This is a genomic window from Tahibacter amnicola (assembly GCF_025398735.1).
In the GTDB taxonomy this organism is placed as follows: domain Bacteria; phylum Pseudomonadota; class Gammaproteobacteria; order Xanthomonadales; family Rhodanobacteraceae; genus Tahibacter; species Tahibacter amnicola.
On record NZ_CP104694.1, the window covers coordinates 6,391,492 to 6,449,162 of the forward strand.

Below are 57,671 nucleotides of genomic sequence, written 5' to 3' on the forward strand. Positions count from 1 at the left end.
ACGGCAAGGGTGAGGTGCTGGCGCAGGGTACGGTCAAGAGCGTCATGGCCGGCAGTGTCGATACGCGACTGACGGTCGAATGCAAAGACGACCAGCTGCGCCTGTCGGCTACCAACGGCAGCCGGATCGAAGCCACCGACAGCACCCTGCGCGGCGGCACCAGCGGCCTGCTCGTCTACGGCGAACAGATGGCCGGCACCAGCGCATCCTTCGACAACTTCGTGCTGACCGACCTGGGCGGCGGCACCCCGGCCGGTGGCGCCACCCGCGCGGCAGCCAGCGACGACGCACGCCCGGCACCGGCGCCCTCACGTCCGGCTGATCGCTCCGGAGAGGTCGATTTCGGTGTTCGCGGCCGCGCCTCCGGTCGCGACGACATGCCTGCCAAGGTGCGCGAGCTGCGCGAGGGCGAGCTGCTGGTGGTCGTCGACGAGGGCAATTTCCGCGGCGAAGGCGTGATCGCGGTGAAGCAGAACGGTTCACTGGGTGTGGTGCAGCAGTGGAATACGGGCGGCCCCTCGGGCATGAACCTGTATTTCAACCACAGTGGCGACTCGTTCTACGTCACCCTGCGCACCGGCCCGGATCGCGGCAGCGGTGTCTCCAGCTGGGACGTGCAGATCAACGAAACGACCGGCCGCGGCCACTGCAAGCGCATGGATGTATACGACGCGCGACGCGGCAGCCTCACCGTGTGGAGCGCCAAGGGCGAACGCCTGTGTAGCGCCGGCTGATCCGGACGACCGGCCGGCGGCGCCTGCGCCGCCGGCCCGCCAAAACACCGCGCCAATCCTGCTAACAGGTGTGTCGCGGCTGGCTCCGGCGAGGGGGGACGGGCTATAGTTCGGGCCGTTCGCCGGGTTACCCCATGTCTTCAAGCCGCTACGCACCACCGCAATCGGCCGTTGCCGATCACGCCCACATTGACGTGGCCCACGCGGAAGCCCTGCGCCGCGAATACCTTGCCACGGAATTCGAACTGCGGTCTGCCGGCAACCTCTTCCTGCTCGCCGGCATTGTGTGCGGGCTTTCCTTCGTCGCCCTGGTCGTGGCCATTTTCGCCGAGGGCCGGCAACTGCGGCCGGTGCCGGCGATCTACCTCGCCACCCTGTGCACCCTCTTCGTCGTTGCCGCCTTCACCGTCGGCATCGGCCTGCGCCGCCTGCGTCCCTGGGTCCGCGTTCCGGGCACGATCCTGTCGATCATCGGCCTCCTGGGCCTGCCGCTCGGCACCGTGATCAACGCGATCATTCTTTATCGATTACACAACCGGCGGGGGCGCGTGGTTCTGGCACGCTCCTATCGCGCTGTCATCGAAGCCACGCCCCACATCACGTACCGGCGGACGGTTGGCGACAAGATTGCCTCGGGCATCCTGTTCGCCCTGTTTGCCGGGCTGCTGGTGCAGCTGGTCGATGTCTGGACCTGATTCCCTGACCATCACGGGGCCGCCCGCACGCGTCCCCAACGAGCCGGCCCCATGGATAATTCCCGCTATTCCCCGCCCAAAGCCCGCGTGGCGGACGAAAACGAACTGAACCGCTCCGATGCCGAGATCACCCGGCGCGAACACCTCAGGACCGAGATCCAGCTCAAATCCGTCGGAAACCTGTACCTGTTCGGCGCCACGATGATGATCCTGGCACTCGGTGCCATTGTGTATTTCGCCGCCACCCGCAACACCCCTCGCGGCGACGAGATCGCCTTCTTCATTTTCTACAGCGTCCTTGCCGCCATTTCCGTTGCGATGGGCCTGGGCTTCCGCCGCCTGCGCCCCTGGGTAAAGATTCCCGGAACCATTCTGTCCGTCATCGGCCTGCTGGGGTTTCCGCTGGGCACGCTGATCAACAGCTGGATCCTCTACCAGATTCATGGCGAAAAGGGTCGCGTCGTTCTCGCCCCGACGTACCAGGCCATCATTGATGCGACACCCCACGTCAAGTACGAGCGAAAGCTTGGCGAGAAGATCGCAGCGTGGGGGCTTGTGGTCCTGGTCGCGGTAGGCGCTGCGGCCATCCTGGCCGCGATTTCGCGCTGAGCCGATGAATTCTGCGAGCCGCCGCCAGCACCTCGGCCTGATCGCCCTGGTGGTACGTGACTACGACGAAGCCATCGCCTGGTACACGGGGGTACTGGGGTTCGAGCTGGTCGAGGATACCTACCAGCCGGCACAGGACAAACGCTGGGTCGTGGTGTCGCCGCGTGGTGCGACGACACAGATCCTGCTCGCGCGGGCTTCCAGCGCCGAGCAGGAGCGCTTCGTCGGCAACCAGGCTGGCGGTCGCGTATTCCTGTTTCTCTACACGGATGATTTCCAGCGCGACTACGACGACTACCGCGCCAGGGGCGTGGTGTTCATCCGTCCACCAGCAACGCATGACTACGGCACGGTCGCGGTCTTTGAGGATCTCTACGGAAACCGCTGGGACTTGCTGCAACCGTCGGCGTAGCGCGGTGACGTCGGCCACAAGAAAACCCGGGCTTCACGGCCCGGGTTTTTCCGTTCTGCGATCGCGCCTCAGTTGACCGGCAGTTCGTACGGAATGTACGACACCGTGATGTTGCCGGAGGCACCGGAACGCGTTTCGCCGCGGGTCTTCTCGACGGTGTAGAGCGCGTCGACGTAATCGTCGTCATTGCTGAACCAGTGGGCCGGCATCGCAGCCACGATACGGGCGGCGATCTCCGCGATCGCGGTGGCAACCGGATATCCCGCCAGCGATACGCCCTGGCCAACCGCCTGGATCAGCACCTGCACCAGCTGCTGGTAGTTGGTGTTGTCGTCATGTTCGTAGAACAGGATGTTGGCGGCGCCGTAGCTGTAATTGGCCCAGTCCAGCACCACCTGCCGGGGATAGTAGGTCGTACCGTCGTGATCCAGGTACGGCATGTCGACAATCTGCACCTGCGGCTGATTGCCCGGCAGGACGCCTGCGGTCACCGCATAGACTTCGGCTGCGCCGGAAATCCAGGGTTCTTCGTCGTCATTGAGACGGACCGACTCCAGGCGCGTGGTCCAGCGGCCGCTGCCCCTGGTCGCCGCCGCTTCCGGTGCCTTGGCCTGCAGACCCGCCTGGCGCAGCGCGGCATTGGCCAGGTCGACCTGACGCTCGAATGACAGTTCGCCATTGATGCGGACCACGATCACCGGCACTTTCGGCGGATTGTGCGCATCCAGCGTGACCCAGCGGCCGCTGGCGTCGATCGCATCGACGGTTTTCCACTGACTATCGTTGCCGGCCGGCGGGAATGCTACCAGCGGCGCAGCACGCCCCTTGCCGCCGACGGATTCTTCGGGCTGGAACAACCAGACGCTGGGCTCAAACGCTTCGCCGACACCGGCGGATCGGGCAACCCCTTCGCAACCCTCGCACAGCTCGCGCAGCGGCAGCTCCCGTTCATGGCGGGCGAGCTGGCGTGCGAGAGAGGGGCCATTGCGCTTGGACTGCATTTCCGCCTGGAACGCGCTGACGAGCGTCCGGTGTGCCGCCTCGTAGGCCACCGGGTCGGAAACATCGAGCGTGGCGGCGGTGGCTGGCCCGGCCACAGCGGCGGCGCTGATGAAGGCGGCAAACGCTAAACGGTGCATATCGTCTCCTTGTCGGTGATGTACCGAAAGAAACTGTTATCACGCCCCTGCTGCCAAAAACTTGTCGGAACGCGCCAGCGCACGTTTGAATTCGTATTCAACAGCAGCCTCTGCGACGCCGTCGAAGGCGCACCCGATGACACCGTGAAGCAATGTTTTACGAAGTCGAACAGGAGCGCATTCTGCGCTAGTCTTTGCTCTCCACGGGCCGGTCCACCCATGAATCCGATCGTCTACGCAATTCCCGTTTTCTTCCTGCTGATGGGCATCGAAGCCCTGGTGGCGCGTGCGCGCGGCCGCCGCGTCTATCGCATCGGCGACGCGGTCAGCAGTATCGGCCTTGGCGCGGTGTCACAGGTCACCGGGGTGTTTTCCAAGGTGATGATGGTCGGCATCTACGTATGGGTGTACGAGCAGGGCCATTGGCTGGACCTGTCTGCCAGCAGCGTCTGGGTGTGGCTGATCGGCCTTCTGATCTACGATTTCCTCTACTACTGGCATCACCGTCTCGGGCACGAGGTCGCGGTGCTGTGGGCGGCGCACGTCGTCCACCACCAAAGTGAAGAATTCAACCTTTCCACTGCACTGCGCCAGACCAGCAGCGGCTTCCTCCTCGGATGGGTCTTCTATTTGCCGATGGCCCTGCTCGGTTTCCCGCCGTTGGTCTTCGTGGCGGTGGGCCTGATCGACCTTCTGTACCAGTACTGGATCCACACCGAGCAGGTGGGCCGGCTGGGCTGGTTCGACCGCGTGTTTGCATCGCCGTCCAATCACCGCGTGCACCACGGCGTGAACGATGTGTACCTGGACAAGAACTATGGCGGCATTCTGATCGTGTGGGACCGTCTGTTCGGCACCTTCATCGAGGAGGATGACAAGGAGCCGGTGATCTACGGCACGCGGGCGCCCTTGCGACGCTTTGATCCCATCTGGGCGAACCTGGAGGTCTACGCGGCGCTCGCGTTCGACGCCTGGCACGCCCGGCGCTGGCGGGACAAGTTCCTGGTCTGGATCAAACCACCCGGCTGGCGGCCCGACGATGTCGCGGCGCGCTTCCCCAAGCCCGGATTCGATCCCCATGCGCGGGCCAAGTACGATCCGCCGACCTCGCCCGCCCTGCGCCGCTACGCCTTTGTGCAATTTGCGCTGCTGATGGTGGCCGGCATGGATTTCCTGGCCCGCGCCGATGGGATGTCGCTGGGCGGTTCCGGCCTGTACGCCGCCTGGCTCGTTGTCTCGCTGGTGGCTCTTACGGGTCTGCTCGAGAATCGCCGCCCCTGGTGGCTTATCGAGACCGGTCGACTGGTTTTTGCGGCCGTGCTTGCCGGCTGGAGCAGCGCCTGGTTCGGACTGCCACTGAGCCGGGTCTCCCTGGCACTCATCGTCATGACGCTCGGCCTTTCGCTGGCCGGCGCGCTGGTAGTGGCGCTGCGCCCCCGGGCGGCCTCGACGCAATCCTTCGCGTAGCGGGCGAAACTGCGACGACAGTCACGCGGTTTACACGAGTTCACAGAGAGCGGACTGGACTATTCTCCACCCTGTGAAGTGCTTGGCGTCCGCCGACCGGTTCTGCCGTAAGATGCGGACAGCCCGGCTCTTCGGGGAAGCGTTCGGGGGAACGCCGTGTTCCGCATCCTGGTGGCAAACAGCAAGGGTGGTTGCGGCAAGACGACGCTGACCAGCAATCTGGCCGGCTATTTTGCGGCCCACCAGCGGCGCACCGCACTGATCGACTGCGATCCGCAAGGTTCCTCCCGTGCGTGGTGTGAGCAGCGAGCGGCGCACCTGCCCCGCATCGAAGCGATCGCCGGCGACGATCCGGCTCACGGCCTGCGCGCCGGATGGCTGCTGCGGCTGACAGCGACCACCGAAGTGGTGGTGATCGATACGCCGGCGGGTCTGCGCTCGCATGAGTTCGCGCAGTTCGTGCGCCATGCCGATGTGCTGCTGATTCCGATTGTCCCCTCGCCGATCGATTTGCGCGCCACGCTGCAATTCCTCGACATGGTTCGCCGTACCGCCGAAGTCCGCGCCGGTACCCTGCGGGTGGGACTGGTTGCCAACCGCGTCCGCGAGCGCACGACCGCGGCGCGGGAGCTGGAAGCCACCTTGCAACGGCTGACCCAGGTCGCCGTTGCGCGGCTGCGTGATTCGCAGGCCTATGTCAGCCTGGCCTCACATGGCCGCAGCCTGTTCGACGAGACCGGCAGCGCCTGGCGCGGCCATCACGACGACTGGGCGCCACTGCTGGAATGGTTACGCCTGCGCCAGCAGGAACGGCAGCGTTCGCCGGTGGTGACGCCGCTGGTTCCGCTCGGCGCCAGGCAGGCCGGGACGATGTCGTAATACCTTCGGCGGTTGACCTACGAAACAAATCGTAGAATGCTACGCGGGTTCCCCGAGGAGACCTGCCATGGCACTGAGCACGCGACGCTGGTTGGGATGGCTGTTCCTGCCGATGGCCCTGCTCGCGCAGGCGCACGACGGCGGGGGTGGCAAGGAATCGCCGCCCGGTCAGTCATTCCCGGTCGGGCCCGCCATCAGCGGATCCTGGTTTGACCCGTCGCGCAATGGCGAGGGCTTTATCCTGGAGTACTTCCCCGACGGCACCGCGATCGCCGCGTGGTTTACCTATCCCGCAAGCGGCGAGTCGGGCGAGCAGACCTGGCTGATCGCCCAGGGCAGCCAGATCGCGAACAACGTGCTGCGCTTTGAACAGGTGTTCCGTACCACCGGCGGCAAGTTCGGCGACGCCTTCGACCCGGGCGCCATCCAGAACGTGCCGTGGGGAACGCTGGAGATCGTCTTCACCGACTGCAGCCACGCAACGGCCCTCTACAGCGGACCGGCCGCCTACGGCAGCGGTACACGCTCACTGACCCGGCTGACGACGCTGGCGGAAATCGACTGTAACGGCAGCCGTGCGCTGACCAGCACCAATGCCCGCGCCATGGACGGCCTGCAGACGCGTTCGGGCCCGTGGTTCGTCGCCTCGCGTTCCGGCGAAGGCTGGTTCCTGGAGGAATTGCCGGGCGGCAGCATGGTCGTGTACTGGTTCACCTTCGACCCGGCGGGCAACCAGGCCTGGACGGTGGGCAGTGGCGTGCGCCAGGGCAACCGGCTGGTGATTCCCGGCAACACCATCACACGCGGCACCCGCTTCGGCGCGGATTTCAATCCAGCCGCTATCGAAAACCGGCACTGGGGCCAGTTGGAATTCACCTTTACCAGCTGCAATACGGCGCAGGTGAGCTACACCTCGACCGTGGCGGGTTACGGCAGCGGCCAGCGCGAGGCGACGCGACTGACCACGCTGGCCGGCGCGCCCTGCCTCAATGAACCGCCCGCCGCGCGTACCGGCGGCAACTGGCAGGAACAGGCTTCGATGCCGCCCAACGCGCAATCGGAACTGGCCGTCGCCGTCCTGGGTGACTACCTGTATGCGCTTGGCGGGTTCGGCGACCAGCGCGCCTTCAAGCGCTACGATCTTCGTAGCAACAGCTGGTCACGCCTGCCGGACATGCCTTCCGGCCGCAACCATCACGCCGCCTTCGCGGCAGACGGCGGCGTCTATTTCGTCGGCGGCGAGCGCCGCAACGGTGATGATGGCACCGCGCAGGCCTACCGTTTCGACCTGGCGGCAGGGCGCTGGGATCCCGTGACCACCCTGTCCTACACCTTCGGCTCGCATGCGGCGATGTTGAACGGACGCGCCTATATCGGCCGAGGTGACGGTGCACTGGAAGAGTTCGATCCGAAAACCGGTCTGGCGCGTCGGATTGCCCCGCCCACTCCCGCGGTGTCGCGCGATCATTCGCAGGTCGTGGCGTTCCTGGACGAGATCTGGATGCTCGGCGGGCGCACGCCCGAAACCGCGAGTACCGCCATCTACGACCCGGTCTCCAGCCGCTGGCGCGTCGGTCCGCCCATGCAGGCGAAACGCGGCGGATTTGGCGCTGCCGTGGTGGACAACCAGATCATCGTCGGTGGCGGCGAAGTCTTGTCTGGCAATGTGCGGCTCGAGCCGACCGTCGAGGTACTCACCGCCGGCAGCGACGTCTGGCGTTTCGGACCGCCGCTCGCGCTGGCAGTGCACGGCGTCGCCGCGGGTGCCTACAACGGACAGGTGTATTTCGTCGGCGGATCCGTCAACGCCAGCTCCGCCTCCGGATCAACGGCGCGGGTGTTCGCCTGGCGGCCGCAGTAGCGCAGGCGCGAGCGCCCGGCGTACCGTCCAGGCGATCGGCACGCCGACGCCCAGCACGTGGATCACATAGCCGCTGAGTACGCCGGCGAGCGTGCTGCGAAACGGTGGCGCGGCCGACAGCGGCACGATGATGTCGTTCATGACGACATAGATCACGGCGCCGTACAGGGCACCGAAGGCGATCGCGCGCTCGCGCAGCGCGGGCACAGCGACGCTGGCCGCAGCGTACATCCCTGCCGCGATGATGAGGATGATGTAGTGAGCCACGAACCCCAGTGCGGCCACCGGGTAGCCACCCGCGAAGGCCTCCGTGCCGAGCAGGCCACTCGCCACGGACTGCAGGACCCGCGTCGGCGCTACGCCGCGCAGAGCGCTAAAAGTGCACGCGTAGACCAGGTCGATCGTTCCGCCCAGCGCGGCGCCGGCGATGGCGCCACGAAGCAGTGGGCGCTAGGGCGTGGGCGCGTTCGAAACGATGGTATTCACGGCATCTCCGCTGGAGAACGGTATGGCCGCTGATCCTGCGCCTCGCGGCGTTGCGTGCGCATCGCGCGTACGCCCGTCGCGCAGCGGCGCAACGCCGACGCGGCGACTGCGCCACCACCGCAACGTCCGTACCGGCCTACTCGCTCTTCACACCAGCCCGGTCCAGCACAAACTGCGGCACGGAAGGCTCGCCTTCGTAGAAGGTCTTCGGCCGCTTCTGCGTCAACGCCCAGCGATGCAGCCAGGAAATGCCGCCACGGCCACGGTAGCCGTCGGTCTCCTGGTACGCCGGATCGGCCAGCGCCTTGTCGAGCGTGACGAACCGGTAGCCGGCATCGCGCAGCCGCGGCAGCAGCGACGGCAGGGTGTCGGCGTTGAGCGCATTGCCGTGCAGGAGCAGGATCTGCGGAATTTCCCGGCCGAACATCGCCAGCGTGTTTCGCTCGAAGAACTTCACCTTGGCGACGATGTAATCGACGAAGTCGGTGCGGATGCGCGCGGCCCCTTCCTGGTCCGCGCGGTTGAGCGCATCCACGTAGGCCCGCGCGTAGACCCAGTCGCCGTTATCGATCGTCACCGGCGCAATGCGGTACCCATGCCTGGCGAGAAAGGCATCCAGGTGCGCACGCGCCGCATCGTCGCGACCCGCGTGCAGGTACGGATGGCGGAACCAGCGCAGCGTCATGCCGTGGCGGGCCATCAACGGCCGCAGCACCGTTTCGCCACGCAGGATGGCCGCCTCGTAGGTTTCTACCGGCACATCGTGCAGGCCGACATGGCCGAAGGTGTGGTTGCCCAGCTCCAGTCGCGCCCGGAGCCAATCCTCGAGCATGGCCACCCGCGTGGGCATGCGTTTCTCGCCCACGTAGAGTTTGTCTTCGTTGACGAAGCCGGTGGCGTGCGTTCCCGTCAGCGCCTTGACGAGGCGGCGATGCCGATCCTGCACTTCCGCCGGTGAGGACTTCTCAAACTCCACCCAGGGCAGGTCGTCGACGGTGATGGCCATTTCGCCGGCCTGGGCGCACGCCGTGGCGCCAGCCAGTATCCACCCCAGAAGTAGCCGCCACTGCCTGCGCATTGCTCTCTACCGTCCTCATGCCGTGCCGATGCCCGAAGGCAAACGCCACGAGTATGGCGGAGCCTGCCTGCGCCCGGTAGCGACACGTTCTCAGTGTGAAGGCTGCTCGGCAGCGCCGTAGACAATCTCGCGTTCCCGCTGCAGACGTTCACGCAGCCAGGTGTCGCGATCCACGCCGGCAGGCCAGTCCTGCCGCGCCATGGCCTCTTCGACGATGGCGCGCTCGCGCACCTTGTAGGCCTCCAGCGTGCGGTCGGACTGACTCTCCCACTCGGCCATCTGCTGCGCGGCGCGCGCGCGATACGCCGCCGATAGCGCGGCCACGCGGTCGATCTGCTCGGCTTCGTCGGGGACCGTGGCGCGAATCAGCGCGACCCGCAGCAACAGGGCTTCGCCCGCGGACATTTCGTTGCGTGCCTCGTAGCTGTCGATGCCCTGGCTGATCGCCTGCGCTTCGCGGTCGCGTGCTGCGGCGTCGTGGGTGGACGCGCCCTTGAGAAATTGCTGAACCTGCTCGTGGAAAGTTTGTCGCGCCAGGTAGGTGCGCACCGCCGACTCCGGCGTCGGAGCGGGCGGCCTGGGCGACGACGTCGGCGTAACGGCCGCTGTCCCGGCTGGCGCTTCGCGCGTCACGGACTTGGCTGGCGGCGTCGCCTTTCCGGTCGGTGACGTCGACCAGGACAACAACACCACGCCGCCCACCAGCAGCAAGGAACCGGTGACCAGTATTCGTCTCATGAAAGCCGCCCCTGCACTGCGCCGGCCGCGCTGTCGCGGCCGGCGCTGCACCTATGCCATTCTCATTCCAGCTGGCCCGGAGAACCGGGCCACGCCACCCGTCAAAGCAGCGCGTCGATCATCGCGTAGATGAGGTTGAACGGCTTGGCGCGGTCTGCCGCGTCACTGGTTTCACTGGCATCGAGCACGCTGCCGCCACCGTTCATCACGCTGTCGATGAAGTGCGACAGTTGCAGTCCGCGCTCCTGCACATCGCCGTGGTTGAAATCCACGATAGTGGTGCAATGGCTTTCGTTGACCGCCCGGTACTGCGGGAAGTAGCCGCCGAAGTTCGGCAGTGCATCGAGCGTCTGCTTCAGCCGGGTGGTGTCCGTGGCCCAGCGCTCGTGGATCATCTGCTCCTTCTGCGCCTGCGGCGCCGCGCCGATTTCCGGGAAGAACCGCTCGTAGGAATACGAGGAGTAGTTCAGGTCTTTCCAGAAGTGCGTATGGCCGAGGCGATCATTCGGCAATGCCGTGGCCAGCGCGCGATAGATCGTGCCCAGGTCACTGCGGTTGAAGCCGGACATCACGCTGGACAGATACGCCAGCGGGCCATTGGCGGCGTCCAGGCCCCAGACGTTGCGGATCGTCGCGTGCAGCAGCACCGACGGATACTGCGTCGGACTTGCCCCGCTCGGCGCGGAGAAGACCGGACCAGAATCGTCGATCAGGTAGGAGCGATCCGGCGCCATGTCACGACGCATGGGGTAGTAGTTGTTCAGGCTGCCGGTGCCGCCGGCACTGCACCCGGTGGAGAGCATCTGGGTCGGCCGCGGCAGGTGATTCTTGAGCCACGCCTGCACGGCGCGGACGTTGCGCAGCCCATTGTGGTGCCACACCAGCGGCGCGTTCTGGCCGGATGGGTCGGTGTACACGGCCACCTTGTCGCCGCTGTAGATGTCGCCCGTGCAGTACGGCACGTAGACCATGTTCCAGCCCTGCGACTTCGTCGCCGTCCACGGGTGCAGGCGCACCACGAACGGGCTTACCAGGCTGGCGCCCGGATTGAGCAGGCTCATGTAGTTGTCGGGCACGCCGTTGGGATTGCGCGCACCGCGGATGCCCGTCTGGCCGGTGCAGCTGGCGTAGTCCCAGCAGGCGCCGCCGCCTTCCATGTAGATGATCGTGTTGCGCGTGTTCGGTACGCGGTTGACGAAGAATTTGTAGGGTGAGCCATTGCCGCAGACCGCGCCGGTGGAGGGCGCCAGGCGGATGGTCTGCCACTGGTAGTAGGCGCCGGGACTCCAGCCATCGGCGTAGCCGGCCGGGTTGGCCAGGAGCGGATAGGCGCCGCTGGCCTGCGCCGACGTCACCCGGTTATCCGGGCCGGGCGGCGACACCAGGTTCGCCAGTGTCTGGAAGAAGTCGTAGTCGCCGGATTCGGCGTGGGCGACGGACCCCAGGGACAACAACACGGTAAACGCTAACAGCGACTTGCGCGAGCGTGCAGCCATGACCTTCCCCTCCCGTGAATGTGTTGGACTTCGCTACGTTGCGTCGATTGCCATTACCCCGCAGTTTCCACACTTGCTGTACGGTCGCGAATGGAAGCGCGAACCGGCGCGCCCTGTCAATCGCGAAAGCGGCGCAAATGCAGGTTTTTTCGCGCGGTCCGCGCGATTTCCGTCCGGCGGAACCCATTGGATAGCACCTGCGGGGGGCGCAGCGGCCAAACCTGGCCGGCATTGCCCCCGGCACAGATGCCGATGACCTGGGCGAAGGCGCCCACCACTGCCGGGCAGATGAATACAAGTGGAATAATTCGCATCGCGTGGCCGATCCGGACAAGACATCGTCCGACGCGGGGGGGCGGAGCCAGACGGCCTGGCTCATCGGCATCGCGAAATATTTTCAGGCGGAGTGAGCCGTTCCGTAACGGCATTTCGAGTAGCTATAGGGCAGGCGATATTCGCCTCACACAAACACTCCGCCGGGCGCCCCCTGAGCCTGGCGGAGTGTTTGACTATTTCCGGCTCCCGGAAATGCCGGCAGACTGTTCGCCGGCGGGCTGCTGACAGCCCTCCCCCGCATTCTCGTCCGCGCGCGTTCGATCTCCCTCGCGCGAATGACCACGGCCACTGCGTTCGTGCCCGCTACAGACGCGCGGCGCGCTTGATCGCCAGGTAGTGTTCCACCAGGGTGCGTGGCAGTTCCCGGCAATTGACGTCGAGCACGTCGGCACCCTGCGCACGCAGGTTGCGGTGGGCCTGCGTGCGTTGCTCCGCGTAATGCGACATGGCGCCGATAGCGATGGCGTCTTCCAGGTCGTTGACGGGCTGGCTGCCGATCTCGTCCACGATGCCTTCGCGCAGGCTGGCCACGCAGACCAGGTGACGGCGCTGCAGCAGGCGGACAGCGGCGACCAGGTCATCCATGTCCTCGTCGCGCGCATTGGTGATCAGCAGGACCAGGCAACGCCGCGACTGGCGCGTGCCCAGCCGTGTGGCGGCTTCCAGGTAATCGGTGGCGACGGCTTCGGGCTGCAGGTCGAAAACGGTGTTGAGCATGGCGTCGATGGCACCCATGCCGCGGCGCGGTGCCATGAAGCGCGAAGGCCCGCCGGAAGCGAGCAGGCCGACGGCGTCGCCCTGGCGCAGCGCGATGTACGCCACCATCAGCGCCGCATTGAGCACGTGGTCGAAATGCGCCAGGCCGTCGTCGCGTGAGAGCATCCGCCGGCCCGTATCCAGCAGCAGCATGACCTGCTGGTTCTTTTCTTCCTGGTAGTCGCGCGAGATCAGCTTGCGCGCGCGCTGGCTGGCCTTCCAGTCGATCTGGCGCATCGAGTCGCCGGTGCGGTATTCGCGCAGCTGCTGGAACTCCGTGCCTTCACCACGCCGACGCTTCAGGTGCGCGCCGATCACGCGCGATGCCTGCTCGGCACCGACCAGCGCCAGCTTGGCCAACGGCGCGAAGTTGGGATAGACGCGCACCGACTGGCGCAATGGCACCCGGCGCTGTTGCCACCACAGTCCCAGTGGCGAGCGCAGGCGTACGGCACAGCCCTCGAACGTGGCGATACCGCGCTCGTCGGGCGTCAGCCGGTAGGGCAGTTCCATCTCCCGCGCCGGCGGCAGGCCAACCCGCCGCGGCAAGCCGAACACGGCCCATTGCGAGGGATGCAGGTCGTGCACGTCCAGCTGCAACACCTGCCGTGCGGAATGGCGCAGGCGCAGTACGACGCGCCGCTCCACACCCACCGGAATGATCGGCGGAATGTCGCGCTCGACACTCGGCGTGGGCAGTCCGCGCAGACGCAGCGCGTCCTGCACGGCCAGCAGCACCAGGACACCGGCGAGGATCAGCACGAACGTCCACGGCGCCCAGCCGGCCAGCGCCAACCCGCTGGCCAGCGCGCAGGCCACGAGGCCGCCGACAAGGCCGGCGCTCGGTCTCATCGGCGCGGTGCGTCCACTTTCATCAGCAGCGCATCCAGCACCTCATCGACGCGGCGTCCTTCGATCTGCATCTCGGGCGCCAGGCTGACGCGGTGGCGCAAGGCCGGCCGGGCAATGGCGCGCACATCGTCGGGCGTGACGAAATCGCGGCCGTCGAGCACGGCCTGCGCGCGGGCGGCGCGGACCAGCGCAAGGCTGCCGCGCGGACCGGCGCCCATGTTGATGCCCGGCCACTCGCGCGTGGCGCGGGCAATGCGCACCGCGTAGTCGAGGACGACCGGATCCACGCGCACCAGCGCCGTCCCGCGCTGCATCGCGACGACGTCGTCGGGACGCACGACCGGACGCACGCGCGAGAGGTCGAAGTCGCCCGCGGTACGTCCATGGCTGACGGCGGCGACCATCTTCACTTCGTCTTCCAGCGCCGGGTAGTTCATCAGGATCTTGAGCAGGAAGCGGTCCAGCTGCGCTTCGGGCAGCGGATAGGTGCCTTCCTGTTCGATCGGGTTCTGCGTAGCCACCGTCAGGAACGGCGGCGACAGCGGAAAGCTGCGCGATTCGATCGTGACCTGCTGTTCCTGCATCACTTCCAGTAGCGCCGCCTGGGTCTTGGCCGGTGCGCGGTTGATTTCATCGGCCAGCAGCAGGTTGGTGAACACCGGGCCGCGCCGAATCTTGAAACCTTCGGACTTCGGGTCGTAGAAGGCGTGGCCGCTCACGTCGCTGGGCATGAGGTCGGGGGTGAACTGCACACGGGCGAAGGTGCATTCCATCGCCGCGGACAGGGCGCGCACGAGGAGCGTCTTGCCCAGGCCAGGTACGCCTTCGAGCAATACGTGGCCGCCGGCGAGCAGCGCGACCAGCAGTTGGTCCAGCACCTCGGTCTGGCCGACGAAGGCCTGGGCGATCTGCTTTCGGATGGCGTGGGTACGCTCGACAAGGGCGGCGCCGGTCAGGGGCGCGCTGGCATCGGGGCTCATGTCTGGTTTCTCAGTAGCGTCAAGGTTCGGATCGTCGCGAAAAACACTTCGGGCCGGGTCAGGTCCATCGGGCGCAGCGCCTGGCGGATGTCCGCCTGCGGCAGGCGATGGCGCTCGGCCAGCGCAACGATGAGGTTTTCCTCGTCCAGCGCGGCCAGGAGAGGCTCGCGCCGGCGCAGGCGTTCGAAGAAGCCGCGGCGCACCACGGCGTAAAGGGCACCGCCACGGCCACGCCGGAAGGCGAACTCGCCGGCCGCGCGCACGTGCATCAGCAGGGCGCGCTGGTGCGCCGCCGCCAGCGGCAGAACGGGGCCCAGGCGCTCGTTGCGCGCCCACAGCCAGGCCAGCAGCGCCAGCACCAGCGGCAACAACACCGGCCAGCCCTGGCGTACCAGGTACACGTACCAGGGCGGTACATCCGAGGCATAGATCAGGTGCACCTGCCCCTCACCCAGCAGCGGGCCGAGCACCTGCCAGGCGAATGCGGCATTGCCGCCCTCGTTGAGATGACGGTTGTGGAGAAAGGAAAGATTTGCCGCCACGAACAGGCGTCCGGCACCGAAGGACTGGCGCCCCATGAGGTAACCCTGCGTGTCGTTGCCCCACAGCCAGGCATAGTCGCCCCAGTATTCCGGATGGACCTGGAAGCGATGGCGCGTGCACCAGCGCCCCTTCTTGCCATCGGCTTTCTCATCATCGGTTTTCGGCTCGCCGGTCCCTGCACCGCTGCCGGCCGGCCATTCCAGGCAATCGCGGGATTCCCGCACGGTCAGGCCCAGGTCATCCATCAGGTCGCCGGGACGTCCTTCCGCGCTCGCGGGAATCGCAAAGGCCAGGCGTCCACCCGAATCGACCCACGTGAGCAGCGCATCGACCTGCTGCCGGGTCATCGCGCGCGGATCGGCGCTGTAGATAACGGTGTCGCCGGGTTTGAGATCCAGCGCGGTCAATGCCAACGTCGCGTGCGATTCAGCGCGCAGGCCGCGCGCCTCCAGCGTCTTCTGCAGGGCGAACAGCGGGTTGTAGCTGGCCTCGCCGCGCGGCGGCACCGACACTTCTTTCTCGACCCGCTCGAAGGTGTACAGCCACCAGGCCACGAGGAGCCCGACGAGGACAGCCCCTACGCCGCCGATGATCCAGGCCTTGTATTTCATGGCGCCGCACTCCGCGGCGGCGCCGACCACTCGCGCAGCAGGGCTTCCAGCTCGGCGCTGGTCGGCAACCGGCTGGCATAGGCGGCTGCCTGCCACAGGCGGACGATGCGGATAAACAGCGCGGCGTACGGGTCCTCGCCCAGGTTTCGGGCACGCCGCACGCACTCGGACTCGGTCGCTCCCGGCGGAAGCGGCGCACCCAGCGCCACCGCCAGGCGTTCAACGGACGCCCGATAGAGCAGCGCCAGCGCCGCCCGGTGCTGCCCCGCGGCGATCAGGGCGCGTATCGCAGCTGGAATATCGTCCGGCAGGCGTTCCGGCACCGTCAGTTCGTGCACATCGACGGTATCGGGCGCACGGCGCACCGGGCCGCCAGGCAACCAGGACAGCCACACGTCGCGGTAGCGCACCAGCAGGTACACACCGAAGGCCACCAGCGCCCACAGGGCCGCTTCGGCCAGGACCCCGAAGAACTGGCCAAGATGGCGTGCCCATCCCATATTCGTCCGGCTCGACGACGAGGACGACTCCAGCGGATTGCGCCGCTGCCAGGTGGTGATCGTGGCCTTGGGGTTGAGGTCCGGATCGGTATAGGCCTTCGCGACGTTGTCCTGGAACGAGGTGCTGTCTGCCTGATAACCCGAGCCAAAGACCGTTTCCAGCGGCGCAGTGTTCGTCTTCGCGTGCAGGTCGTCCAGGCCCAGCATCTCTTCCAGGCGGCCGGAGCGTTCGCGGTCCCCGTCCTGGTCCGGTGCGGCGTCGGCGGCGTCGGTCTCGTCCGGTTCGGTGTGCTCGCACTGCTCGCAGGCGCTGTCCACCGGCGCGGTGGCCACCGCTTCCGCCCGCACCGTGGGCGCGACGAACAGCACCGTCGCCAGCGCCAGGACCACGGCGGCGGCCGGCTGCAGCCGCGCGGCAAGCCGGCGGAACACCAGTTCGACGTCCCAGGCTTCCAGTTCGGTGCGGCGATTGAGGTACAGCCCGAACCCGGCGCCGACATAGAAGGGCTCGACGATGCTCATGCCGATCCAGCCGGCCAGGTACAGCAGCATCTGCGCCCACAGCGGCGGCTCTTCGGTGAGCGTGCGCCACATCGCCTGGGCCGAGTCGGACAGGAATTCGGTCGGCACGAAGATCAGTACCGAGACGATGATGGAAAACGACAGCATGGTGTCCAGGTGAATGCCGACGATGGTCAGCATGGACGCCGGTGTGCCGCTGCCCTTGGCCAGCAGGCGCACGCGCTGGGATCGCCGCGCGCCGGTGAGTCCTTCGAGCAGGTCCACGCCCAGCAGCAGCGCCCGCGCCGGGTTGAGACGGCGCCACAGCAGCCAGGGCCAGATACCGCTCCAGCCCCAGCGGCGTGCACTCTCGAGCGTCTGGCGCAGGCTCGGCGTCTCGCCGAAGACAGCCCGCGAGAGCACGAACAGCGGCACGCGGTCGAACGCGGGCTTGAACCACCACAGCAGCACCGACGCAATCCACATCTGGTCCAGCAGGGCACCGACCGCCATGAAGGCCAGTGCGACAGGCAGCGTGGCGATGATCCACGACACCCAGATGGCACGCGCATGGTGCCGCACCAGGGCAATCCCCAGGTCCGCCGCTTCCCACGGCGCGCGGCGGCGGACCGCGATGGTCAGCTCTTCAAGCTGCATGGTTCACCCGGCCCGATGGCGCCATTCCGGCCTCAGCCCCCATGCGCATGTTCCCTTCCGCCCCGCACCAGCCACAGCAGGATGAACAGCCACAGCAAGCCGCCGACACTGAATTTCACCGGGTCGGGCATCCATTCGATCGACGACCAGAACGCCTCGACAAACGCCGCGAACACCAGCATCGCGAAAACGCCCAGTGCCAGGCGTGCGCCGATCACGCCGGCCTCCACGAGCGCGCGGCCGCGCGTGCGACGGCCTGGCGCGAGGATGGCCATGCCCAGCTGCAGGCCGGCGCCGCCGGCAATGACGATGGCCAGGAGCTCGGGCGCGGAATGCCCGACGACGAAGCGCCAGAAAGGCCCGCCGTAACCAATGGCCGTCAGGTGCCCGGCCACCCCGCCCATGATGATCCCGTTGCTTACCAGCACCAACACGCTGCCGACGCCGGCGACCAGGCCGCTGGCAAAGGTGCGGAAGCCGATACTGACATTGTTCATGATGTAATAACCGAACATTTTTACATCCGTGCCTTCCGTGCGGCCCAGCCGCCTGCCGGAGTTGGCCGGGTCGTACATGTTCTCGAACTGGGCCAGCTGGGCGGGTTCGAACAGCGACTGGGCCAGGTCCGGCCGCCACTGGATCAGGCCAATGGTGAGAAGGAACGGCACGAACAGCAGCGCCGCAGACACCGCCATCACGCGCCACTGGCTGCGCACCAGGCGCGGGAATTCCGCGCCGAGGAACAGGGCAATGCGATGCCAGCGCGGCGCCGAGGGCCGATACAGCACCTGGTGGCCACGCTGGATCAGTTCGCGCAGGTAGTCGATCAGCAGGGTGCTGTAGCCGCGGCGCTCCGCCAGGGCGAGGTGATGGCAGACCCGCCGGTAGGCCGCGGGAAAATCCACGTCCGACAACAGGCCTTCGGCGTCGAAGGAACGGTCCTTGGCCTTGGGCTGGGACCGGGCGATCAGCCAGGCGTCCAGCGCGCTCCAATCAGACTGGTGGGCGGCGACGAAAGCGTCCTGCTTCATGCGGGTTTGCGCCCGAGGATGGCGTTGGCCATGCCGAGCAGGCGCTCGACCGCCTTGGGCCCGCGCGTCTGCGTGAGCATCGGCAGCAGGCTGGCCAGTTCCAGCTGGCGCTCGCCGGTCAGCTGGCGCGAACGTTCGGCGAAGGCGAGGATCGCCGCCTTCTCCGCCTGGGTCAGCACGATCGGCACGTCAACGGGCGCGACGTGCGGCGCAGCGGTCGGACGCTTGGGTTTGTCCACGTGCACCACCAGCGTTCCGGCCACGATGTCGCCCAGGCGCCGGCTGCTGTGATCCACCAGGCTGGAAACGGCGCCGACACCGTAGAGAAACGGCAGCAGGTCGACGGTACGCATCAGATTGCGCACGAACGAGGCCGTCCAGCTCACCGGCGTGCCGTTGGCGTGCACCACGCGCAGGCCCATGGCGCGCTTGCCGAGGGTCTGGCCATTGTTGAGAACTTCGAAAATCACCGGGTACCACCACATGATCAGGAAGATCACGATCAGGTAGATGCCCTGCCCGCTCTCGCCGAAGAAACCCAGCGGCATCGCCAGCACCCACAGCGCGGCAACGCGGATGCCCAGGTCCACCGCCCAGGCGACGGACCGCGGCATCAGGCCGGCCGATCGCAGCCGCAGGTTGATGCCTTCGGGGGTTTCCACCAGGGTGAGGGTATCGATCATTGCGCCAGGGATGCCTTCGTCACGCACGGCCACCGGGATGGACGGCCTGTCTCGCGGCCGCCGGCAACGCCCGGGCGTGGCACTTTAGCCGGCAAGCCGCCCGCTTCACAACGGATTACGGCGCCCGGGAGGATCACCGTAACAACGCCAGGCGGCGTTCGAAGGTGATCCCCTCCCGCTTGACGTGCATGCCCAGCACCAGGGTTTCCACCCCGGCGGACGTCGCCGTCCGGAAGGCCGCGGCATACGCCGGATCGATCTCGCTGGCGGTGCGCAGGGCCAGGGCATCACTGCGCTGGACCACAAAAACCACGACCGACCGCGCCCCTTCGGCGCGCATGGCAGCCAGTTCCCGCATATGCCTGGCCGCACGCGTGCTCACCGCGTCGGGGAACAGCGCCAGGCCGAATTCATCGGCCGCTGTCACGGCCTTGACCTCGACGAAGCACGGCGGACGCCCGGGTGATTCAAGCAGCAGGTCGACGCGACTGCCCTCGCGGCCGTAACGCACTTCCCGGCGCACGCCGGCATAGCCCTCCAGCTCGGCGAGCCGGCCCTCGCCCACGGCCTCGAGCACCAGATTCACCGCATGGTGCGGATGCGCGCAGACCAGCGCTCCCGCCACCTCCGACAGCTCCCAGCGCCATGCATGGCGCGAGCCGGGCGGCCGCGGCGAAAGCCAGATCCGCATTCCCGGTTGCGAATAGCCCAGCATGCGGCCGGTATTCGCACACAGCACGGTCAGCTCCTGGCCGGCGGCATCGCGCACGTCGGCGAAGAAACGCTGGCGCCGGCGCAGCAGCGTCGCCGGTTGCAGCGGCTCAGCAAATCGCACGACGAGTGGCCGCCGTGTTCACAGCCAGCCGAACTTGGCGACGAACACCGCGGCGATCACCCATACGGCCGGCGACACTTCGCGATAGCGGCCGGAAAGCCCCTTGATCACGGCGTAGCTGATGAACCCGAAGCCGATGCCGTGGGCGATGGAAAAGGTGAACGGCATGGCCACGGCGCAGATGACGGCGGGAGCTGCTTCGGTCAGGTCGTCCCAGTCGATTTCCGCCAGGCCGCGCGTCATCAGGATCGCCACGTAGATCAGCGCCGGCGCCGTCGCGTAGGGCGGTACGCTCGCCGCGAGCGGCGAGAACAGCAGCGCCGCCAGGAACAGCAGCGCGACCACGACGGCGGTCAGTCCCGTGCGCCCGCCGGCGGCGGTGCCGGCGGCGCTTTCGATATAGGCGGTGGTTGACGAGGTGCCCATCGCCGCACCGGCGACGATCGCAGTCGAATCGGCCAGCAGAGCCCGGCGCAAGCGCGGCAGCTTGCCGTCCTTGTCGAGCAGGCCGGCGCGGTGACTCACGCCGATCAGCGTTCCCGTCGCGTCGAACAGCTCCACCAGGAAGAAGGTGAGCACGACGGCAATCAGCCCGGCATCCAGCGCTGCACGCAAGTCCAGCTGCAGCAAGGTCGGCATCAGCGACGGCGGCAGCGACGCGACACCGGCCAGCGGGCTCAGGCCCAGCACGATCGACACGAGGGTGACCAAGAGAATACCGATGATGATGCCACCGGTGACGCGACGCGCTTCCAGCGCCACGATCAGCAGCAGGCCGGCGGCAGCCAGGAGCACGCCCGGTGAAGTCAGCGTGCCGACAGTCACGAACGTCGCCGGGCTGGCGGCAATCAGTCCGGCATTCTTCATGCCGATGATGGCCAGGAACAGTCCGATGCCGGCAGAGATGGATAGCTTTAGCGAACGCGGGATCGCATCGACGATCCACTCGCGGATGCGCACCAGGCTGACCAGGATGAACAGGCAGCCGGAGATGAATACGGCGCCCAGTGCCGCCTGCCAGGTGTAACCCAGCCCCTGCACGACAGTGAACGCGAAGTAGGCGTTGAGCCCCATGCCCGGCGCCATGGCGATGGGATAGTTCGCATACAGGCCCATGACCGCCGATCCCAGCGCGGCCGCCAGGCAGGTAGCGACGAAGACCGCATCGCGCGGCATGCCCGCCGCGGAAAGGATCTCCGGGTTGACGAACATGATGTAGGCCATCGCCAGGAAGGTGGACAGGCCTGCCAGGCATTCGGTGCGCACGGTGGTGCCGTGCTCGCGCAACTGGAACAGCGATTCGATCATGGTCGCTCCGTCAAGGTGGCGCAGGCACGGCACGCACGCGATGCGCGGCGATCAGTTCTCCGGTTTCACCTGGGCCGTCGTGTTGTACCCCTTGACCTTGATGAACCAGATGCCCATGAAGCCGCGCTTTACGGTCACTTCCGGCGCGTCCAGACCGCGCGAAACCACCAGCGAACTGGCGTCGCTCACACGCCATTTCTGGCCGTTCTGCAGAACCAGTACCTTGCCCTGGGACCAGCCGTTGAATGCACCGGCGATGCGGCTGTGCACCTCGTCGGCACTCACCTTCGGCTCGCCGGCCGGCTTCGCCTCATCGGGCGCCGCCTTGCGCTCGGCGACCGCCGTGGCCGACGACGCTTCGGAGGCCGGCTTCAGGGAACGCAGTTCGCCGGCATGGTTGTAGAGCCAGTCTTCCAGCCGGCGCAGCTGCTCGGGCGATTGCTGGTCAAGGCCACTGGCGCGGAACGCCTCGCTGCCCATCAGCGTCTCCAGCCGCGACGCCTCTTCGGCGACCGCCGTCGACAGCGCGCCTGCCACTGCCAGTGCCAACACCAGACCCCGCCTGATTGAAACCGACATCCCTGCTACTCCGTCATCATCGATCGACCGATTCTGCGGCGGCGGGCGGGCAAAGCCAAGCCGGGAACACGCATGGGCTTGTGCTTTGCGGACACCCTCTTTAGGCTCCGCGGCCGCCTGTGGCCGGCGCTACAACGCCGTGGCATCGGCAGGAACCGTGACATCACCGGAGATCGGGCCCTCCAGTGGCGCACGAAACCGGCATATCGACGACAACCGTCGGCTGCCCCCAGGGAACGGACTGACTGAAGGGATTGCACCTGCTGCCATCCCCTGCCAGAGGAAGGCCATGCTGCATCATCAAACCGCGAATCCCGCATTCAATACGAATTCGCATGTTTCTTTTGTTTTTTTATACACAAGACGCGGGAGCAATCGTGCACCGCAATCCCTGTGCCGACTCCTGCAGAAAGAAGTCCTGAACAAGCGTCAGGATTGAAACCCTGCTGAGGCGAACACCCCCCCACAACCCCGTCAGACGCTGACGTACCCAGCGTCTTTTGCCCGCCCCTCGACTCAAGGGGCGCCGAAGAACAAGGCTTTCCGCCTCGTTCAGACCACTCAGAAAGGCTCGCCATGAACAACACCTTGCCGCGTCCGGTCGCCCAGGCGACCGGAATAGTCCGACGTCTGCTCCTGATTTGCGCCGTCACCGTTGCATCACTGGCCATGAATGCCGGTGCGGCGGAGCTCTCGGGCGCCGGCTCCACCTTCGTCGAACCGTTGCTGGGGCGCTGGATCAACACCTGGTCGCAACAATCGGGCACCAGGGTCTCCTACAAGGCCTCGGGCTCGGGCGCCGGCATTGAACAGGTCAAGGCCGGCACGGTGGACTTCGCCATGACCGACGCGCCGCTGTCGGAAGACGAGCTGACCAAGAACAATCTCACGCAGTTTCCCGTGGTTGCCGGCGGCATCGCCATCGTCGTGAACTTTCCCGGCGAACGTCGGCGCCTGCAGCTGACCGGTACCCTGCTGGCCGAGATCTACCTGGGCCGCATCACCCAATGGAATGATCCGAAGCTGCAGGAGCTCAACCCGGCGATGCCCCTGCCGGCACAGCCGATCATCGTCCTGTACCGCGGCGACAGTTCCGGCACGAGCTTCAACATCACCTCGTACCTGACCAAGGTCAGCCCGGAATGGGCGCAGGGCGTCGGTACGTCGAAGGCGCCACAGTGGCCAACGGGTCGGGGTATCCAGGGCAACGAAACCAGTGGCGACACGGTGATCGGGACGCCCTATTCCATCGCCTACGTCGAATACGGCTACGCGCTGGACCACAACATGCAGATCGTTGGATTGCGTGACGCGGCCGGCAAGACCGTCTCGCCGACCCAGTCGACCATCAGCTCCGCGGTCGATGCCGCCGACTGGGCCAATGCGCCGCACTTCAGCGTCCTGCTGGTCGGCGTGCAGGGCAACAACGCCTGGCCAATTGCGGCCGTCACCTGGGCCGTGGTGTCGCGCACGCCGCGCCGCATGGCCGACGGCCAGGGAACACTCGACTTCTTCCGCTGGGTGATCCGCAACGGCGCGGCACTGGCCGACGCGCAGGGCTACACGCCGATGCCCGAACGCGTCGTGAAGCTGATCGAAGCCGCCTGGGCGCGCGAAATGGGCCGCTGATCCGGCCCTGGCGCCGTCTGCTACGAAGGACGTAGCAGACGGCGCGTCATTGCGACGCAAGCCTGTCGGTAAAGATCACTTCGACCGGCACGCTGGCGCCAACATATACACCGCCGGCGAACGCGGCGCCGAAGGGCAGGAATTCGTGCAGGCCGGCCAATCCCGGCATGGTCCACACGCGCACCACCGCGCTGGTCCCCGAGCCGGTGCCCATCACCAGGTCCTGGCTGCCGTTGCCATCGACATCGCCAGCCGCCACGCGCACCCCACCGCGGAACGATGCCGCGAAAGCAAAGAAGCTGGCCATCTCGCCGCCGGTCGCGCCGCTGAACACTTTCACATGGGGCCCGGCACCGGCATCCGCGTCGGCCCCCGTAATCAGATCTGCGCGGCCATCACCGTCGTAGTCGCCCGCGGCGACGAAGACCCCACCGCTGAATCCCGGCAGGTAGGCGAAAAAATCAGCAACCTGGGTACCGGTAGCGCCGTCGAAAACCTTGATCTCGGGCCCTCCGCCCGGTCCGGCACCGGTCACGATATCCGCGTGGCCGTCACCATCGACGTCTCCCGCTGCCACGCGCACGCCGCCGGTGAAACCGGGCGCATAGGCGAAAAAGTTGTGCAATTCCCGTTGATCGCGACCGCTGAGCACGCGCACCTGGGCCGATTGCCCGGCGCCCAGCACGTAGTCGCCGCGACCGTCGCCATCGACGTCGCCAACCGCCACGTGGACGCCACCGGTCAAGGCAGAGGCGAAAGCCAGGAAATTGGCGATCTCGGCGCCGCTGACGCCATCGAAGGCGCGCACCTGGGGCATGCCCCCCGGGCCGGCAGCCACCACGACGTCGGCCTGACGGTCGCCGGTAATGTCGCCGCACGCGACCCGTGCGCCCCCACTGAACGCGGGACCGAATGCGTGGTAGCTGCGTTCGACGACCAGCGAGTCGCCGGCGTAGAGCCGCGCGCTGGTGGCGGCACCGCCCTCGCTGCCGACACAGAACACCGGGGCAGCCGATGCGTCGCAGGTCAGCGCTGCCAGCACGGCAGCAACGCGAGCACAGGTCACGCACACCGCGGCAACAGGGCGCATGCAACACCTCCGAATCGTTTCCGATTACGACGGCCGGCGATGGCTATGCTCGCACATCACGGCGCACGGCGCCCGCGCGCCGAAATAAAAAGTGCGAAGACGCAACCGGTGAAGATTGTCTACGGGCGCGAGTCGGAGGTTTCCCCGCGAGCCAGCCAGCGCGGGACCCAGTGGAAGATCACAAGCGCAACGCCCGTGCACAGGACGGCCGTCATCGGGTAGCCCATGCCCGCCGCCATGCCGATGGCGGAGGTGGTCCAGATGCCGGCGGCGGTGGTCAGGCCCTCCACGCGCCCCTGGTGCGGCCCCTTGAGGATGGTGCCGGCGCCCAGGAAGCCGATGCCGGAGACGATGCCCTGGACGACGCGCGTCAGGTCGCCCTGGCTCACGCCCGCCTGCAGGGGCACGAGGACGAACAAGGCCGACCCCAGCGACACGAGCATGTGGGTCTTGAGGCCGGCGGCGCGGCCCTTGCGCTCCCGCTCGTAGCCGAGCAGGCCGCCCAGGAGCGCCGCAATGGACAACCGCACGACGGTACGGGTGATCTCGCCTAGTTCGGCGAAGCTGCCCAGTTCCTGCGCCAGAACGCTGGCCACCTGTGCATCTGCCGCCATGGAAAACCTGCCTGTTCGAATGCCGGGGGAGCCCCTGGCTACGATAGTGAAGCGTCCGACGTCGACACGACGCCAAAAGCGACAGGCCGCAGGGCGCGCGACCAGATGGCGAAACACAGCCCGCCGACCGCGCCGCCGGCGACGAGGCCCGTGTAACCCAGGCCCGTGCGGGTGGCTGCGACGACGCCGGGAACGGGCGCCAGGGTGTCGAGCGCGAACAGCGCGCCTGCCACCGCGGCGGCACCGGCCAGCGCATGCAGCGGTGTGCGCAGGGCGGTGTGGTGGTGCGACAGCCATGCCGCCACCCCCATTGCCGGCAACCAGCCCACCAGGACGATACCGGCGTAGAACGGCGCGAATCCGGCCAGGTCGCGCACGACGCTTTCCAGGTTCACGTCCCAGGGAATGCGCATGCCCAGGCGCCGCAGCGCCAGCAGGCTGACCTGCGTCTGCACCACCGAACCCCAGTTCGCAGCAACGCCCAGCGCCGCAATGAATGCCCCGACAACACGCACGCGCCGACCTGACGTCATATGGAATGGAATCCCTACCGCTCAGGCATGCAGATATAGGGGCAATCGTCCACTTTTGGTAGTGTCGCCGGGTAACCTGCAGTGCCCTTCACCCGCCGCGCGGCCGGCGCAACCCCGAGGACTGACCATGAAGCGCTACGCCCTGCTGTGCGGACTCCTCCTGGCAGCAACGACAGCCGGTGCGCAGGGTCCGATCTACGTGGTCGACACCCTGGCGGAGGGGCTGGACCATCCCTGGTCCCTGGAATTCCTTCCGGATGGCCGCCAGCTGGTCACCGAACGCGCCGGCCGGCTTCGCATGATCGAGAACGGAACGCTGGTCAAGGAACCGGTGGACGGCGTTCCACCCGTGATGGCTACAGGCCAGGGCGGCCTGTTCGAAGTACTGGCCGATCCCCGCTTTGGCGACAACCAGACACTGTACCTGTCGTTCGCCGACGGCACGCCCGACGCCAACCGCACCCGCGTGATCAGTGCCCGGCTGGAAGGGCGCCGTCTGCGCGACGTCCGCACGATCTTCGCCGCCGAACCGACCAAGCGCGGCGGCGCCCATTTTGGCGGCCGCATGACCTTCCTGGCCGACGGCACGCTGGTGATCGGCCTGGGCGACGGCTTCAACTACCGCGACGAAGCGCAGAATCTACAAAATCATTTCGGGAAGATCGTACGCATCAACCGCGACGGCTCGGTGCCGGCAGACAACCCGTTTCTCAACCGCAAGGATGCGCGCCCGGAAATCTATTCCCTGGGCCACCGCAACGTGCAGGGAATCGCGTTCGACCGCGCCGGCGGACGACTGTACGCCCATGAGCACGGGCCCAAGGGCGGTGACGAGGTCAACCGTATCGAACCGGGCAAGAACTACGGCTGGCCCCTGATCACCTACGGCGTGGATTACTCCGGCGCGCAGATCTCACCCTACACCGAACGGCCGGGTCTGGAACAACCCCTGCTCCACTGGACGCCGTCGATCGCGCCGGCGGGCATGGCGCTGTACCGCGGCGACGAATTCCCCGCCTGGCGCGGCAGCCTGATCGTCACCGCCCTGGCCGCGCAGAAGGCCCAGCGCGTGCCGATCGACGGTGACCGCATCGGCACGCAGGAAACCCTCTTCGCCGAGCTCAAGCAGCGCCTGCGCCAGGTGCGCGTGGACGCGGACGGCGTGGTGTACCTGTTGACGGACGACAGCCAGGGCAAAGTGCTCCGGGTCCGGGCAGCCTCGCGCAAACCGTGACTTTCGATGGATCGAAACTCCGACTTGCGCCCGATACCGTAGCGTGGCAACTCCGGTCTGAGTGACGACGCCGATCGTGGCCGACCACCCTCCCCCTTCTGCACAAACGGATCGATCCACATGACAATCCGGCACGGTTTATTCGCGCTGCTCGCGGCTCTTGCCGCCGGCAGCGCACAAGCAATCAGCGTGGACGAGCTGGTGGCCAAGAACATCGAGGCCCGCGGCGGCCTGGCAAAGATCCAGGCCATCCAGTCGCTGCGGCTGACGGGCCGCACGCAGTTCTCCGGCGGCGGCTTCTCGGTCGAGCTGGGCTTTCTGCAATTGCAGAAACGCGGCGACAAGTTCCGCGCCGAGAACTCGCTGCAGGGGCTGACGGCGGTCAGTGCCTACGACGGCAAGGACGCCTGGCAGATCCAGCCATTCCAGGGCCGCAAGGACCCGGAAAAACTATCCGCCGACCAGGCCAAGAGTTTCGCCCAGCAGGCCGACATCGATGGCCCCCTCGTCGACTGGCGCGGCAAAGGCCACAAAGTGGAATACCTGGGCCTTGAGGACGTCGACGGCACGCCGGCGCACAAGCTCAAGGTGGCGCGCGCCGACGGCGATACGCAGTTCATCTACCTGGATCCGGACTATTTCCTGGAGATCCGCGTCAGCACGATCAGTGTCGTCCGCGGCGTGGAAAACGAACAGGAGAACGACCTGGGCAACTACGAGGCGGTCAACGGCGTGTTTGTCCCGTTTTCGATCGAATCGGGGCCGAAAGGCCAACCCAAGGGACAGAAGCTCACCATCGAGAAAGCCGAAGCCAACGTCGAGATCGACGATGCGGTGTTTTCCCTGCCGGCAGCCAAGTAAGCGGAGCACATCCTCATGATTCTACATATCCTGGCGGGCGGCCTCATCGCTACGACTACGGTAGCAACCGGCGCGGAATCCGCCACACCGGCGCGATTCGACTCGGGCACCGTTTCGGGCCTGGGCGCACGCAACATCGGTTCGGCGGCGATGAGCGGACGCATCTCCGCGATGGCCGCGCACAACACCGCAGACGGCAAGGTCACACTGTACGTGGGCGCCGCCAGCGGCGGCGTCTGGAAGTCCATTGACGGCGGCACGACATTCAAGCCGGTGTTCGACAAGCAGCCGGTCCAGTCCATCGGCGCGATCGCGCTGGATCCGTCGAACGAGAAGACGGTCTGGGTCGGCACCGGCGAGACCTGGACGCGCAATTCCGTGTCCGTCGGCAACGGCATCTACAAATCCACTGACGGCGGCGATTCGTGGACGGCCATGGGCCTGCCCGAGTCGGAGCGCATCAACGACATCCTGGTGCACCCCAAGGACGGCAACACCGTCTATGCCTGCGTGCCGGGCAAGCTGTGGAGCGACTCGGCCGAGCGCGGTCTGTACAAGACTACCGATGGCGGCAAGACCTGGCAGCAGATCCTCAAGGGCAGCAACCTGTCCACGGGCTGCTCGGGCATCACGATGGATCCGAAAAACCCGGATCTGCTCTATGCCGGCCTGTGGGACTTCCGCCGCAAAGGCTGGACCTTCCGCTCCGGCGGCGATGGTCCCGCGGCGCGCAGCGGCAGCGGCCTGTTCCGCACCGCCGACGGCGGCAAGACCTGGACGGAAATCTCCGCCGACAACGCCAAGGGCCTGCCGGCCAAGCCCTGGGGACGCGTGGAGACCGAAATTGCGCCGAGCAATCCGGACCGCGTGTATACCTTTATTGAAGGTGTCGACTCGGGCTTGTATGTCTCCGATGACGGCGGCAAGACCTTCCAGGCCCGCGACAAGAGCCAGATGATGGTCTGGCGTCCGTTCTACTTCGCCAAGCTCATTGTCGATCCGACCAACGCCGACCGCGTCTTCAAGACCAACCTGTTCATGATCGTCTCCGACGATGCCGGCCGCAGCTTTACCTCGGCCGCGGGCGCAACGCACGGCGATTCGCACGCACTGTGGATCAACCCCAGGAACGCCAAGCACCTGATCCTGGGCGACGACGGCGGACTGTGGATCTCGCAGGACGGCGGCAACCGCTGGTGGAAGGGCGACAACCTGCCGATTTCCCAGTTCTACCACGTCAGCACGGACGACAAGGACCCTTACCAGGTCTACGGCGGTCTGCAGGACAACAGTTCCTGGGTGGGCGATTCGCAGTTCCCCGGCGGCATCACCAATGATCGCTGGGAGAATCTCTACGGCGGCGACGGATTCTGGGTGTTTGCCGATCCATCCGACCCGGATTACGTCTATGCCGAGTACCAGGGCGGCAATATCTCCCGCATCAACCGCAAGACACGCGCGGCGCGCGACATCCAGCCCAAGGCACGCTACGGCGAGAAGCTGCGCTTCAACTGGAACACGCCCATCCATGTGAGCCCGAACGACAAGAAGACCCTGTATATCGGTTCACAATTTCTTTTTCGTACCCGCGACCACGGACAGAACTGGGAGCGCATCTCTCCGGACCTGACGACCAACAACCCGCAGAAGCAGAAGCAGGAACTCTCCGGCGGCATCACCGTGGACAACAGTTCGGCGGAGATGCACACCACGATCTACTCCATCAGCGAATCGCCGCGGAATGCGCAGGTGATCTGGGTCGGCACCGACGATGGCAACCTGCAGCTCACCCGCGACGGCGGCGCCACGTGGACGGAAATGGCAAAGAACATCAAGGGCCTGCCGGCGGCGTCGTGGGTGTCCTGGGTGGAAGCCAGCCGGCACGACGAGGCCACCGCCTACGCCACGTTTGATCGCCACAGCGTCGGTGACATGACGCCGTATGTTTACAAGACCACGGATTTCGGCCGTACCTGGACGCCGATCGCCGGCACCGCGCAGGGCCTGCGCGGCTACGCGCATGTGGTCAAGGAAGACAGCGTCGATCCGGACCTGCTTTTCGTCGGCACCGAGTTCGGACTGTGGATCAGCATCGACCGCGGTCTGCGCTGGGCCGAGTTCAAGGGCGGCGACTTCCCGAGCGTGGCAGTGCGCGACATCGTGGTGCAGGCCCGCGACAACGATCTGGTGCTGGCCACGCATGGGCGCGGCATCTGGATCATCGACGACATCTCGCCGCTGCGGCAGCTCAATGACGACCTGCTGGCCCGCGAAGCCGGCTTCCTCGAGGCGCAGCCGGTACAGCAGCGATTCGGCGGAATCGGCGGGTGGTCCGAAGGCGATGCGAAATTCGCCGGGCAGAATCCCGCTGGTGGCGCGGTGATTTCCTACTACCAGAAGTCGCGCCACCTGTTCGGGCCGATCAAGCTGGAAATCCTCGATGCCGCCGGCAACGTGATCGACACCATCCCCGCCGCCAAGCGCCGCGGCATCAACCGGGTCAGCTGGTCGATGCGCGTCGCACCGCCTCGCACGCCGAAGGCGGCGCAGGTCGCGTTCAACTCTGTGCAGGGTCCGCGCGTGGTGCCGGGCAAGTACACCGTGCGGCTGACCAAGGGCAAGGAAACCTACACCACTACGCTGGACATCGCCCTGGACCGCCGCGCCGATTTTTCCGTCGCCGACCGGCAGGCGCAGTATGCGCTGTCGATGAAGGTGCATGCCCTGTTCGGCGCAATGACCGATCTCAACGAACGCCTGCTCGCGGCCCGCGGCGCCGCCGCCGACACGGCCGCGAAGCTGCCGGACAGCGACCGTCTGCGCAAGGATCTGGACAGCTACGCGGCAAGCCTGGACGAGGTTCGCAAGAAGATCGTGGCAACCAAGGAAGGCGGTGCCATCACCGGCGAGGAACGCATCCGCGAGCATGCCGACCAGCTCTACGGCGCACTCATGTCCTATGAGGGTAAACCGGCTACCTATCTGGTAGAGCGCTACGAGGCACTCCAGCGCGAACTGGACGATGTCTCCCGCGAGTTCGACACCTTGCGCAAGGCGCGCACCGGCAAACTCAACAGCGCCCTCAAGGCCAAGTCGCTGCCGGAACTCACCGACCCGGTTGCTCCGCCGCCACAGGCGCAGTTGTCCAGCGGTGACGTGCAACAGGCGTTTGCCCGGGCCCTGGGCCAGCGGGCCGGTATCGCCACACCGGTGCAGATGCCCGCCGAGCGCGACTGACAGCGCCGCGTGCCGGCGCAGACCACTGCGCCGGCACGCCGATCCGCCAAATGCGCCGGCGCCGCGATCGATCATGACCGCTGCTTACTTGTCTGGGGCGCCGGCTTCTGCAAGCCTTGCCGGCTCTCCCGCACGAAGGAACGCCCGCATGATCCAGCGCCACGATGTCGGCCCGCGTATGTCCGAAGCCACCGTCCACAACGGAACGATCTACCTCGCCGGCCAGGTTGCCGATGACCCGACCCAGGATATCCAGGGCCAGACACGCCAGGTGCTCGGCGCCATCGACGAACTGCTCGAGCGCTGCGGCAGCGACAAGTCGAAAATCCTGCGCGCCGAGATCTTCATCACTGACCTTTCCGAATTCGCCGCGATGAACGCCGTGTGGGACGCCTGGGTGGTACCGGGCCACACGCCGGCGCGCGCGACGGTGCAGGCCGCGCTGGCCAAGCCGGAATGGAAGATCGAGATCGTCGTCACTGCGGCGGTCTGATTCACCCTCGTGCGGCCGGCACAGCAGCCGGCCGCACGCTTTACGCCTCTTCGCGCAACCGGAAACGTGACACACCACCCCGCAGCGTGATTGCCACCTGGTTGAGGCCGTCAATGGCTTCGTTGGACTGGCGCAGTGCCTGCACCGTCTGCTGCGCCGATTCCGTCAGTTGCTGCAGCGCCTGGGTGATCTGGTCGGCGCCGTCCGCCTGCGCCTGCATGCCTTCGTTGACCGAGTCGAACCGCGGCGCGAGTGCCTGCACCTGGTTGATGATCTCGTGCAGCTGCTGGGTGACCGCGTTGACTTCCTGCATGCCGCGGCGGACTTCCTCGGAGAATTTGTCCATTCCCATGACGCTGCTGGCCACGGCGGACTGGATCTCCTTGACGATCTGCTCGATGTCGAACGTCGCCACGGCGGTCTGGTCGGCGAGCCGGCGGATCTCGCTGGACACCACGGCAAATCCGCGTCCGAATTCGCCGGCTTTCTCTGCTTCGATCGCGGCGTTGAGTGACAGCAGGTTGGTCTGGTCAGCCACCTTGCTGATGGTGGTGACGACCTGGTTGATGTTGCTGGCCTTCTCGTTGAGTACCGTCAACTTGGCCGTGATCGCGCCGGTCGCCTCGATGACATTGCGCATGGTTTCGCCCATCTGGGTCAGCGCGGACTGGCTTTCGCTCGCCTGGACGGCCGATTGGTCCGCACTCTCGGCCACTTCCTTCATCGTCTTGACCAGGTGACGGGACGTCGCGGTGATCTCCCGCGATGTGGAACCGATCTCCGCCGTGGTACTGGCGATTTCCGTCGCGGTGGCCTGTTGCTCACGCGCGCTGGCCGCCACCTGCGTCACCGAGGTGGTCACCTGGAGACTGGTCGCCTTGACCTGCCCGATCAGGGCGGCGAGCTCGTCGATCATCCGGTCGAAGCCGTCCGATACCACACCCAGCTCATCACGCCGCTGCATGGCGATGCGGCGGGTGAAGTCACCCTGCCGCGTGACTTCCGTGGCATCGATCAGACGCTTGAGCGGCAGCGTGATGGACCGGAACAGAAGCACGCCTGAGAGCAGGCACAGCAAGGTCAATATCGCGAATGCCGCGATGAGCACCTCGCGGGTGCGAGCCAGCGCCTCGTCCACCTGCGCCATGATTTCGCGATTGTGGGCAATGTTGCGCTCGGTCAGCCCCTTCAGTGCCTTGTCCACTTGCTCAAAGCTGGCGTCCACGGTCTTGAGCGCAGCCGCTGTCGCCGCCGGGCCCACCGGCTGTCCCTCCGTCCCCAGCACCGCATCCACGGCCATGCGGAAGGGTTCCAGCGACGTCTTGAGTGACTCAAAGCGCGATCGCTCAGCTGGCTCGGCAATGAGTTTCTCGTAGGTACCCATCAGCTCGTCCCGGCGAGTGCGCAGGTCAAGGATCCGTTCCCGGTTGGCCTGTATCTCGTGCGCCTCGGTCAACGTGGCGTGTCGGGCAACGCGAAGGAACCCCTCCTCCACCGTCACGCGCAGTTCGGCGCCCACAAGCAGGCCCGGCACCGAATCGGTTTCAAGAGTCGTCATGTTCCTGCGGACCAGGTGCAGGTCGTAGAAGATGAGCCATCCGGCAATGGCGGTGAGGCCGAGGATGATCCCGAAACTGCCGAGAATGCGCTGACGGATCGACACGTCTTTCATGCACGGACCTCGGTCACGATCAATGACCGGACGGCTGGCCGTCGAATCGGCAACCGCCCCCGATTCAGCACTGCACGCGGCGCAACCGGCCCTCTAGCGTCGTTGCCGCCCGCGTATTGGGAACAATACCCTTTTGCGTCTTGCAGATCACGCGCCCACCGACGGCGACGGCCCGCAACGTCTCAGATCTGGTTCACCACGGCAATGGCCACGGCTTCGACCGCCAGGCAGGAGGCGAGCAGGCCCCATGCGCCGGGCCGTTCAATGATCTCCAGCCAGTGCATGCGGCCGATCGAACGGTGCCGCAGCCGCGTCCGCTCGCCGTCGATACCGATCTCGACCGGCAGGGATCGCAGCTGGGACGCGGAATCAATGGCCAGCAGGCGTGGCAGCGCGGCCAGGGTCTTGGGATCGAAATGGGCCGGCTCCACCATGAGCAGCGGCACGCCGGGTTCACTGCTGCGGATCTCCAGCGCGCCGGAAGCGGATAATCGCACCGAGTCGACTGGCACATCCGGCCCGAGCGGAATGCTAGCGTTTGCGAAGCACCCTCGGACATGCCAACGCTTCTGGCCCGACGCGCGCCGCGCCGTCACGGCGGGCGGCAGCAGGCAGCCGCGCAGCAGAGCGGCCGCGGCGACCACCGCGATCACCAGGCCCGCCCCCAGTTCCGTGTCGTCCAACGCCCGTGCCACGCAGGCGGCAAACACCACCATGGCCGATATCAGGCCGAAGGTCAGGTACAAACGCAGCGGATTTTCCGGCCGTCCGCGCACCATCATGATCATGCCAGGTGTATTCACTCAGCGTCCTTTTCACCTATTCCTTGGCACCGACCGATCCGCAGTGAACCGTCCGCCGGACACTTCCCGGCGTCGACAACGAGCACGTCGCCCACATCGTCAGTGCAACAAACTTGCGCGTATTACTCGGATTCCGGCCCTCTTTGTGATCAACGTGTAGCAATTATTTAAACAACAAGCAAAAAAGGCAGCTTCCGGCAACGCCCCGCGAGCACCGGTGTCGAATTGGCCATATAGACTTCCGGACACGGCTGGATAGTCCGCTCCGCGACGCGGTGGCACATCGGAGCACCGGCTGCGGCGCGACAAAGCAAAAAAAAGGCCGCATCGCTGCGGCCTTTTCGATAGCAGTATGGACGTCCGTAATCAGGCGGGCTGCGCTTCCGGCTCGCCGCGCTTGCGCAGGCGGTACACCAGAATGCCCACGCCGACCAGGAAGGCCACGGCGCCAGCACCGTACATGAAACCCGAGTTGTCCTTGTGATCGGCCATGATCACGGTGTGCGGGTCTTCCGGCAGGTACTTCACCTGCACGGTGGCGTTATCGCCGCCATCGCGCAGCTGTTTGCCCAGCTCCGTGGAGACGGACAGGTTGTTCTTGGTGATACGCTGCTTGTCTTCGGTCTCAAACTGCACGTTGACGGTGAAGGACCGGTCACTGCCGCGCTTGCGCTTCCATTCGACCGATTCGACAACCGCTTCGGCGGTCTTGCCGTGGTCGTCCATCGCCTTCATTTTCTTGGATTCGTTGAATCCGGCGACGATAAACAGCGGGCCGCCAATGATCAGCGCCGCAATGATCAGGAACATCTTCAGTTTGCCCAGCATGACACTACCCCCATGGTGTTGCCGCACAGGCACCAGCGCCCGGGCGGTCGGTAAAAGCGAAACGAGCGCGGTCGTCCCCGGCCAGGGGCCGGGAAGTCCGTTGAAGCCAAAAAAATCGAAATCCTGGCGAGAAAGGCGCCGCGGACGATCCCACGTCCGCGGCGCGCCGGACTCAGTCGTCGCTGCTGGCCAGCGAGATGAAGATGCGCAGCACGTACCACAGCATCAGCGCGATCGACGCGAACAGATGCAGGGCGGCGCCGGCGGGACGGTCCGTCGGATAGTGATGGATGATCTGCGAGGTGTCGTACAGCACGCAGCCACCCGCAAAGAGCACCATCAGGGCGGAGAAGCCCAGGCCCAGCGAGAAGCCGAAGATCGCACCGACGATGATGGCGCCCAGCGCCACCATGCCCGCGACGCGCAGGAAGCCGCCGAGGAAGGTGAAGTCGGTCTTCATGGTGAAGGCCGTCCAGGTCAGGCCGCCGACCAGGAGCGCCGTCACGAACACGGCGTAGCCGATGGCGTCCGGCGCGACCATGCCGGCCAGCGCGAACAGTGGCGAGAAGATGAGCGCCTCGGCGACGACATAGATGCCAAGACCCAGCGTCTGCTTCTGGTTGCTGTCGCTGTTGTCTGCCATGTTCGTGGCGAGCCAGCCCACCAGCATGAAGGCGCCGAGGAAGCCCAGCCACACGAACTTGCTGGCACTCATGAACGCCAACATCATGCGACCGACGCCGGTGGCGTAGAAGATCGCCGACAGCACCGTGAACGCCGCGATCGCGCCGCCCAGGTAGGTATAGGCCGCCTTGATGAATTGGGCCCGGGTGGCCGTCTCGACCTGGTTAAAGCTGGGTGCGGATTGATGCATGGTGTCCCCTTGTCATAACGACGGTTGTTGCGAACTCATGGCCTGTTGAACGGCACAGAGCCTGTTTCTGGCTCAAGCCGCGCCGGGCGGCATTGTGCCAGCCCCGGCCCGCCAAGGCAGGAGCCGGGTGGGTTCAGCGGCAAATTTTACGTTCCCGGCGGCAGCGGTACCTTGCTGTTTTGTCCACCTTCACTTGGCACTGTGTCAGGTTCCGTTTGCCGGTTCCATCACAGTTTGCGCCCGGCCCGGCCAGCCAGCTCAGCCAATCATGGCCCGGAGCAGGCCGAACACGCCCGTCCCCAGCACCACGGCCAGGGCCACCATGCTGACCAGAAAGGCCGGGCCGCGCTTGGCCGCATCCTGGGCGTAGGTGACGGCATACCAGACGCGCGCCAGTACCCAGACCAGGCCCGCGATGCCTGCAATCGCGTGGCTGCCGTAGGTCGTGGCAAGCCAGAGCGAGGGGAGAAAGGCCACCGCATTCTCCAGGGTGTTCATCTGCACCCGGAAGACCCGATCGAAGTCCGGATGCCCGGAGGTCGCCGGCGCCTTGATGCCGTGGCGGACACGGGCGCGGCCGACCATGAAGACCGTGCCGAAAAGCAGGAAGACAGTCAGGGCGACCACCAGGGAGGGCAAGTGCGCGAGCATCGGGATTCCTCAAACAGAATGGGGAGAAGATCAGGAACGCCAGGAAGGGATCATTACTGCGCCGCGCGCATCGCCCAGGCCACCAGGCGGACCAGGCCGAACCAGCCAATTCCAACCAGGAAGGTAGCGGCGAAGAGCAGCAATCGCTGGAAATTCAGCGGTGCCATCAGGCGTTCGCCCAGGGCACCCGACAATTCCTCCTTGACGCGGCCGGCGACCTTGCCGATCTCGACCCCGCCGCCGCCCGTTGCCGACACCTCGGCCCGGTAGGCGGACAGCAGGCCGGTATCGATCATGCTGACGACGCGTCGTTCGACCCGTCGCCACACCCAGGCGGAAAGCCCCCGGGCGGATGCATCAGTGGCAAGGTACTGGCGCGAGACATCTTTCAGGTTCGACTCCCAGCGCGCCAGGGGCAGGTCCGTCAGGCGCCCACCGATGCGGCTTTCCAACAGGCCGGCAATGGCGTCGACGACGCGGTTCACCACGCCGACCCGCTGTTCGAGATCCAGCGCCGCCCGGGCCAGGCCGCGGGCAAAACCATGGACGGCAAAGGCCACCCCGGCGACCGCCATCAGGACAAACGGAACCAGCAGCCAGCCGCCGGACAGTAGAGGCCGGACGCCCGACTCCAGGACCAGCGCACCGATCAGCAGCGATACGAGCCACGCCAGCAGCGCCGTGCCCGCCCCGACCAGGCCCCAGAACACGCAGCGTACGACGACGTGACGCACCACGGAAAACAGGGCACCGCCGGCGTGGCTGAGCATCGTCGGAATCGCCGCAATGACTGGCCGAACGTCCGCCATGAATGCAATACCTCCCCGGTGAACTGACTGGACAGCTTTTGCGGCCTGCCGGGCCCGGCGTCAAGAGGCATGGCCCGCTGCCGGTTGGCAGGATCGCTACCAAATACGTCCACATCGCCAATATCTCGCGACGATGCCGGCGACGACACTTCTCCGCGCGGTTTCCCGCATCGCCCCAACCGGAGACAAGTCATGATTCAACTCGCACTATTCGCCCGCCTCGAAGCCAAGCCCGGCAAGGAAGCCGAGGTCGAACAATTCCTCAACACCGGCCTGGAACTGGCCCGGCAGGAGAACAGCACGCCGATCTGGTTCGCCCTGCGCCTTTCGCCCACGACGTTTGGTGTCTTCGACGCCTTCTATGACGAGAAGGGTCGCCAGGCCCACCTCAATGGCCCGATCGCGCAGGCGCTCATGGCCAAGGCGCCGGACCTGTTCGCGGTGCCGCCGAGCATCGAGCCGATCACGGTGCTGGGTCTGAAGAACGCCGCCTGATACGCGACACAGCGGGCCTGGCCGCCGCCGCGGCCAGGCCTCTATGCTCACGACCGACGTACCGGAGACGGCAATGGCCATCCGAATTGTCCAGCTGGGAAGCCCCCGCGCACCCGGCGAAAACCTGCGCCTGGGCACCGTTCGGCGCCCGCCCCGCGGCGTGCCGCGCAGCGAGTTCGCACGGCGCGACTTCTATGACGTGTGGCTGCCAGCGCTGTCACCTTCGCCCGCGCTGGTGAGCGAAGGGCGGGCAGCCACCGATGCGGCAGGCTGGAACCGGTTTGCACGCCAGTTCCGCCGCGAAATGAAGCAGCCCGAGGCGCAGCAGTGGCTGTCGGTACTCGCCGCATTTTCCCATACAACCCATTTTTCCATCGGCTGCTATTGCGAAGAGGAGTCGCACTGCCATCGCAGCCTGCTGCGGGAACTGCTCGCGCAACACGGCGCCACGATCGTACCGCTGGAAGCGTGATCATCCCGGCTACTTGGGACGCCGCGCTTCTGCCGGTGCATCCGTCTCGCGCGCCACCACGGCGCGTCGCACTTCGACCGTCTGGTCGCCGATATGCGTGAGCACGATGCGCGAGGTAGTACCTCGCAGCAGCGTGTCGACCGGATCCATTCCCGCATCCGCACTGCCGACGGCGCGATCGCGCCCGCGCCCCTTGGCCATGTACAGGTGCGTGTCGGCGCGCCGCAAGGCCACATCCAGCTCCGAAGCCTTCGACCCCATCCGATCCCAGCCGATCGAACAGGTCACCAGCAACCCGCGACCATCCCCCAGCAACACCGGATCACCCGCCACGCGACAGAGCACGTCACCGATCAGCTGGGCACAGGCCCGCGCATCCGGATCCGCCTGTGCGAGCAGGAGAAATTCCTCGCCGCCCCAGCGAAACAGCGCACAGGGCTGCGCCACCGATTCACGCAGGCGGCTGGCCACGGCACACAGGACCTGGTCGCCGGCCGCATGGCCGAACCCGTCGTTGATCCGCTTGAAATGATCGATATCCACCAGGGCGACGATGAGTCCGTGCGAGGCGCGCGGCAGGAGCAGTGCCAGCGCGGTATCCACATAGCGACGATTGCGTAATCCGGTCAGCTGGTCGGTGACGCTCGCCTCCTCCAGCGCCACGGTGCGTTCGCGCACCATGCGTTCGAGATAGCGCGCACGGCGCCGCATGCCACGCACGCGAAGTCGCACGACCACCATGAACATACCGACCAGGCCGGCCGCATAGCCCGCCCAGGCCCACCAGCGCAGGTACCAGGGCGACTGGACGGCAATGCCGACATTCTTCGCCGAAACGGTACGGCCAAAGATGTCCTGCACCTCCACATCCAGCACGTAGTTTCCACCGGGCAGGTGCGACCACGTCTGGCGCGGCGAGTCCGACCAGGCGCTCCATCGCGATTCCAGTGGCGCCAGCCGTGTGCGGAACCGCAATTGTTCAACACCACTGAAGAACGCTTCCTCCAGGCGCAGCGACAGGCTGCGCGGCGCGGTTCCCAGCTCGCGCGTGTCGCCCGGCGCGAGCATGGCGACGGCGCCGGCGTCCTCGATCAGGATCCGCGGCGGCGGCAGCTCCGGCAGGCTGCTCTGCACAGCCGGCCGGTGGCGAAACAACGCCTCGTTGGTCGCGACCCAGACCACGCCGTCGGGGTCCACGCGAATGTCCCTCAGCGGCATCCCGCGCGGAATGCGCGCCAGCGGCGTCATGCGCTCGGCCCATCGTCCGTTCGGCTGCAGTTCGAGCAGACGGATCTGGTCGTGCTGGGCGACCAGGATCTGGTTGTAGCCGGTAGAGGCGACCAGGCGGACTTCACCCGCCGACACCGGCAGCACATCGCGCAGGGCGCCGTCGATGTCGAAGCGGCCGCGCGCGGCGTCGAAGCGATACACCCCGCGGCTCGTACCGAATGCGATTGCATCGGGAAATACCAGGGGCAACCCGCGCCCCTCGGGCAGGCCGGCGCTGTCGTCGTAGCGCGTCAGGACCGTTCCCGCCAGCGTCTGGGCGGTCAGGCGCTGGCCAGCCGGTGGCCGCAGCCGGTACAGGCCCGGGTAGTGCCCGCCGATCCAGACCGTGCCGTCTTCGTCCTCGACCACGCGGCGCACTTCGCCGCGCACGCCGGGGAGGTCTTTCACGGACCACCCACCGGCGGTGCTCTCGATCAGCCAGGCGCCGTCCACCCCACCGGCAATGGCGCGCGCCGGCTCGCCGGCCAGCGGCACGGCGGCATAGGCCAGGCGCTTGTCCACTTTTTCCGCACCGGCAACGGATACCAGGTAGGTTCCGTCACGCGTGGCGGCCAGCAGCCGGTCGCCCAGACGCGACAGATCGAACAAGGTCGAGCGGTTGAGCTGGAATAGTGAAAAGGTGGCAAACGCGTCCTTGTCACCTTTCCGGTCGAGCCGGAAGATTCCCGCACTGGTTGCCGCAAACAGGACATCGCCCAGCCGCACACTGTCGAGCACCGCCGGCGGCAACCCGAGGCTGCGGTCGAAACGCGACACCTGACCCGGCCATTCCATCAGCGAGATGCCGTAGTCGAAACCCACCCACAGGCCGTCCTTTCCACGTGGCAGCAGGCTGAATATCCGCGTATCGCGCCACTCGCTCTCGCCGGTGCGACCGCGCGCGGTGCCGTCCCGATCGAACAGCACCAGGCCGCGCCGGCGCGTACCGACGATCAGTCCCTTCTCGCCGAAATTGGCCATCGCCGATACACCGCCCTCACGCAGGACGGCGGCGGCGTCGGCACTGATCGGCAACGGGTGCAGCGTGCCCGCGTCGTCCCAGCGCAGCAGCTCGCCGTTGTCGCAGGCGACGATCACCCCGTCGACCTGGGCGACGACCGCGCAGGTCAACGCACCCATCAGGCGCTCGCTTCCGGCCAGGCGATAAGCCCCTTCCGCGGAAACAGCGATCAATCCGGCGCCCGGGTCGAGCACCACGGCACCATTGCGGTACGCGGCGCCGCGCAGGATCTCCTGCCCGCCGCCATATACCAGGCTCAGCGTATCGTCGTGCCAACGGTATACGCGCTGCAGATCGGCGAAGTAGATGCCATCGCCGGCTTCCACGGCGACCCATACGTCGCCCAGCGTCTGGCCCAGGCGCGCCACGTGCGGGCGTAGCGACACCAGCGGTCCGCCGAAATGATCGAAATAGCCCATGTCGCCGATGCCACCCACGTAGGCGCGGCCATCGCGCGCCACCGTCAGCGCCAGCACGGCGCCGTCGAGCGGATTCCAGGTGCGCCAGCTGACGCCGTCCAGGCGCAGCAGGCCGTTGTTGTTCGCCACGGCAATGGCACCGTCACGCAGCGGCTGGATGGCAAACGCCTGCGGCCCGACGGGGGTTGTCGGCGAATTGAACGCCGAGGGCAGGTGCGTGCGGATCAGTGGCCGGCCCTGCTCCGGATCGTCCCGCCAGTCTTCCGGTGTGGGCGCTGCCAGCGCCAGGCCGCACACAAGCCCGAGGAGGACCCTCGCTGCAAACCGGATCATGGGCCTGCATAGTGCCTGCACGTGCGCACCTTCCCCTGGGCGACGCACGGTGGCGCCGCCGCCTGCTGGCGGCTAGTCTGAGCCTTTCGACAGGGCGGCGGAAGGCGCCGCAGCGGGATTGGCCACGCCCGCGACGCAATCAATCGTGAACAGTGCGGCCGACGGATGCCGTCGGCGTCGTGGCCGATTTGGCCGAAGCCGCCGCCGCTGCGCCCGGACGCGACATCGAGAAACCGACCAGATCCAGGTACGCTGCGACCGATCCGTATCGCCCTTACCTGCCTGGCCGGGAATCCACGCATGTCCGCCACCACCACCGCGTCCACGCGTCGCGTCCTGTTCGCCAGCCTCATCGGTACCACGATCGAATTCTTCGATTTTTATATCTATGCAACCGCCGCGGTGCTGGTCTTTCCCACGCTGTTCTTTCCCAGCGGCAATGACGCAGCCGCGACCCTCCAGTCACTCGCGACGTTCGCGCTGGCCTTCTTCGCACGCCCGGTCGGATCGGCCGTATTCGGCCATTTCGGCGACCGGATCGGCCGCAAGGCCACCCTGGTGGCGGCGCTCCTGACCATGGGACTGTCGACCGTCGCGATCGGGCTGCTGCCCACCTACGCCAGCATCGGCATCGCAGCGCCGCTGCTGCTGGCAGTCTGCCGGCTCGGCCAGGGCCTGGGGTTGGGTGGCGAATGGGGCGGCGCGGTCCTGCTGGCAACCGAGAACGCGCCGCCGGGCAAGCGCAGCTGGTACGGCATGTTTCCCCAATTGGGCGCGCCGATCGGGTTCATCGCATCGACCGGCATTTTTCTGATACTGGCCGCGGCGCTGGATGACCAGGCGTTCTTCGCCTGGGGCTGGCGCGTGCCATTCCTGCTGAGCGCATTGCTGGTCTGGGTGGGCCTGTACGTGCGTCTGCGCCTGACCGAAACACCGGCGTTCGCCCGTGCCGTCGCCAACAATGAACGCGTGCGGCTGCCGGTGGCCACGGTCCTGCGCCACCACACGCGCCGGCTGATCCTGGGCACGTTCGCGGCGATGGCCACGTTCGTCCTTTTCTACCTGATGACCGTATTCGCGCTCAGCTGGGCGACGTCGGCGCTGGCCTATCCGCGCTCGCAGTTCCTGCTGATGCAGATGGGGGGCGTGCTGTTCTTCGGCCTGGGCATTCCGCTTTCGGCGCGGCTGGCGGATCGCCACGGTCCGCGCCAGGTCATCATCGGCGCGTCGGTGGCCATACTCCTGTTCGGTCTCACCTTCGCACCGCTGCTCGGCGGCGGCCCGGTCGGCGCCCAGGTCATGCTATGCCTCGGCTTTTTCGCGATGGGTCTGACCTATGGCCCGATCGGCACCGCCCTGGCCGACCTCTTCCCCACTGCCGTCCGCTATACCGGTGCTTCGCTCGCCTTCAATCTCGCCGGGATCCTCGGTGCGTCGCTGGCGCCCTACATTGCGACGTGGCTGGCCCAGCACCATGGTCTGGCCTGGGTCGGCTACTATCTGGCGGGTGCGGCGACGATCACCCTGCTCGCACTGCTGGGACTGGAGCGGCGCCCCGAGGAGCTGGCTGCCGCCACGGCACCCTGACTCGGTACGTCGCTCATCCATACGGTGGAGCATTCCAAGCCGGACCAGCTCCATCACGCTGCTACGCAAGACCGAGCATCCAAACGCTTGCGAATGGTGACGCGCGACCATTTTTCACGACTACACCGCATACGGTGGCCGATCGTCGCCGCAACTAGACCACTTCTCCAGAATTCGCTCCTCCCTGGAGCTTCCATGGACTCCGCCGAAAGACCTAGGATAGACAGGCGACCGTTCCGCTACACCACGCCGGGCACGTAGGGGCGTAGGCGGTATTCGCGACAGCCTGTTGATCCCCGCATTCCTCGGAGATACACCCCATGGCGTCATCCTCGCTGAAATGGCAGCGCACCGCGCTTGCGTCTGCTTTACTGGTTCTGGGTACCTGTACGGCTCTTACTGCTTCGGCCCGTCCGGACGAACAGGAAGAGGAAGAAAACGAACGCGAAGAAAGCTGGCAGATCGAGCAGCGCCAGCGCTGGTTCGAAGAAACCCGCAGCCTGCGCAATGTCCCCAACGCGGGCAAGTTGCGCGCGGCCGCCAGCAAGGAGCTGGTCGACCAGCAACGCGCGCTCGCGCCGTTCCGTCGCGGCAGCGGCGAAACCTGGGCCGAGCTGGGCCCCTCGTCGATGGACATGGTCGACTGGACCATGGGCCGCGTGGCCGGACGCCTGAATGTGGTCGCGCCGCACCCGACCGACGACAGCACGCTCTATATCGGCAGTGCCGCCGGCGGCGTCTGGAAGACGACCAACAACGGCATCTCGTGGACACCCATCTTCGACAGCGTCGGCACGCAACCCATCGGCTCGATCTTCATCGAGCCGGCCAACCCCAATCGCATCTGGGTCGGCACCGGCGACAAGAACGGCGGTGGCTGCGCCGGCTATTTCGGACAGGGCGTGTTTCTTTCCGAAGACGGCGGCGCGACCTGGACGGCCAGGAACGGCACCGAACCGACTGCGATGCCGCTGTCGATCGTCAATTCCGTCGTGGTCAGCCCGACCGACAGCAACGTGATCCTGGCCGGCGGCGCCGGTTCGTGCAGCGCCGCTGGTGCGCTGTCGGGCGCCGGTGTGTTCCGCTCGACCGACCGCGGCCTCACCTGGACGCGCGTCCTTTCGAACAATGTCGAGGACATGATCTTCGTCCCGGGCACCTCGACGGTCTACGCCGGCCTCAATGGCACGGGCGTGTCCAAGTCAACCGACGGCGGTGCCACCTGGACCAGCGTCAGCAATGGTCTCGCTCTGACCGGCTCGCGCCTGCGCCTGGCGATGGCAGGCAGTGACAGCAATGTGCTCTATGCGTTGGCCGGCAGCCGCCTGTTCCGTACCGGCGATGGCGGCGCGAACTGGACCCAGGTCAATGCGTCGGCCTGCGAAGGCCAGTGCAGCTACAACCAGACGCTCGCGGTCCATCCGACCCAGCCCGACACGATTCTCGTCGGCACCATCCGCCCGGCGCGCTCGACCAACGGCGGCACCACGCTGACGCGGCTGACCGACACCTGGGGCAACACCCAGGAAGTGCACCAGGATACGCACGTCGTGCTGTTCTCGCGCAACGATCCCAACCGCTTCTGGATCGGTAGCGACGGCGGCATCTGGCGCACGGACAACAATGGCGTGTCGTGGGCGAACATGAACGCCAACGTCAACATTACCCAGTTCTACGATATCGCCGTGCACCCGGTCGATCCGAACATCGTCTTCGGCGGCGCCCAGGACAACAGCTCTTCCGGCCGGCGCACCAGCCTGCTGTGGGAACTGACCTTCGCCAGCGGCGACGGCTTCATGAATGCGATCGATCCGACCAACCCCTCGATCGTCTTCCAGACGAGCTATCCGCAGGGACAACTGCCCAACATCGTGCGCTCCAACGACGGCGGCTCGCCGGGCAGCTATTCGGGCATGCCGACGACGGGCCTGACGCCGGGCGCCTTCCCCTGGGTGACGCCGCTGGCGATCGCGGGCAACAAGATCTTCATCGCATCGGATCGCCTCTATCGCGCCGATACCACCGGCACCAGCTGGACCGCTGTCTCGCCGGCCATGGGCAGCGCCGCGGCGGTCGTGACACCACAGCTCAACGGCATGCTGATGCCAACCTTCGTGGGCACCAGCGGCGGCAAGATCTACGCCTCGCCCGACGCCGGCGTTGCATCGCCCACCTTCACCGACGTGACGGGCGACTATCCCGGCGGCCGCGTCTCTGACGTTGCCATCGATCCGGTCAATGCGCAGCGCGTCTTCATTACCCGCGCCGGCTTCGGTGCATCGCGGCTGTATCGGTCCACCCAGGGCGGTACGACGTGGGTAGCGGTCGGCGCGGGCCTGCCGAACGTGCCGGCCAACAGCGTGGCGATCGATCCGATCAACACCAACCGCATCTTCGTCGCCACGGACGTCGGCGTGTATGAAAGTACGGACGGCGGCGACAACTTTGTTGCGTTTGCCGAAGGCATGCCGGCCGGCGTGGTCGTGCAGGATCTGGAAATCGACGACAGCCCGCACACGCTGACCGCCGGTACCTATGCGCGCGGCGCCTGGCGCGTGGTGCTGGCCGGTGGCAACGCCGCACTGCCGCCGACCGCCAACTTCAGCTTTGCGAACACCGGGCTGGATTCCACCTTCACGAACTCGTCCATCGACAGCGACGGCACGATCACCGGCTACAGCTGGAACTTCGGCGACGGCAGCGCCGTGTCGACGCAGACCAACCCGACCCATACGTTCCCGGCGCCCGGCCGCTATACGGTGACCCTGACCGCGACCGACAACAACGGACAGACCGGTTCCTACGCCCGCGTGCTGCGCTTCCCGGCACCGCCCATCCCGCTGGTCAACGGCGTCACGCTCAGCAACCAGCACGGCCTGCAGGGCGACGACCTGTACTACACCCTGGACGTGCCCAACGGGGCAGCCAACCTGGTGATCAGCACGACGGGCATGGCAAACGAAGACGCCGACCTGTACGTCAAGCTCGGCAATGAAACGTTGTGCACCTCGGCCGGTGCCACGGCGGACGAAACCTGCACGATCGCCGCACCCGCCAGCGGCCAGTACACGATCATCGTCAATGCCTATTCGGACCTGACCAGCTTCACGATCACCGCCAGCTACACCGTGCCGGACCGCCTCTTCGCGAACGGTTTCGACTGAGGCAACTCCGCTTGAGACGGCCTTGAGCAGGCCGCGTCGTTCACCGGGCGCCGCCACTGCGGCGCCCGGCTTCTTTCAGGTTACTGACGAACCAGCGCGATCGTACCCACCATCGGGTCAGCGCCTGCCACCGGCACGCCAGTCGCGGCAATCGTCACCTTCAGTGCGCGGCCATCCAGCGCCTTCTCGCGACCCAGCTTTGCCAGCAGCTCGGTCACATCGAAGCTGTGGAAGTTCTCGCCCACGACGTCGGCCTTGTGGCCGTTGCCGTGATCGTGGAACTGCGCATCGAAGAAGTGGATGGTACCGACCAGGTTGACCGTGCTCTTGCCGGCCACTTCGCCCTTGGGCAGCTGCAGGTACACGTTGTACAGCGTTTCGGGCTGGGCACGCGTATGCAGGTCTTTGAGAACGAGGTAGGTACGCTTGCCTTCGCGGGCGGCGCGCGTCGTTTCCTCCACCATGGCGGCCGTCTTCGACGTCACCAGTGGCGTCAGCTCCACCTCGGCCGCGCCGTTGCTGAGCGAGGCGTGGTGATCGGCCTGGGCAACCCGCACCGATGCCGAGGCACGGCCGGAGGCCACCATCGCCAGGTCCGCCGCCCGCGCCGCCGGAACGGAAACATAGTTCTCGTAGACGTAGCCTAGCGAATTGGTATCGAAGAAATTCTTCAGACGGCCGGTGATGCGCTGGCCCTTGCCATCGGCGAAGACGAACTCACGCTCGCCCCAGGCCGCCGTCGGATTGCTGCGGCCGGCGCGGTTCCAGCTCGCCCAGAGGCGGTCGATATTGCAGTGGTGCACCCAGAACAGCGGATCACGCGCCGCAAACGGCACGGCACCCATGTTGTTGGCGTTGCCGACCAGCACGTGGATGAAGCCATGGATCTGCGAGTCGATCGTGCGGCAGAAGCCCGAGGCGGATCCGACGTTGCTGTAGCTCGTCAGTCGCATCAGGTTGGTCACGTCCATCTGGCTGGTGTTGGTACCCTGGATCGCGCGGCCGGCGTTGGCGTTGGCGGAGCGGTCGGAGCGGTACAGCACGTTCCACACCGGATCGGTGGAACGGCGGAACTGCACCGGCACGATACCGGCGGCGCCGCCGTCAGTGGTGTAGTTCCAGTAGGGCAGCGTGAAGTCCGCACGGCCGCTGAGTTCGCGGATGATGCTCTCGAAGTAGAGCACGTACATGCGGTGCCAGGGCAGGAAGTGGTTCGGATCCTGGCCGGCGTGCGACTGGCAGGTGTTCCACATCTCGTCAGCGAGCGAACGCATGGCCGACGGCGAGCTGCCGAAGATACGGTTGATTTCGTTTGCCTTAGGCGTGTTACCCGCGAAGTGCGTGTACCACTGCCAGACCCATCCGCGCGGGTCATTTTCCCTGAGCGCCTGCATCTTGCGCACCGTATCCGCATAGATACGGAGCATCTCCTGGCCCTTCGTGCTACGACAGTCGTAGCGGACCAGCGGGTCTGCCGCACTGGCAAAGCGCGAAACCCAAAGTGCCAGCGGTACGCTGGCGAGACTGCGGACAAAATTGCGGCGCGAATTCGAAGTCACGGTTGAAGCTCCCTAAGTTATTGATTTCCGATCCATCTGATCGTTCTTCCGCCGCGAGCGTCGCGCTACGCTATACGTATCCATTCACCATGCCGCGTGAATTCGCCAAACAAAACTCCCTGAAAACAGGCGTACCGCGGCCGCGGCGGGCGCGGATTCTGCCCGTATGGTGTGACAGTTCGCAAACTAAGGGCTCGATCACAGAACTACTGCAACATTCCTGGCTGGCGGAGACAGCAAGTTCGTGCAGGACGCGGAGCAAACGCGCTCACCAGGGCGGCAGTAGTCGCCGCAGGCCGTGAGCCAGAACCAGTGCCAGGAACAGTGCCCCGCGCGGGAGCAACCAGGGAGAGAAGTGCGCCGCGGCCGAAGGACTGCCGCGCGCCAGATCCGACGCCAATGCGCGCAGGCGGGTTGTTCCATGCGGCCAATCGCACAGTCGGGCCACCCATTGCGCGGGAATGCCCCCGACGCCGACCTGGATGCCGCCCAGCGCGCCCGCGATGGCCGCCACCGTGTCCGTGTCGCCACCGGCACGCACCGCAGCTTCGATCATGGCCGGATAGTCCTGCCAGTGCTCGTACCAGCAGGCAATCGCGAAGGGTACGCTGTGCAGGACATAGCCGCTGACGCCGCGTTCCAGGCCCCATTGGGAAGTCAGTGCCGATGTAGGCGACGACGTCCGGCAAGCTGCACGAAGCACCTCCACCGTCGCCAGCCAGGCCGGATCCCTACCCGCCCCCTGCAGCACGTCGGCGAGCGCATCGGCCGTCGGACGCGACGTCCAGTAGCCCGACGCCAGCCACGCCGCGATCTCGGCCACGGCCGTCGCACCTGCCAGAGCACGTGGGTCAGTGTGGGTCACCACCGTGGCGGCTTGTACCAGTTGACGACGCCTTTCCCATTGCGTCGGATAGGCCGCGCCAATGATCGCGCTACGCATGCTCGGCGCGTTTCCCGCTGATGCGACGCCGCCGCGCAGGCCCAGCCACAGCTTGGCGATGCCACGCAAGGTTCCCCAGCCGATACCCGCCGGCAGGCAGAGCAGCCACCAACGCAGGCGACGTGCGAGGGCGCGCTGGAACGCGACAAGCTCGCCCCCGCTGACCAGAAGCGATTGCGCCACGAACACCGTGTGGTCGGTATCGTCGCTGACCATGCCCCGCCCGAGGACAAATCGCTGTTGCAGCCGGCCGCGCAGACGTCGGCCCACGCGCCGCGCCGACATTCCTTCGTAAGGCAGCCCGATAGCGTCGCCCACGGCGCTGCCCAGCAGGCAGCCGGCGAGAATGTCTTCGTGCGTACGTGTCATGGCCAGGCTTCCGGCTGGACCGCAGACGCGCCCCCGCAGGGCCGCGGCCGAGGCGGTCGTGGATGTGCCCACTACGACCGTGTGACCGGGCCCGGGTTCGATCGATGGCGACTGAAAGCAGGCGGCGAACCGAAATGGTTCAGCGGATGGGATGGGCGCTTGGCGGGGTGGTATTTCGGCGGGACGTAGAAACCAGCGCCTCAGAGTAGCTTCAGGGCAGCGGTGTCCAGGGGCGAGCGTGCGCACGCGTCAGCCACACCGCGAAATCGGCCTGGTTTGGCGCAAGTTTCGCGGTGGCGCGGGTCACCGAGCGCTGAAAACTGGCAGGTCAGCGGCCTGAATCGGCAGGAATTGAGAGGGAAGGAGAGATCCACCGCAGGGGAGATCGGCGGTGGACACCTTGGACGGGACACCGGGGCAGTACGATTCTATCGGGGCGACAGGTAGTCAGACGTAAGGGGGGATCTGACCGGCAAGGCCGATCTTTCCGGCAGGCAGCGGTTGATTCTCGGCGTCATCGACCACGGTAGCCGCGCAGCGCTTCGGCTACTGGAACTGGCGGACAAGCGCAGCGCCACGATCCTGCGCGAGCTGGTCGGCGCGTTCCGGCAGTTCGGATTGCCGCGACGCATCCGTGTCGATAACGAACGCTGCTTCACGTCACGGACAATGCGCATTGCGCTGCGGTGTCTCGGCATCCGCTTGCAGCGAACGGAACTGCACTGCCCCTGGCAGAACGGACGTATCGAGCGGTTGTTCGGGACGCTGAAAAGCTATCTGGACCGCATCGCAATCGGCAACGGCGACGATCTTCGGACGAAACTTGTCGAGTTTCGCTGCTGGTACAACCATGTGCGACCGCATCAACATCTTGCGGGTCGAACGCCAGCCGAAACCTGGAGTGGACGATCGAAAGCACGCGGCGAGCCGGAATGGTTCTCCGGCTGGAACGGAAGACTGACGGGGTGGTACTTCGCCGGCACATAAGAATCGGCGCCCGAGCAGCCTCGGACAGTGATGTCCACGGGCAGCCATGCCAATCCGCCAGATGCATTGCGGCGTCGGAGCGATTCGACGGAAATTCCGTGCTGGCGCTGATCTCCCAACACCGAAAATGGCCAGACCAACAGCCCGGTTCGCCGGAAATTGAGAAGAAAGAGAGGTCCACCGCCGGGGAGATGGGCGGTGGACACCTTGGACGGGACACCGCAGTTGCAGAACGCTGATCGATCCCGCAGCGGACGCACCGTTCCGACCATCCGCCTGCGCGGGCACTGGCTCGTCGAGGCCGGCTTTGCGCCGACCGACAAAGTACACATTCGGATATCGCGCGGAAGGCTCATCATGACACGCGCGTGACCCCAGAACGGCGAAGCCCAGCAATCGCTGGGCTTCGGTGAGACAGGCAAAGGGGATTAGTCAGCAAAGCTCCCGCATACCCCTATGAATTGGCTGATTCATGGTTGCCCCGGATTCACGCTTACTCCTCGTCGATACCCGCCCACACATTTACCACTTTATTTGTAATTGCACCTAGCTCAGGGTCGTCGAACAATCGTGTTGCACTGCAGGCGTCAAATGAGCCGTCTTTATCTGTGAAGAACACGTATTTGGCGGGCACCGACACAACGAACCCACATGAGCCATTACCGACAGGTGTCTTCAGCTTTTTCAGCGCCCCTGAAGCCCCTTTTAATGGCACGTAGTCTGAGATTTCAATTTCCACATCCCACCCGTTCACTTTTGCACCAGTGACGATCCCACCAAATACGCGCTTGGAAACCTTCATCCCATCTTCCACTGAAGCCCGAGCGCACTGACAAGCCTGAACATCGACTACCCACAAAAGCAGCAAACATAAGAGAACCCTCATCAACGCGACCTCCCTTTATATCTCTCAATCAGCAGGCGACCGTGATACCACTGCACATCCCCTAATTGCGAGCTAGCCATCAGATCTGTATCGGATGTCAGAGTCTTGCTTCCTCCACCAGGAAGATCTTCGTATCCATCATCAAAGCCGAGAATATGCCCATACTCGTGGGCGGCAGTTCCACCATTTCCGCCAGCACACAATTCAAGCCTGTATTCCGTGTTGTAGGTCGCGTACCCCCGAAAATGAGTCCGCGCTCGACAGCTTCCATCAACATTTGTCAGAGCGCTTCGATTTATGGGGATATCTGCCGCAGTACCATCAACAGGAATTAGGTTTACATGAATCGAATAGACGAATTTTGATGGGCTTATCAAGGACGGCCTGTTCCAATAGGATTCGACGCCGGTGATGAAGTCCGTAACGTCTTGTAACTCAACGCCTTCTGCGTGGTTCGCTCCCACCGTCTGACTAATTGTTACCTGCCCGCCGTAAGCCGATCCACTCACCACAGGAATGCTCCTCCTAAGCGGGCCGCCATATCGGTCAAAACCTGCAGAGTGAAATTGATAAATGCGGTCAGCGCTATCATCAACCACACGACGGAACCGCTGAGCAAATTCCGAAGCCGGTGTAATGTCCAGAGCATTTGTGACGTTCGAAACCATGCTCATCTCACCGAGAGACATATGGCCCGACGGATCAGTATTGGTGGCTGGGCTTTGATCAGCGTACAAATACTTATTCAACGACACTGGACGACGGTCATTCCCATCCCAAGCGTCTCTCTGTGAGAACAGTCCCGACGCCGGATTCATGTATCGCGCCCGCAAGTAGTAGAACCCGCTGTTTGAGTCTCTTTGCTCGCCGGTATGCAGGAAGTCGTTCGCGCTGGTCTGCTGGCTGATCGCGCTATCAGTTTCGCCGAAGGCCTCGTAACCGTAGACGTCCGTCTGGCTTCCCGTTTCGCTCGTGAGCAGTCGCGTCGATCCGAGACCATCAGCGTGGTAGTACCGCAAGCTGGCCGTCACGCCCGGGCTGTTGTTACTACCGACCTGCGCCGGCCTGAACTGACTGATCCGATCATCACCAAAGGTGTACAGCGCACTCACCGCCGCCGGTGCCGTGCCCTGCTGCGTGGATTCTTCGATCACCTGCGCATAGGCCTGGTTCGGGCAGTCTGACGTGCACCTCACCGCCGACAGCACTTTTTCCTTGATGCGGTCGATAGTTACGTCAGCAATTTCGCTAGACGCATTCCGCAGAACCGCAGCGAACCCCCGACGTGCACTTTCGGTTTCCCACGCCCGCGCATACGCGGACGCATCCACGCTCACGCCGGCGAGCGTGACGAGGACGAAGGTGGCGAAGGTTTTGAGCCAGCGGCGCATCGGGCGAGTGTCGCGGCGACGGTGGGATTTGGGAAGGCTTGCCGGCGGCCGGCTTTTCCGTTTAGCCGCCGGCAGTTGGCACGGGCGCGCAGCGCCCGTGCTGTTGGCTACCTGGCTTTGCGCCGTAGCTTGTCGATCTGCTTGAGCCGGGCGTACAGCAGCTTCTCGACCAGGCGACCGACCTTCTCGGCATCGCCGTCGTGCAGGCTCATCGAGCCGTAGACCGTGTGCAGCTCCACGCCCCGGCTCATGCTCGGGATCTGCTTGGCCAGGGCGTATTCGATCTGCAGCACTTCTCTTTCCAGCTCTTCCATCACGTTTTTCCTCCTGAGGCAGCCCGCAATCGGGTGTGATCGCTGTTGGCGACCTCACCCAGCGGCGCGCGCAGGGCCGTCAAGGATTTGCGCAGCAAACTTGCCCCCGTCCTTGACGGCCCGAGCACGCCGCTACGCTGCGACGACAACGGCGAACACTTGTGACCACCGGGACGCGGGCCGGGCCGCTCAGAACGCCGTACAGGCGGTTTTGGACACGACCTTCGGCTAGCAGGCCGCTTCACTGCCGAACGCTCTGGCTGTGGCGTGCGCGCAGCGCACGCGGGCTTTGGCTGTTGCTGTTGCTTCGCGCGTTTAGCAGCCGCGCGATGCAGGGACGCGAGCCCGCGCGACTGACGAAGCCGTGCAGGCAGGGACGCCCGCGGCGACGATGAGAGAACCAGAACGCCAGACGCGCGCACGGCGACGGCGTGGACGAAGCCCAGGCAATGACCCCGTGCGCAACCGCCGGACAAGGAACGCAGCGACGGCCATTGCTGACGAAGCCAGGCAGGCATGGACGCCCGCGGCGACCGTGAGAGAACAAGAGAGCTAGGCGCCGCTCGCAGCGCGCGGCCAGGGCATGACGAAGCCCGTGTGCTGACCCCGCGCGCACGGCCAAGCGTGTGCAGAGGCGCCCAACACATACTGTGCCGCAGGCACACTTCTGCCGTGCGGAGCACGGGCGGCCATTTTACATAGTGTGTATTTTGCGGTGAGCGTGAGCGAACGAACCATGTAGCGCAGCTACATGGCGCAAAATGGCACATTATGTAACTTGGCCGCGATAGCCACGCGAGCCCACGCCTTGCTGCCTGTGCGAAGCGATACCGTTCTGGGCGAGTGGGGATGGGGGCAAGAGCAGTGAGCGAAGCGCCTGCGTACAGGGGCGCAGCCGCTGTGCGCAGGCTGGCAACGATACCGGCACGTGCGATAGCAGGTGCCGACATTCGCGAGGCAGGACGCCGAGCGAGGGTGTCAACGGAGCACACCGATAAACGAAGCGGGCCAGGATGGCCCGAGGCAGCCGGCGCGCGGCGTGCCGAGCGAAGCGACGAGGGAGGGAACGACCGAGGAACGCAGCGATTGCACGCCGAGTGACGGCGGTAACGGCGCGATGAGTGCGTGTCCGACTGCCACGGCGTGAGGTCCGGCGATACACCGCGTCAGTCCGCGATCCCTTCCAGGTCTGCCTTTCGTTCCAGCTTGGCACCGGGATGTGTGGCCGCGTGGATCGCCTTGAGCTTGGTAATCGAGACGTGCGTGTAGATCTGCGTCGTCGACAGCTCTGCGTGGCCCAGCAGCTCCTGAATGTAGCGCACGTCCGCACCGTTTTCGAGCATCAGTGTCGCCGCGGTGTGCCGCAGCAGATGGCAGGAACCGCGCTTGGTGATGCCCGCACGCCGCTTGGCCTGGTCGATGCGATCACCCGCACCGCTCGTCGTCACGCGCGTCCCGCGTTCGTTGATGAACAGCGCCGGATCGGCCGGATCGCGGGCAAACGTCGGGCGCACTTCATTGACATACCGCTGCACCCAGGCCAGCGCACGTTCACCAATCGGAACCATGCGCCCCTTGCGGCCTTTGCCGCAGCGCACGTGCAGCACGCCGCGCACGGCATCGATGTCGTACAGGTCCAGGTCGCACAGTTCCACGCGACGGATGCCGGTGGAGTAAAACACCTCGGCCATGGCACGGCCGAGCACGCCAGCGCCGTCGTCCAGATCGAACGAAGCAAGCAGCGATTCCGCCTCATCTTTCGACAGCGCCTCCGGCAGGATCCGCCGTGGCACACGCGGCATGTCCAGATCACTGGCCGGGTTGGCCGCGACATGGTTGTGACGAACCAGCCAGCGGAACCACGATCGCACGCGAGCCAGCATCACGCCCTGCCGCTGCAAGGTCAGCGGTTCGCCGTTCGCCTTGCGGTAATAGAACAGGTGCCGCTGATAGCGCTCCAGCATCGGCTTGGTGATCTCGCCCGGACGCTCCACGCCGCGCTCGCGACACCAGCTGTCGAACGCCGACAGATCGCGTCGATACGTATCGAGCGAGCCTTCGCGCAGACCACGGATCAACTGCGCGTGCAGATACCGCGTGATCCACGCCGCCATGCTGTCGGAGGTAGCTGGACTTTCCAGCGCGCGCCGACGCTCACCGTATTCACCACGACGCGGCATGTCAGTGTTCCACCACGGGCGGCAGCGGGTACGACACCCCGTTACGGTACGACGACGGTGTTTTCTCACCGGTAAGAGGTGCGTTCTGCTCGACAGCAGCGACTAGAGAAGAAGATCCCGCGGCAACACTGGCGATACGCGCTGTTTCGATGGTCCGCGAGGTGGCCACAAGGTCACCACGAGCCGGCCACGAGGTGCCCACGAGGTCAGTGCTTCCGGCCGCGAGGTTGACCGTCGTACCCACAGACGCCAGACCCATCAGCTGCGGTGCACTGCGCTGCACATCACCATCGAACACCAGTTCATAGACGAAGCGCTGGCCGTTGCGGCCGGCGTGCGCGAGCACGTATTCCAGCTCGACCAGGCGATCCAGGTGCACGCGTACCTGCGCTTCGCTCAGGCCCGTGTGCTCGCGCAGCGCACGGCGCGTGAAGCGCACGCCGGTGCGCGGGATCGCCTGCGCCTGCGCGCACGTGTCCACGTACGCGACGGCCTGGCTCAGCAACCGCCGCGTCGGCGGCGGCAGTTCATCCAGCGAACGGCCGAGCACGTCGTGGGCCAAGCGATTGGCCAGCGCGATATCGGCAGCGCTGACCTCGATGTATTCGACGGTCTTTCCGCCGTGGACAACCGAGCGGACCGGCCGCTGGTATTGGTGCAACAACGCGATGCTGTCGATCAGGGCCAGGTACTTCGCATGATCGCGGCGCAGGCGCACGCGATCCGATGCAAAGGTCAGTTGTTCGGCGAAGGGATTCACCACCGCCAACGGCCGCAGCAGCGCCTGTGCCGCACGATGGGCGGCCAGCAGGTCATCGGTGCGGGCTTTCGCGAGAAGACCTTCCAGCGTGCGACCAGATCGCTGCTTGGCCTGGATCGCCGCGGTCTGCTCACGGCTTTCGTTGATCGTGAGAACCAGGCACCGGTTCAACAGCTCTTCGTCGATATCGATCGCGGTCGTCGTCAGGAACAGCATCACCGGGCCTTCGACCCGGTATTCCTGCGTGACCAGCTGGCCCGTCGTCGGATCCTTGCCGGTCGAGGCGATCGTCAGTTCGCCCTGCGATTGCAGCACCTTCAGCGCGTACGCGGCCTGCCGAACCCCCTCCTCTTCCGCGATGGCGAGGATCTTGTGCTTCATGCTGGTTTCGCCCAGATAAAACAGGCTTTGCCCCGTCATCGCCGAGTAGTGCACGCGTTCGCTCTCGGGCATCAGTGCGAGCAACGCATCCATCAAGGTCGATTTGCCGGCCGCGCTGGTCGACTGGATCAGGATGGCGAGGGGCTTTTCCAACTTGCGACTGACACAGGCCAGGTATGCGACCAGCGCATTGCTCGCCTCGCCCACCACACCCGTGGCTTCCACATCGCGCACGATGCGCTCGATCAAGTCGGGATCGCGCAGCAGCGTCAGGCCGGCGTTGTGCTGATCGGGTGTCAACGTCGGCGCGGAACTCGCTTCGGCCGGCTTCAATTTCTGCCGGATCAGCTCGTCTTGCCGCTGCTCGACCACGCGCAGCACCGCGGCCAGATCCGAGCGAGCCGCCTCTTCCGAGATGCCCAGTTCCGCACTCGCTTGCTTGATCCAGCCGCCGCGCTGTTTCGCGGCGTATAGCTCGACGGTGTCGATGTGGACGAAGCTGCCACACGTGGCCTTGATCCACACCTTCAGCTGTTCGTAGGACAGGTTCTTTTCCACACCACGCACGACATAGCCACGATCGCCCAGCGTGATGCGGACTTCGTCATTGACGATTTCCACCGGCACCGGCGGAACACTCGGCGGCACGCGGTGTGCTGGCAGCTCCGGCGCTGCGGCTTCGTCAGTTTCCGGAGCAGAAGCAGCGACTAAAGAAGGAAGTTCAGCAGGAACAGCGGGCGTTTCCACCATCGGAACCGTCTCGGTGCGTTGCGGCGGCTGGCCGTTACCCAACCACTCGGCTTGCCGGATCACCAGGCCAAGGGATTTGCTCGCCGGCTGCACGCTCACCGCATACGCGTTCGCGTCCATGCCCTTCGGGAAGCGGCAGCGATAGGTGTCGAAGCCTTCGGCGATCAGACGCGCGGAGAGCTTTTCCGCCGCGCTATTGCCCGCTTCATCGGCATCGTAGGCAATCAGTACGCGTTTGATGCCATGCCGATGGAACGCGGTAAGGATGTCATCGGTAAAGCCTTCAATGCCGTAGCTCGACGTCACGTTGCGATAGCCCGCACACCAGAACGTCAGCGCATCGATCAAGGCTTCACACAGGATCACTTCTTCCTGCCCGATCAAGCCCGCTTCGTTGAACACGCCACGGTGCGGGCCGGGCAAGTACAGGTGCAAGGGTGTACCGGCGCGCAGCTTCGTATCACGCGTGACCTTGCGGCCGTACAGCTCGGTGATGGCACCGTCAGGCGTGATCACCGGAATGACCAACGAACCGTTGAAGTGCTCGTGACCGCTGTCGCGATACACACCCATGCGTTCCAGCGCGCCGCGGATCGTCGCACCGGCCTTGACGTTCTTGTCGGGCAGCTGATAGCCCAGCGTGCGGTTGGCAAAGCCGAGCTGGAAGGACTCGATCAGATCCGGATGCGTCAGCCCACGTGCTTCCAGATACGCCAACGCCTCCGGGCTTTGCTGGAGCGTGGCGTGGTAGTAGTCCAGCACGCGGCGCAGCAGCGTCTGATCGTCTTCCAGCATCACACCCATGCGCGGCGGCGGTGCTTCAATCACCGTCGGCGGGGCCACGCCCGTTTCCTGCCGCAGCCGCTCCACCGCCTCGCGGAACGAGATCGACTCCGACCGCATCACCCAGTCGATCACCGAGCCGCCGGCCTGGCACGCACCCAGGCAATGCCACAGGTTCGACTTCGGCGACACCACCAAGGACGGCGTCTTGTCGTCGTGGAACGGGCACCGTCCGATCCGATCCTTGCCGTGGGCCTTGAGCGTCACTCCGCTGGCTTCCACCAGGCGAACCAGGGACACCTCCAGCTTAAGGCGATCGATTTCTGCGTCGGGGATGCGGGCCATCAGAAGCCTCTTTCGCGGCAAGAGCCGTCAATGGACGTTCGTGTGATCTATACAATAGATGCGCGTGTGATATTCTGCAAGCCAACTCGCCGGAGCCACCTACCATGACTGCCATTCCTCACTGGCTTGTCGATCTGGATATGCATGGCATCGCCGAACGCCTGAAGCG

50 protein-coding genes (2 of these 50 only partly in view) are annotated in these 57,671 nt (G+C 65.8%); 19 read left to right on the plus strand and 31 right to left on the minus strand.

The genetic code is table 11. The features are described 5' to 3' along the window. From N4264_RS25360 to N4264_RS25375, 4 genes are all read left to right on the plus strand, one after another. On the plus strand, window positions 1-734 hold the 3' portion of the coding sequence (locus tag N4264_RS25360) for a hypothetical protein (protein WP_261694984.1). Its footprint begins 496 nt before the window's first position; 734 of the gene's 1,230 nt are visible here — the last part of the coding sequence; its start codon lies beyond the left edge, outside the window; the stop codon is at window positions 732-734. Between the two features lie 134 nt (window positions 735-868). Next, window positions 869-1,429: a hypothetical protein gene (locus tag N4264_RS25365; RefSeq protein WP_261694985.1), complete on the plus strand. Its 561-nt coding sequence runs from the start codon at window positions 869-871 to the stop codon at window positions 1,427-1,429. 51 nt (window positions 1,430-1,480) lie between these two features. Continuing rightward, window positions 1,481-2,038: a hypothetical protein gene (locus N4264_RS25370; RefSeq protein ID WP_261694986.1), complete on the plus strand. Its 558-nt coding sequence runs from the start codon at window positions 1,481-1,483 to the stop codon at window positions 2,036-2,038. Between the two features lie 4 nt (window positions 2,039-2,042). Further along, entirely contained in the window at window positions 2,043-2,450 is a 408-nt protein-coding gene (locus N4264_RS25375) for a VOC family protein (RefSeq protein WP_261694987.1), read from the plus strand. A gap of 68 nt (window positions 2,451-2,518) precedes the next feature. Here N4264_RS25375 and N4264_RS25380 read toward each other — a convergent pair whose 3' ends face one another. Next, window positions 2,519-3,589 (minus strand): DUF3103 family protein, encoded by a 1,071-nt coding sequence (locus N4264_RS25380; RefSeq protein ID WP_261694988.1) that lies wholly within the window; start codon window positions 3,587-3,589, stop codon window positions 2,519-2,521. Between the two features lie 219 nt (window positions 3,590-3,808). On the opposite strand from N4264_RS25380, the gene N4264_RS25385 reads away from it, so the two are divergent. The 3 genes from N4264_RS25385 to N4264_RS25395 all read left to right on the plus strand — a co-directional run bounded on the left by N4264_RS25385 (window position 3,809) and on the right by N4264_RS25395 (window position 7,796). After that, a complete protein-coding gene (locus N4264_RS25385; protein WP_261694989.1) occupies window positions 3,809-5,056 on the plus strand; it encodes a sterol desaturase family protein in 1,248 nt (415 codons plus the stop codon). 156 nt (window positions 5,057-5,212) lie between these two features. Beyond that, entirely contained in the window at window positions 5,213-5,935 is a 723-nt protein-coding gene (locus tag N4264_RS25390) for a nucleotide-binding protein (RefSeq protein ID WP_261694990.1), read from the plus strand. Between the two features lie 67 nt (window positions 5,936-6,002). After that, window positions 6,003-7,796, plus strand: a complete 1,794-nt coding sequence (locus N4264_RS25395; RefSeq protein ID WP_261694991.1) for a Kelch repeat-containing protein — start codon at window positions 6,003-6,005, stop codon at window positions 7,794-7,796. Here N4264_RS25395 and N4264_RS25400 read toward each other — a convergent pair. The 13 genes from N4264_RS25400 to N4264_RS25460 form a co-directional block, all read right to left on the minus strand. Next, entirely contained in the window at window positions 7,761-8,129 is a 369-nt protein-coding gene (locus N4264_RS25400) for a hypothetical protein (RefSeq protein ID WP_261694992.1), read from the minus strand. The genes N4264_RS25395 and N4264_RS25400 overlap by 36 nt on opposite strands. Before the next feature lie 289 nt (window positions 8,130-8,418). Next, window positions 8,419-9,360 carry a polysaccharide deacetylase family protein gene (locus N4264_RS25405; protein WP_261694993.1) on the minus strand — a complete coding sequence of 314 codons (942 nt, stop codon included), beginning with the start codon at window positions 9,358-9,360 and terminating at the stop codon, window positions 8,419-8,421. Window positions 9,361-9,450: 90 nt separating this feature from the next. Next, a complete protein-coding gene (locus N4264_RS25410; RefSeq protein WP_261694994.1) occupies window positions 9,451-10,098 on the minus strand; it encodes a hypothetical protein in 648 nt (215 codons plus the stop codon). A 101-nt stretch (window positions 10,099-10,199) separates the two neighbouring features. Beyond that, on the minus strand, window positions 10,200-11,594 hold the full coding sequence (locus tag N4264_RS25415) for a pectin acetylesterase-family hydrolase (protein ID WP_261694995.1): 1,395 nt from the start codon (window positions 11,592-11,594) through the stop codon (window positions 10,200-10,202). Between the two features lie 639 nt (window positions 11,595-12,233). Next, a complete protein-coding gene (locus tag N4264_RS25420; protein WP_261694996.1) occupies window positions 12,234-13,538 on the minus strand; it encodes a DUF58 domain-containing protein in 1,305 nt (434 codons plus the stop codon). Continuing rightward, on the minus strand, window positions 13,535-14,518 hold the full coding sequence (locus tag N4264_RS25425; RefSeq protein WP_261694997.1) for an AAA family ATPase: 984 nt from the start codon (window positions 14,516-14,518) through the stop codon (window positions 13,535-13,537). The genes N4264_RS25420 and N4264_RS25425 overlap by 4 nt, the downstream gene beginning before the upstream one ends. After that, on the minus strand, window positions 14,515-15,672 hold the full coding sequence (locus N4264_RS25430; RefSeq protein WP_261694998.1) for a DUF4350 domain-containing protein: 1,158 nt from the start codon (window positions 15,670-15,672) through the stop codon (window positions 14,515-14,517). The genes N4264_RS25425 and N4264_RS25430 overlap by 4 nt, the downstream gene beginning before the upstream one ends. Further along, window positions 15,669-17,330, minus strand: coding sequence for a DUF4129 domain-containing protein (locus tag N4264_RS25435; RefSeq protein ID WP_261694999.1), 1,662 nt, complete (start codon window positions 17,328-17,330; stop codon window positions 15,669-15,671). The genes N4264_RS25430 and N4264_RS25435 overlap by 4 nt, the downstream gene beginning before the upstream one ends. Before the next feature lie 32 nt (window positions 17,331-17,362). Then, a complete protein-coding gene (locus N4264_RS25440) occupies window positions 17,363-18,361 on the minus strand; it encodes a stage II sporulation protein M (RefSeq protein WP_261695000.1) in 999 nt (332 codons plus the stop codon). Continuing rightward, a complete protein-coding gene (locus N4264_RS25445; protein ID WP_261695001.1) occupies window positions 18,358-19,044 on the minus strand; it encodes an RDD family protein in 687 nt (228 codons plus the stop codon). Before N4264_RS25445 ends, N4264_RS25440 begins: the two co-directional genes overlap by 4 nt. A gap of 133 nt (window positions 19,045-19,177) precedes the next feature. Next, entirely contained in the window at window positions 19,178-19,879 is a 702-nt protein-coding gene (sfsA, locus tag N4264_RS25450) for a DNA/RNA nuclease SfsA (RefSeq protein ID WP_261695002.1), read from the minus strand. A gap of 18 nt (window positions 19,880-19,897) precedes the next feature. Further along, window positions 19,898-21,187, minus strand: a complete 1,290-nt coding sequence (locus N4264_RS25455; RefSeq protein WP_261695003.1) for an NCS2 family permease — start codon at window positions 21,185-21,187, stop codon at window positions 19,898-19,900. A 51-nt stretch (window positions 21,188-21,238) separates the two neighbouring features. Continuing rightward, entirely contained in the window at window positions 21,239-21,766 is a 528-nt protein-coding gene (locus tag N4264_RS25460; protein ID WP_261695004.1) for a hypothetical protein, read from the minus strand. Window positions 21,767-22,342: 576 nt separating this feature from the next. On the opposite strand from N4264_RS25460, the gene pstS reads away from it, so the two are divergent. Next, on the plus strand, window positions 22,343-23,395 hold the full coding sequence (pstS, locus tag N4264_RS25465) for a phosphate ABC transporter substrate-binding protein PstS (protein WP_261695005.1): 1,053 nt from the start codon (window positions 22,343-22,345) through the stop codon (window positions 23,393-23,395). A gap of 46 nt (window positions 23,396-23,441) precedes the next feature. On the opposite strand, the gene N4264_RS25470 is transcribed toward pstS, so the two are convergent. The 3 genes from N4264_RS25470 to N4264_RS25480 all read right to left on the minus strand — a co-directional run bounded on the left by N4264_RS25470 (window position 23,442) and on the right by N4264_RS25480 (window position 25,632). After that, window positions 23,442-24,485: an FG-GAP repeat domain-containing protein gene (locus N4264_RS25470; RefSeq protein ID WP_261695006.1), complete on the minus strand. Its 1,044-nt coding sequence runs from the start codon at window positions 24,483-24,485 to the stop codon at window positions 23,442-23,444. 119 nt (window positions 24,486-24,604) lie between these two features. Beyond that, window positions 24,605-25,099, minus strand: a complete 495-nt coding sequence (locus N4264_RS25475) for an MgtC/SapB family protein (protein WP_261695007.1) — start codon at window positions 25,097-25,099, stop codon at window positions 24,605-24,607. Window positions 25,100-25,137: 38 nt separating this feature from the next. Beyond that, complete coding sequence (locus tag N4264_RS25480; RefSeq protein ID WP_261695008.1) at window positions 25,138-25,632, minus strand: hypothetical protein; 495 nt, start codon at window positions 25,630-25,632, stop codon at window positions 25,138-25,140. A gap of 127 nt (window positions 25,633-25,759) precedes the next feature. Here N4264_RS25480 and N4264_RS25485 point away from each other — a divergent pair, with 127 nt between their 5' ends. The 4 genes from N4264_RS25485 (at window position 25,760) to N4264_RS25500 (ending at window position 31,457) form a co-directional block, all read left to right on the plus strand. Next, window positions 25,760-26,866 carry a PQQ-dependent sugar dehydrogenase gene (locus N4264_RS25485; protein WP_261695009.1) on the plus strand — a complete coding sequence of 369 codons (1,107 nt, stop codon included), beginning with the start codon at window positions 25,760-25,762 and terminating at the stop codon, window positions 26,864-26,866. Window positions 26,867-26,986: 120 nt separating this feature from the next. Beyond that, on the plus strand, window positions 26,987-27,727 hold the full coding sequence (locus N4264_RS25490; RefSeq protein WP_261695010.1) for a hypothetical protein: 741 nt from the start codon (window positions 26,987-26,989) through the stop codon (window positions 27,725-27,727). A 15-nt stretch (window positions 27,728-27,742) separates the two neighbouring features. After that, the gene (locus N4264_RS25495) at window positions 27,743-30,964 is read left to right on the plus strand and encodes a WD40/YVTN/BNR-like repeat-containing protein (RefSeq protein WP_261695011.1); all 3,222 of its coding nucleotides are present in this window, start codon (window positions 27,743-27,745) and stop codon (window positions 30,962-30,964) included. A 148-nt stretch (window positions 30,965-31,112) separates the two neighbouring features. Then, on the plus strand, window positions 31,113-31,457 hold the full coding sequence (locus N4264_RS25500; RefSeq protein ID WP_261695012.1) for a RidA family protein: 345 nt from the start codon (window positions 31,113-31,115) through the stop codon (window positions 31,455-31,457). Window positions 31,458-31,497: 40 nt separating this feature from the next. On the opposite strand, the gene N4264_RS25505 is transcribed toward N4264_RS25500, so the two are convergent. The 6 genes from N4264_RS25505 to N4264_RS25530 all read right to left on the minus strand — a co-directional run bounded on the left by N4264_RS25505 (window position 31,498) and on the right by N4264_RS25530 (window position 37,094). Continuing rightward, complete coding sequence (locus N4264_RS25505; RefSeq protein WP_261695013.1) at window positions 31,498-33,129, minus strand: methyl-accepting chemotaxis protein; 1,632 nt, start codon at window positions 33,127-33,129, stop codon at window positions 31,498-31,500. A 182-nt stretch (window positions 33,130-33,311) separates the two neighbouring features. Then, a complete protein-coding gene (locus N4264_RS25510; RefSeq protein ID WP_261695014.1) occupies window positions 33,312-33,845 on the minus strand; it encodes a hypothetical protein in 534 nt (177 codons plus the stop codon). A gap of 453 nt (window positions 33,846-34,298) precedes the next feature. Further along, the gene (locus N4264_RS25515) at window positions 34,299-34,760 is read right to left on the minus strand and encodes a DUF3592 domain-containing protein (protein ID WP_261695015.1); all 462 of its coding nucleotides are present in this window, start codon (window positions 34,758-34,760) and stop codon (window positions 34,299-34,301) included. A 172-nt stretch (window positions 34,761-34,932) separates the two neighbouring features. Continuing rightward, a complete protein-coding gene (locus N4264_RS25520) occupies window positions 34,933-35,634 on the minus strand; it encodes a Bax inhibitor-1/YccA family protein (protein ID WP_261695016.1) in 702 nt (233 codons plus the stop codon). 258 nt (window positions 35,635-35,892) lie between these two features. Then, entirely contained in the window at window positions 35,893-36,285 is a 393-nt protein-coding gene (locus N4264_RS25525) for an MAPEG family protein (RefSeq protein WP_261695017.1), read from the minus strand. 53 nt (window positions 36,286-36,338) lie between these two features. Continuing rightward, window positions 36,339-37,094 (minus strand): hypothetical protein, encoded by a 756-nt coding sequence (locus N4264_RS25530; RefSeq protein ID WP_261695018.1) that lies wholly within the window; start codon window positions 37,092-37,094, stop codon window positions 36,339-36,341. Window positions 37,095-37,286: 192 nt separating this feature from the next. Here N4264_RS25530 and N4264_RS25535 point away from each other — a divergent pair, with 192 nt between their 5' ends. After that, window positions 37,287-37,589 (plus strand): putative quinol monooxygenase, encoded by a 303-nt coding sequence (locus N4264_RS25535; RefSeq protein WP_261695019.1) that lies wholly within the window; start codon window positions 37,287-37,289, stop codon window positions 37,587-37,589. Between the two features lie 73 nt (window positions 37,590-37,662). Then, entirely contained in the window at window positions 37,663-38,061 is a 399-nt protein-coding gene (locus tag N4264_RS25540; RefSeq protein WP_261695020.1) for a DUF488 domain-containing protein, read from the plus strand. Window positions 38,062-38,070: 9 nt separating this feature from the next. On the opposite strand, the gene N4264_RS25545 is transcribed toward N4264_RS25540, so the two are convergent. After that, window positions 38,071-41,103 (minus strand): GGDEF domain-containing protein, encoded by a 3,033-nt coding sequence (locus tag N4264_RS25545; RefSeq protein WP_261695021.1) that lies wholly within the window; start codon window positions 41,101-41,103, stop codon window positions 38,071-38,073. 300 nt (window positions 41,104-41,403) lie between these two features. On the opposite strand from N4264_RS25545, the gene N4264_RS25550 reads away from it, so the two are divergent. Further along, window positions 41,404-42,690 (plus strand): MFS transporter, encoded by a 1,287-nt coding sequence (locus N4264_RS25550; protein ID WP_261695022.1) that lies wholly within the window; start codon window positions 41,404-41,406, stop codon window positions 42,688-42,690. 320 nt (window positions 42,691-43,010) lie between these two features. After that, window positions 43,011-45,854: a PKD domain-containing protein gene (locus tag N4264_RS25555; RefSeq protein WP_261695023.1), complete on the plus strand. Its 2,844-nt coding sequence runs from the start codon at window positions 43,011-43,013 to the stop codon at window positions 45,852-45,854. 80 nt (window positions 45,855-45,934) lie between these two features. On the opposite strand, the gene N4264_RS25560 is transcribed toward N4264_RS25555, so the two are convergent. Next, a complete protein-coding gene (locus N4264_RS25560; RefSeq protein ID WP_261695024.1) occupies window positions 45,935-47,413 on the minus strand; it encodes a tyrosinase family protein in 1,479 nt (492 codons plus the stop codon). A gap of 268 nt (window positions 47,414-47,681) precedes the next feature. Further along, on the minus strand, window positions 47,682-48,725 hold the full coding sequence (locus N4264_RS25565; RefSeq protein ID WP_261695025.1) for an ADP-ribosylglycohydrolase family protein: 1,044 nt from the start codon (window positions 48,723-48,725) through the stop codon (window positions 47,682-47,684). A 501-nt stretch (window positions 48,726-49,226) separates the two neighbouring features. On the opposite strand from N4264_RS25565, the gene N4264_RS25570 reads away from it, so the two are divergent. Beyond that, window positions 49,227-49,712: an integrase core domain-containing protein gene (locus N4264_RS25570; RefSeq protein ID WP_425508300.1), complete on the plus strand. Its 486-nt coding sequence runs from the start codon at window positions 49,227-49,229 to the stop codon at window positions 49,710-49,712. A gap of 198 nt (window positions 49,713-49,910) precedes the next feature. Then, the gene (locus N4264_RS25960; protein WP_425508301.1) at window positions 49,911-50,084 is read left to right on the plus strand and encodes a SymE family type I addiction module toxin; all 174 of its coding nucleotides are present in this window, start codon (window positions 49,911-49,913) and stop codon (window positions 50,082-50,084) included. Window positions 50,085-50,205: 121 nt separating this feature from the next. Here the strand turns inward: N4264_RS25960 and N4264_RS25575 are convergent, their stop codons facing one another. From N4264_RS25575 to N4264_RS25595, 5 genes are all read right to left on the minus strand, one after another. After that, on the minus strand, window positions 50,206-50,514 hold the full coding sequence (locus tag N4264_RS25575; protein ID WP_261695027.1) for a hypothetical protein: 309 nt from the start codon (window positions 50,512-50,514) through the stop codon (window positions 50,206-50,208). Window positions 50,515-50,597: 83 nt separating this feature from the next. Then, complete coding sequence (locus tag N4264_RS25580) at window positions 50,598-51,989, minus strand: RHS repeat-associated core domain-containing protein (RefSeq protein ID WP_261695028.1); 1,392 nt, start codon at window positions 51,987-51,989, stop codon at window positions 50,598-50,600. A gap of 107 nt (window positions 51,990-52,096) precedes the next feature. Further along, window positions 52,097-52,303 (minus strand): hypothetical protein, encoded by a 207-nt coding sequence (locus N4264_RS25585; RefSeq protein WP_261695029.1) that lies wholly within the window; start codon window positions 52,301-52,303, stop codon window positions 52,097-52,099. A gap of 1,166 nt (window positions 52,304-53,469) precedes the next feature. Further along, window positions 53,470-54,483 (minus strand): site-specific tyrosine recombinase XerC, encoded by a 1,014-nt coding sequence (gene xerC / locus N4264_RS25590; RefSeq protein ID WP_261695030.1) that lies wholly within the window; start codon window positions 54,481-54,483, stop codon window positions 53,470-53,472. Window position 54,484: 1 nt separating this feature from the next. After that, the gene (locus tag N4264_RS25595) at window positions 54,485-57,502 is read right to left on the minus strand and encodes a CHC2 zinc finger domain-containing protein (protein WP_261695031.1); all 3,018 of its coding nucleotides are present in this window, start codon (window positions 57,500-57,502) and stop codon (window positions 54,485-54,487) included. A gap of 104 nt (window positions 57,503-57,606) precedes the next feature. Here N4264_RS25595 and N4264_RS25600 point away from each other — a divergent pair, with 104 nt between their 5' ends. Beyond that, window positions 57,607-57,671, plus strand: the 5' portion of a protein-coding gene (locus N4264_RS25600; protein ID WP_261695032.1) for a helix-turn-helix domain-containing protein. 364 nt of this gene lie beyond the right edge of the window; 65 of the gene's 429 nt are visible here — the first part of the coding sequence; its start codon is at window positions 57,607-57,609; its stop codon lies off the right edge, out of view.

What these genes read in the sequence shown, in the direction of transcription:
- N4264_RS25565 (WP_261695025.1), bottom strand. Translation starts at nt 48,725, where the DNA reads ATGACACGTACGCACGAAGACATTCTCGCCGGCTGCCTGCTGGGCAGC.
- N4264_RS25525 (WP_261695017.1), bottom strand. Translation starts at nt 36,285, where the DNA reads ATGCTCGCGCACTTGCCCTCCCTGGTGGTCGCCCTGACTGTCTTCCTG.
- N4264_RS25395 (WP_261694991.1), top strand. Translation starts at nt 6,003, where the DNA reads ATGGCACTGAGCACGCGACGCTGGTTGGGATGGCTGTTCCTGCCGATG.
- N4264_RS25405 (WP_261694993.1), bottom strand. Translation starts at nt 9,360, where the DNA reads ATGCGCAGGCAGTGGCGGCTACTTCTGGGGTGGATACTGGCTGGCGCC.
- N4264_RS25520 (WP_261695016.1), bottom strand. Translation starts at nt 35,634, where the DNA reads ATGCATCAATCCGCACCCAGCTTTAACCAGGTCGAGACGGCCACCCGG.
- N4264_RS25585 (WP_261695029.1), bottom strand. Translation starts at nt 52,303, where the DNA reads ATGGAAGAGCTGGAAAGAGAAGTGCTGCAGATCGAATACGCCCTGGCC.
- N4264_RS25555 (WP_261695023.1), top strand. Translation starts at nt 43,011, where the DNA reads ATGGCGTCATCCTCGCTGAAATGGCAGCGCACCGCGCTTGCGTCTGCT.
- N4264_RS25535 (WP_261695019.1), top strand. Translation starts at nt 37,287, where the DNA reads ATGATTCAACTCGCACTATTCGCCCGCCTCGAAGCCAAGCCCGGCAAG.
- N4264_RS25365 (WP_261694985.1), top strand. Translation starts at nt 869, where the DNA reads ATGTCTTCAAGCCGCTACGCACCACCGCAATCGGCCGTTGCCGATCAC.
- N4264_RS25425 (WP_261694997.1), bottom strand. Translation starts at nt 14,518, where the DNA reads ATGAGCCCCGATGCCAGCGCGCCCCTGACCGGCGCCGCCCTTGTCGAG.
- N4264_RS25420 (WP_261694996.1), bottom strand. Translation starts at nt 13,538, where the DNA reads ATGAGACCGAGCGCCGGCCTTGTCGGCGGCCTCGTGGCCTGCGCGCTG.
- N4264_RS25385 (WP_261694989.1), top strand. Translation starts at nt 3,809, where the DNA reads ATGAATCCGATCGTCTACGCAATTCCCGTTTTCTTCCTGCTGATGGGC.
- N4264_RS25430 (WP_261694998.1), bottom strand. Translation starts at nt 15,672, where the DNA reads ATGAAATACAAGGCCTGGATCATCGGCGGCGTAGGGGCTGTCCTCGTC.
- N4264_RS25510 (WP_261695014.1), bottom strand. Translation starts at nt 33,845, where the DNA reads ATGGTGGTGTTTGCCGCCTGCGTGGCACGGGCGTTGGACGACACGGAA.
- pstS (WP_261695005.1), top strand. Translation starts at nt 22,343, where the DNA reads ATGAACAACACCTTGCCGCGTCCGGTCGCCCAGGCGACCGGAATAGTC.
- N4264_RS25485 (WP_261695009.1), top strand. Translation starts at nt 25,760, where the DNA reads ATGAAGCGCTACGCCCTGCTGTGCGGACTCCTCCTGGCAGCAACGACA.
- N4264_RS25580 (WP_261695028.1), bottom strand. Translation starts at nt 51,989, where the DNA reads ATGCGCCGCTGGCTCAAAACCTTCGCCACCTTCGTCCTCGTCACGCTC.
- N4264_RS25545 (WP_261695021.1), bottom strand. Translation starts at nt 41,103, where the DNA reads ATGATCCGGTTTGCAGCGAGGGTCCTCCTCGGGCTTGTGTGCGGCCTG.
- N4264_RS25550 (WP_261695022.1), top strand. Translation starts at nt 41,404, where the DNA reads ATGTCCGCCACCACCACCGCGTCCACGCGTCGCGTCCTGTTCGCCAGC.
- N4264_RS25475 (WP_261695007.1), bottom strand. Translation starts at nt 25,099, where the DNA reads ATGGCGGCAGATGCACAGGTGGCCAGCGTTCTGGCGCAGGAACTGGGC.
- N4264_RS25380 (WP_261694988.1), bottom strand. Translation starts at nt 3,589, where the DNA reads ATGCACCGTTTAGCGTTTGCCGCCTTCATCAGCGCCGCCGCTGTGGCC.
- N4264_RS25460 (WP_261695004.1), bottom strand. Translation starts at nt 21,766, where the DNA reads ATGTCGGTTTCAATCAGGCGGGGTCTGGTGTTGGCACTGGCAGTGGCA.
- N4264_RS25370 (WP_261694986.1), top strand. Translation starts at nt 1,481, where the DNA reads ATGGATAATTCCCGCTATTCCCCGCCCAAAGCCCGCGTGGCGGACGAA.
- N4264_RS25445 (WP_261695001.1), bottom strand. Translation starts at nt 19,044, where the DNA reads ATGATCGATACCCTCACCCTGGTGGAAACCCCCGAAGGCATCAACCTG.
- N4264_RS25375 (WP_261694987.1), top strand. Translation starts at nt 2,043, where the DNA reads ATGAATTCTGCGAGCCGCCGCCAGCACCTCGGCCTGATCGCCCTGGTG.
- N4264_RS25490 (WP_261695010.1), top strand. Translation starts at nt 26,987, where the DNA reads ATGACAATCCGGCACGGTTTATTCGCGCTGCTCGCGGCTCTTGCCGCC.
- N4264_RS25515 (WP_261695015.1), bottom strand. Translation starts at nt 34,760, where the DNA reads ATGCTGGGCAAACTGAAGATGTTCCTGATCATTGCGGCGCTGATCATT.
- N4264_RS25470 (WP_261695006.1), bottom strand. Translation starts at nt 24,485, where the DNA reads ATGCGCCCTGTTGCCGCGGTGTGCGTGACCTGTGCTCGCGTTGCTGCC.
- N4264_RS25435 (WP_261694999.1), bottom strand. Translation starts at nt 17,330, where the DNA reads ATGCAGCTTGAAGAGCTGACCATCGCGGTCCGCCGCCGCGCGCCGTGG.
- N4264_RS25500 (WP_261695012.1), top strand. Translation starts at nt 31,113, where the DNA reads ATGATCCAGCGCCACGATGTCGGCCCGCGTATGTCCGAAGCCACCGTC.
- xerC (WP_261695030.1), bottom strand. Translation starts at nt 54,483, where the DNA reads ATGCCGCGTCGTGGTGAATACGGTGAGCGTCGGCGCGCGCTGGAAAGT.
- N4264_RS25440 (WP_261695000.1), bottom strand. Translation starts at nt 18,361, where the DNA reads ATGAAGCAGGACGCTTTCGTCGCCGCCCACCAGTCTGATTGGAGCGCG.
- N4264_RS25480 (WP_261695008.1), bottom strand. Translation starts at nt 25,632, where the DNA reads ATGACGTCAGGTCGGCGCGTGCGTGTTGTCGGGGCATTCATTGCGGCG.
- N4264_RS25530 (WP_261695018.1), bottom strand. Translation starts at nt 37,094, where the DNA reads ATGGCGGACGTTCGGCCAGTCATTGCGGCGATTCCGACGATGCTCAGC.
- N4264_RS25415 (WP_261694995.1), bottom strand. Translation starts at nt 11,594, where the DNA reads ATGGCTGCACGCTCGCGCAAGTCGCTGTTAGCGTTTACCGTGTTGTTG.
- N4264_RS25505 (WP_261695013.1), bottom strand. Translation starts at nt 33,129, where the DNA reads ATGAAAGACGTGTCGATCCGTCAGCGCATTCTCGGCAGTTTCGGGATC.
- N4264_RS25410 (WP_261694994.1), bottom strand. Translation starts at nt 10,098, where the DNA reads ATGAGACGAATACTGGTCACCGGTTCCTTGCTGCTGGTGGGCGGCGTG.
- N4264_RS25495 (WP_261695011.1), top strand. Translation starts at nt 27,743, where the DNA reads ATGATTCTACATATCCTGGCGGGCGGCCTCATCGCTACGACTACGGTA.
- N4264_RS25595 (WP_261695031.1), bottom strand. Translation starts at nt 57,502, where the DNA reads ATGGCCCGCATCCCCGACGCAGAAATCGATCGCCTTAAGCTGGAGGTG.
- N4264_RS25455 (WP_261695003.1), bottom strand. Translation starts at nt 21,187, where the DNA reads ATGATCGAATCGCTGTTCCAGTTGCGCGAGCACGGCACCACCGTGCGC.
- N4264_RS25540 (WP_261695020.1), top strand. Translation starts at nt 37,663, where the DNA reads ATGGCCATCCGAATTGTCCAGCTGGGAAGCCCCCGCGCACCCGGCGAA.
- N4264_RS25575 (WP_261695027.1), bottom strand. Translation starts at nt 50,514, where the DNA reads ATGAAGGTTTCCAAGCGCGTATTTGGTGGGATCGTCACTGGTGCAAAA.